Raw genomic sequence first — 56,727 nt, forward strand, 5'->3', positions numbered from 1 at the left:
GCCTCGGCCCGGGCCCGCGCCAGGGCGCCCAGGTCGGGTTCGCCGGCCGCGACCTCACCGCCTAGCAACGACAACGCCGCGTCCAGCCGGCCGGCGGCGGCGTGCGCCCGCGCGTCGAGCAGGTCCACCCGAGCCACCACGCGCACCCGCTCCCGGTCGGCGTGCAGGTACGCGGACGGCTCACCCGGCGGCCGGTCGGGTTCGAGCACCCGGCGCACCTCGGCCAGGGCCGTACGCAACAGGGTGCGACCACGGCCCGGCTCGCGTCCCGGCCACAACGCCTCCACCAGCTCGTCCCGGCGGATCCCACCGGGCCCGGCCGCCGCCAGCGCGAGCAGTGCCTCCCGTGCCTTGCGGCTGCGCCACCGCTCCGTCGACAGGGTCCGGTCGGGCAGCTCGATCGCGACCTCGCCGACCAGCCGTACCCGCAGCTCGCGCGCCGCACCGGCGAGACCGGGCGCGAACCGCCGCGCCTGCGCCTCCAGCAGCGCGAAACCCTGCCGGCGCAGCGCGGAAACCTCGGCACCCGCCCGCTCGGCCCCCGCGGCGTCGGCGCGTGACCTGGCCACGGACAGCCGGATCAGGGCCGCCTGCAGCCGGCTCGCCGCGTCCTGCCGGCCGACGACCCGGCGCAGCGTGTCGGCGACGGCCGCCGCCTCGTCCACCCGGCCCGCGGCGAGCAGGAACCAGGCATGGACTCCCGCCGCGGCCAACAGCTCGAGCCCGCCACGGCTGACCGCGTCGTGGTACGCCCGCTGAGCCAGCGTCGCCGCGGGACTGCCCGGCACCGCTCGCCCGGCTTCCCACAACGCGACCCGAACCCGCAACGCCTGCCCGACGGAGGGGCCGAGGTCCGTACCGGTCCCGGCCCGCTCTCCGGCCGCCCGGGCCGCGGCGAGGTCACCCCGCTCCAGCGCGCACTCGCCCAGCACCCAGTTGGCGAGCGCCGAGCCGCGCCGGGCCGCACCGGCCGCCGCCTCGGCACCCGAGAGGTCACCGAGCCACAGCCGGACCAGACCCAGCCAGGAGTCCACGGACCTGGCCAGCTCCGGGTGGCTCGCCAGGCGCCGGGCCGCGGCCAGCTCGCCGGCCGCGGCCTCCAGCTCCCCGCTGTGCGCCAAGGCGGAGCCGAGCGCGAACCGGGCCGCGGCCTGCTCGTGCGACGTGCCCGCCTGACCCAGTGCCCGCTCGGCGTAGGCGATCGCCGAGCCGAGGTCGACGGTCGCCGCCACCGCCGACAACGCCGGCGGCAGCGACCGGCGCAACGCCGCGGGCAGCCGGTACAGCCGGGGACGGACCCACGACACCGGCAGCCGGCCCACCGCCCCGGCGAGCACCTCGGTCGCCCGCTCCGGCCGGCCGGCGTCGAGCAGGAGGTCCACGGCGGTCGCCGGGTCGTCGTCGGCCAGCGCGTCGGCCAGTGCCACCCTGGTCGCCGGCGTGGCCGAGGCGCCGGCCGCCAGCCACGCCGACTGGGCGGGCTCGGCGAGCCGGACCAGCTCGCCTTCCCGCTGTACCAACGGAGTCCGCTCGACCAGCCGGGCCGGTGCGTCCGGCCAGCCGAGCCGGGCGAACGCCGCCGCGGGCACCGCGGGGGCGAGAGCGAGCACGTCCAGCGCGGCCCGGCAGCCCGGATCGTCGGCCAGCACGGCGTGCAGTGCCTCGGTCAACGCCGGGGGGACGGCCGCGCCGGTCCCCACGCCCTGGGCCGCGGCGACCGCGACCGCCGCCGGCCAGCCACCCGTGGCCGCGTGCACCGCCCGCGCGTGCTCGGGACCGAGCAGCCCACCGATCTCGTCGACGGTGAACGCGAGCGTCGCGGCGTCCACCAGCTGGGTCGCGGTGCCCAGCCGGCCGACCAGGCCGGCCGGACGGTCCCGGGCGCAGACGACGACCGAGCTGCCGGCGTCCAGCAGCGGGACGGTCTCGGCGAGCCAGCGTGCCAGCTCGGCCGGGTCGGCACGGTCGGCGTCGTCGAGTACGAGCAGGAACGGCTGCCCGGCCAGGGCTTCCAGCAGCGACTCGGCGAGCACGGCCGGATCGGCCGCCGGCGCGGGTGGGTCCGCCGCACACTGCAGGCGGGCCTGCGTGACCAGGGCGCCGGCCGTGGTCCCCGGGGCCGGCGGACGCAACCACACCGCGCGGGTTCCGTCCGGCACGGCGTCGGCCAGCTGCGCGGCCAGGACCGTCTTGCCCCCACCGGCGGGCGCGGTCAGCACCACGCACGGCGCCCGGCACGCGGTCAGCAGCCGGGGTCGGCGCAGTGCGGAGGAAAACCTCGGACGCCGCGCCACCCGCCTAGGATATCCCGGTGGTCGCACTGGATCTGACCGGTCGCACGCTCGCCGGCTACCGGGTCGGCACGCTGCTCGGCCACGGGGCGTACGGCTGGGTGTTCCAGGCTCACCAGCTCTCGCTGGACCGTCCCGTGGCGCTGAAGGTGCTCGACCCGGCGGTGGCCCGCAACCCCGACGCCGCCCGCCGGTTCGACCGCGAAGGGCGCAGCGCGGCGGCTCTGGACCACCCGGCGATCGTCGACGTCTACCACGCCGGCGAGTCCGACGGGTTCCACTTCCTGGCCATGCGGATCATCGACGGGGTCGCGCTCGACCGGATGCTCGCCCGAGGTCCACTGTCCACTCCCGAGCTGCTCGCGCTGCTGCACCGGATCGGCCCCGCGCTGGACCACGCGCATGCCAGGGGCGTGATCCATCGTGACGTCAAACCGGCGAACATCCTGCTGGAACAAGGTGATCCGGGGCGGGCCTGGCTCGGCGACTTCGGCATCGCGGTGTCGGTCCGGCTGCCGGGCGCGACGACCACGGCGACGATCGGCACGCCCCACTACATGGCTCCGGAGCAGGCCGGGGCGGGGCGGGTCGGGCCGGCCGCCGACCAGTACTCGCTGGCGTGCGTGGCGTACCAGGCGATCACCGGGCGGTGTCCGTTCGCCGGTGACGACATGTTCGCGGTGCTGCTGGCGCACCAGGCCGAGCCGCCCCCGCCGACCGGCTCGCCGGCGCTGGACGCGGTGCTGGGCAAGGCGATGGCGAAGCAGCCGGACGCTCGCTATCGGACGGTGACCGAGTTCGTGGCCGCCCTGGACGCAGCGCTGCGTCCGGCCCGGTCGACGGTCCGGCTGGCCGGCGCCCCGCCGCGGCGGGCTCGGGGACGTGGCCGGTGGGTGGCGGGTGTCGGTGCCGTCGCCCTCGTGGCCGCGGGTGGCGTGACCGCCGCCGTGTTCCTGCCCGACGGGACCCAGCCGACCGGTGGGGAGGCGCCGCCCGGCTGGGTCGCCGTCGACGGTCCCGGGTCGGTGCGCTACACGGTGCCGCCGGACTGGGACAAGGCCGACGCCGGGCCGGTGTACCGGTTCACGGCGTCCGGTCAGCAGCGGCTGACGGTGGGCAGCGAGACACCGGTGGCGGCGGACCCGAAAGCCGACCTGACGCGGCTGTTCTCCTGCGCGGACGAACCGCGCGAGCACACCGTGCCGGCCGGCACCGCGGCATCCTGCACGGCGGACGGAACACGCATGACGGTCGTCGTCGCCGAGGCGACCGCGGTGCGGTTCGTGTTCACCGACCAGGTCTCCCCGGCGGACAGCGACACGATCCTGACCAGCCTCACCTTCGGCTGAGCCCGCGTACTCGGCCTCCCAGCGGTCTGTGCGGGGAAGTTTCGCATCGAATCGACCTGACTTCTGGTTCGATGATGAGCGACCCGGTGAACGGTCCGGCGGCGCGGTGGTCGATCTCGTCGCGGGCCGCACTACCTCGTCCGTGTCACGGAGGATGGTGGCGATGGGGCGTCATTCGTCGACCACTCGGCCTGGCGGTCGACCCGGTGCTCGGCACGGTGTCCGGCCGCCCGTGATCGCGCTCGGCGTGTTGCTCGTCGTCGCCCTGGTCGGGTGGTTCGCCTTCGACTTCCTTCGTGACCGGCTGCAGGCCTCGGACTGTGACTCGACGACGCGTGTCGCGGTGGTGGCCGCTCCGGACATCGCGCCCGCCGTCGCGCAGGTGGGGCGGCGCGTGTCCGAACAGGCTGACGCGGGGTGCTACCGGGTCAGCGTGGCGGCTCGCGAGTCCGCGGCGGTCGCGGAGTCGCTGGTGGTGTCGGACGGCACGGAGCGGCCGGACGTGTGGGTGCCCGAGTCGACCATGTGGCTGCGGCGCGCGCAGGACGCGGGGGCGTGGAACACGCCGGTGCAGGGGACGTCGATCGCGACCTCGCCGGTGGTGCTGGCGCTGACCGAGGACGCCGCGAACCGGTTGGGGTGGCCGCGGCGCACGCTCGACTGGTCGCAGGTGATCGGGCCGTCCGCGACCCGGCTCACGATCGGCATCGCCGATCCGGCACGCGACCCGACCGGAGCGGCCGCGCTGCTGGGGGTGGACGAGCTGGTCGCGGGCGCGGACGATCCGGGTGCGGCCAAGGTGGCGGCGTTGCGCAGGTTGTCGGCGAACACGGTGTCGGCGGCGTCGGACCTGTTCACCCGGCTGCCGGGCACACTCACCGCCGCCGAACCGTTGGACGGGTTCCCCACCTCGGAGAACGCGGTGCTGCGGCACAACGCGCGGCAGAGCCAGTCGTCGCTCGTCGCGGCGTACGCCGACCCGGCGGTGCCGGCGTTGGACTATCCGTTCGTGGTGTTGCCGCGGGCGCCGGACGCGACCCGGGACGCCGCCGAGCGTTTCCTGGGCACCTTGACCGGCCGGGACAGCGCGTCGGTGTTCGCCGACGCCGGCTTCCGTACGCCGGAGGGGACCGTCCTTCGGGACCGGTCCGGCGATCGGCGCAGCTCCGCGCTGGCGAGGCGCCCGCAGCCGTGGCCCGGCGGGATCGACGAGACGCTGAACTCGTGGGCCGCGGTGAACCTGAGCGGGCGGCTGCAGGTGCTGCTGGACGTGTCCGGGTCGATGAACGAGCCGGTGCCGGGCACCGCACGGACCCGGATGGCGGTCACCGTCGACGCGGCCACCCGCGGTATCGGCCTGTTCAAACCGACGACCAAGCTCGGCCTGTGGCTGTTCTCCACCCGAATAGACGGCGAACGCGACTACCGGCAGCTGCTGCCGGTGCGCACGGTCAGCGAGCAGCTGGCCGCCGGCGCGCTGGACACGCTCCGCTCGGTGCAGGCACTGCCCAGCGGCAACACGGCCCTCTACGACACGGTGCTCGCCGCCTACCGTGACGCCCACCGGCACTGGGAGCCCGGCCGGATCAACACCGTGGTCGTGCTGACCGACGGCCAGGACGACAACGCCAGCGACATCACCCGTCGCCAGCTGCTGGCCGAGTTGGGGAAGCTGCGGGACCCTCGCCGCCCCCTGGCGATCGTCGGCATCGGCATCGGACCGGACGCCGACCGGGCCGAGCTGACCGCCATCGCCAAGGCGACCGGCGGGCAGGCGTTCACCGCGCCGAACCCCGCCCGCATCGGCGAGGTGTTCTACGCGGCGCTGTCCCGCATGCTCTGCCAGCCCCCGGCCTGCGATCCGCCCTCCGGCGGAGGCTGAGCCCGGAACCGAGCCCGAGGCCGAACGGTCGAGGCGGCGTCCGGGTCCCGGTCAGAACTCGTCGGACTTGGTGAGCTCGCGTTCGAGGGCGTCGGCGCGGGCGACGAGGAGACTGAGCGGGCGTTCGAACTCCTCGCGGACGCTCAGGTCCGCCAGCGGCACGGTGTGCTTGAGCAGCGCGACGCCGTCCACGACCGCCGCGCCACCGACGAGCGAGGCGCCGGCGAGCTCGAGCAGACGCCACGGGTCGATCTCGTCGGCACGGCCCACCGCCGAGGAGATCTCGACCCACGCCACGCCGTCGGCGTCGTCGTCGGCGGACACGTGATGGACCGTCACCTGCTGGGTGCGGCCCTCTTCCGCGTCGAGCCGAAAGCGCAGCCAGCCGTCCGTCTCCTCCAGCACTTCGTACCGGGTACGGACGTAGTTGATCACGTCGATCCAGGTGGTCACCCTCGTTGCCCTTTCGCCAGCCGGCCGCCACGCAGCGTTGAGCATCTCACGGGCGTCCCCGCGACGGCCGCAGGGCTGCCTCGGTGAGGCGGCCGGGGCTAACGCGGGCGCGACTCGATGGCCTCGATGATCCGGGGGCGCATGTCCGCGGCGCGGATGACGGCGTCGACGGAGCCGACCTCGACCGCGCGCCGGATGTCGTGCTTGCGGTCGAACTCCGTGGCGACCTCGCCGAGCTTCTCCGCGCGGACCGCCGAGCGCAGCTCGTCGTGCTCCGCCGACAGCGCGGCTCGGTCGGCGCCGGTGGCCGCCGCGACCCGGGCCTCCAGTTCCCGCACGCGCGGGTCGGCCGCGGTGCGGGCGTTCACGTCACCCGAGAACACCACGGCGGCGGCCGGGGCGCCCCCGAGCACCGAGGCGAACGAGCCTTCGAGCGCGAGCACGGTCATGTTCGGGTTCAGCGCCTTCGAGAACACCACGAACGCGCCACCGTGGTACCGCGAGATCACGCAGAACACGATGGGCCCGCGGAAGTTCACGATCGCCCGGCCGATCTCTGCCCCGTACTCCAGCTGCAGCTTGCGCATCGACTCCGGCGAGCCGTCGAAGCCCGACAGGTTCGCCAGCACCACCAGCGGCCGGTTGCCGCTGGCCGCGTTGATCGCCCGCGCGGCCTTCTTCGACGACCACGGGAACAGCGTGCCCGCGGTGTAGGTGTCCGGGCCGTCGGTCGGCGGGAAGCCACGCCGCGGCACCGACCGTGACTCGATGCCGAGCAGGCACACCGGCGTGCCGCCGAGATGCACGTCCGCCACCACGGCGGTCTGCGCGTCGGCCATGCCCGCCCAGCGTTCCAGCACCGGGTGGTCCTGGTCGGACAGCGCCCGCATCACGGTCCGGATGTCGAACGGCTTCTTGCGGTCCGGGTTGGCCTCGGCGGAGAAGATCTCGCCGACGGTGGTGAAGTCGCTACCGGCCGAGTCGTGGGGGAAGCCGGTGATGTCGCGGTCGATCGGGTCGGTCGTCTTCGCCCGCCGCGGCGCCTCCTCGCCGGGTGCGACGTAGGAGTGGTCGTAGTAGGACATCAGCACGTCCCGGGCGGCCTGCAGGTTCGGCGCCCAGTACTGCGCCTGCCCGTTCGGCCCCATCACCCGGTCGTAGCCGCCGATGCCGAAGTTGTCCTCGGCCGACACGCCGCCGGAGAAGTCGAGGGACTGCTTGCCGGTGAGCACCATCGCCGAGTCCGGCGTCATCACCAGGATGCCCTTGGTGTGCATGAGCATGGTCGCCTCGGCGTTCCAGTACGGCTGCGCGCCGACGTTGATGCCCGCGACCACGATGTTGATCTCGCCACCGTCCTGGGTGTACTCGACGATCCGCTTCAGCGCCGCGGCCACCCAGTCCATGTTCTCCGTGCCGGACTCCATGGAGATCCGCGCGCCGGCGGACAGCGCGTACCACTCCAGCGGTACCCGCATCCGCTCCGCCAGGTCCAGCGCGGCGATCACGCGGCGGCACTCCGGCTCCGACAGCGCGCCGAGCGACTTCGTCGGGTCGCCGAGCAGCACGACCCTGGTGACGCCCTGCGGGTGCCGCTTGGTCGGGGTGGTGACGACGCCCGCGACGATCGCCGCGGTGTTGCGGCCCTTCGGCCGGTCGACCGGTACCAGCGCGTGGTTCCCCGAGTCGTCGCGGGCGAGGTCGTGTTCGACGAAGTCGCCGAGCAGCCCGGTCAGCTCGTACGGGTACACCGTGTTGCGGCTGCTCGCGCGCAGCACCTTCTGCCGGTAGTCGTCGAGCGGCTCGATCGTCTCGTCCGACGGCTCGCCGACGGTCAGCTCGGTGCCACCGGTGGCGTCGAACGAGATGCGCACGGCGACCTTGGTCAGCTCGCCGGTCCTCCGGTCACGCTGCCGCGCGATGAACAGGATCTCCTCGAGCCCCGCGCCGGCGGTCGTCGGCAGCACGCGGTCGGCGATCGTCTCCAGCTCGGCGCGGGTGATGTTGCTCGGCGGCCAGACGTAGACCACGATCCGGTTGGTGGGGAAGCGGTTCTTCACCGTCCGGCGCGACTGCGCGCGACGCATCGAGTCGAGGCAGGTCGCGATGATGTCCTCGGCCGCGGGCAGCGCGACCAGCCTGCCGTCGTGCTCGCGCAGCTCGGTCAGGTTCCGCACCTGGGCGAACGCGACGAGCCGGTCGTCCGACGGGTTCTCCCGCGCCACGCACCGGAAGAGGTAGACCTCCTCGTCGGCCGACGGCAGCCGGGTCAGGTCGAACTTGCGCAGCCGCTCCAGCTGCATCCGCTGCGCGATGAACGGGTGCAGGCCGCGGATCAGGCGCTCCTCGGCCATCCCCGTGGTCGACGGGCGGAAGGTGAAGTGGTCGTGCATCACCGCGCCGCCGCTGCCCGCGACGGTGGCGGTCAGCCGGCGGACCTGGCTCGGCAGCGGGTGCGCGACGACGACCTCGTGCAGGGCGGCGGCCATCGCGTCGGAGTCCTCGGGCTGCCCCTCCCACGCGAGGTAGATGTCGGCGTCGATGGACTCCTGGCCGCTCGCCAGCTCGGCGAGCCCGCGCAGGGCGTCGCCCAGTGTCTCGAACCCCACCGCGGCGGCCACCAGCCGCGCCCCCGCGAGCTCGGCGACCACGAACCGGCAGCCGGAGACCTCGCTGGTGCGGACTCCGGTGAGACCCTTGTTGCCGTAGTACCGCCGGGTCAGCACCTCCAGCATCACCGAGTTGTCCAGCGAGTTGTCCGGGGCGCCGCGAACGAGCCGCTGGCCGAGCAGCCGCACCAGCGGCTCGGTGCTGCGTACCATCTCGGCGATGCGCCCGGCGCGGTCCGGCGCGTCCGGGTGCTCGTCGAGGTAGCGCAGGTGCTTGCGGACGTCGGCGTACACGCGGGCGCGGTTGCGGCGCAGCAGCGGCTGGCCGAACCACGCGAACACCACGCCGCGGGCGAGGTCGGAGACCACGGGGAAGCGGACCTGCGTCGCGGCCACCAGCCGTTCCAGCGCGAGGCCGACGGACTCGTGCAGCTCCTCGCCCGGCGGCGGCTCCCGCAGCCACCCGCGCAGCAGCGTCGCGACGACCATGGCGTCGGCGGACGCGCCTTGCTGGGCGAGGAAGATCCGGAACACCGCGGCCTCGAGCTCGGGCGTGCGCGCTAGCTCGGTCACGCCGTAGTGGCCGAGTGCCTTGGCGAGCTTGGCCTGGAACGCCTCGGGCAGGCCGGCCCGCTCGACGTCGAGGCTCTGCAGGTAGACGTGGAACAGCTCGCGGGGGCTGTGCACGTGCTCGTCACCGACGGCCTCGCCGGTCGGCCGGTTGCGGCTCAGCTCGGCGAGGTCGGCGAACACGTCGACGAGCGCGAGCTCCTCGGCCAGCGGCCGGTGGCCGTCGTCGGTGGCCGCCCGGCGCGCGGCGAGGTAGTCGCCGAGCACTCGGCGTTCGTCGTGCGGGTCGACGTCGAAGCCCAGCAGCAGGCTGCGCAGGTCGTCCTGGCCGCGCCGGACGCGCTCGGCCGCCGGGAGCCGCTCGGGAGCGGCGGGCAGGTCCAGCTCGACGGACGCGCCTGGGTCCGGGGCGTCCTCGACCTCGGTGTCGGCGAGCGGCTCCAGCCGCAGCAGCGGGGCTCCGGCCTCCACCTGGCTGCCCACCGACACGGCGCATTCCTTCAGCCGCGCCTTGAACGGCGCCCGGAGCACCGTCTCCATCTTCATGCTCTCCAGCACCAGCACCGGCGCGCCCGCCTCGACCTCGGCGCCGGCCTCCAGCGGTGTCGCGACGACCAGCGCGGGCGCGGGGGAGCGGACCACGCCGCCCTCGTCGCGGCTGACCCGGTGCGTCACGCCGTCCACCTCCACCAGGTGGATCGGCCCGTACGTGCCGGTGAGCAGGCGGTAGCGGCTGCCGTTGACGAGGATCTGCCCGGTGTGCCGGTCGAAACGGTCCAGCTCCACGTCGGCCGTGCATACGTCGGCGTCGCCGCTCGCCTCGATGCCGACGCGGAACCGGTGCGCGCCGACGCGTGCCACGCGCACGCGGTAGCCGACGCCGCGCAGCTTGAGGTCCAGCGGGTGGCCGCTCTCGTGCTGCACCTGGGGCCGCCCGCCGAACGCCGTCGACAGCAGCCGCTGCCGCTCGGCGCGTTCCTGTTCCTCGTACGACTCGATGGCGGCGGCGGCGAGCGCGACCGCGGTGTGCTGGTGCGAGACGAGCCGGCCTTCGCCGCGGACGCGGTCGATCCAGCCGGTGTCCGCGCTGCCGTCGATCACCTCGGGCTGGTCGAGCAGGTCGAGCACGAAGCTCTTGTTCGTCGCGCCGCCCTCGATGATCACCGTGGTCTGTGCCATGGCCCGGCGCAGCCTGCCGAGCACCTCGTCGCGGTCGCGGCCGTAGGCGATGATCTTCGCGATCATCGAGTCGAAGTCGGCGGGGATGGTGTCGCCCTCGCTGACGCCGGTGTCCACCCGGATGCCCGGCCCGGCGGGCAGGTCCAGCCGGGCGATGCGGCCGGGAGAGGGGGCGAAGTCGCGGTCGGGGTCCTCGGCGTTGAGCCGTGCCTCGATGGCGTGCCCGCGCTCGACCGGCGCCTCGCCTTCGAGAAGCCCACCCGACGCCACGTGCAGCTGCGCCTTGACCAGGTCGAAGCCGGTGGTCACCTCGGTGATCGGGTGCTCGACCTGCAGCCGCGTGTTGACCTCGAGGAACGCGAACAGCTTGTCCTCCGGGCGGTAGAGGAACTCGACGGTCGCCGCGCCGCGGTAGCCGACCGTGACGGCCAGCCGCTCCGCCGACGCTTTGAGCTCCGCCGCCTGCACCGGGCTGAGCACCGGCGACGCCGACTCCTCGATGACCTTCTGGTTGCGCCGCTGCACCGAGCAGTCGCGGACGCCGAGCGCCCACGCGGTGCCCATGCCGTCCGCGATCACCTGGACCTCGACGTGCCGGGCGCCGGTGACCAGCCGCTCCAGGAACACGGTGCCGCTGCCGAACGCCCGCGCGGCCTCCTGGCTCGTGCGCTCGAAGGCGTCCACGAGCTCGGCCTCGTCGGTGATGACGCGGATGCCGCGCCCGCCGCCGCCCGCGGTCGCCTTGAGCATCAGCGGGTAGCCGATCTCGCTCGCCGCCTCCACCGCGGCCGCCACGGTCTCCACCGCGCCACGGCTCCACGGCGCGACCGGCACACCGACCTCCTCGGCGATCAGCTTCGCGCCGATCTTGTCGCCGAGCTTGCGCATCGCCTCCGCGCTCGGACCGACGAAGGTGACCCCGATCCGCTCGCACAGCTCCGCGAACGCCGGGTCCTCCGCGACGAAGCCCCAGCCGACCCACGCCGCGTCGGCCCCGGTCTCGACCAGAGCACGCTCCAGCGCCTTCAGGTCGAGGTACGGCCGCGCGGAAGCGGGCCCGAGGTCGTAGGCGATGTCGGCCTCGCGCACGAACGTGGCCGTGCGGTCGACGTCGGTGTGCAGCGCGATGGTCTCGATCCGGGTCCGGGTCTGCGCGGACAGGTCCCGAACGGCGTGGATGAGCCGCATGGCGGCCTCACCACGGTTGACGATGGCGACACGACTGAACACCCGACCGAGCCCTCCCGTCGACCAACGATGCGCGCCGCGAAACGGCGCCACCTGACAGTCTTCACCCTGCCGCCCGCCGGCCGGCGCCGTCACGTCCGTGACACGACGCAGGCTCGATGCGGACACCAGCCCGAATCCTCTCAAGCTCATCCGGCCGGCACCGACAAGGCCGCCTACCCGGGTGGCGGCGCGCCCCGGTGACCGAGCGCGCCGGCCACCCGACCCGACCCACCGGGCGCCAGCGGTAGTCGGGGTTGGCGAAGTCGAACCGGCAGCCGGCGTCCCACTCGCTGCGCTGGTTGCCGTGACGAGGCAGCCGCCGACCCGGCCGTAGTAGGCGTACTGGCCGGCGTCGTTGAGCAGGTGCGAGGCCCTGGGTGTGGCTGGGCTCCGGCGGCGACTTCTCGAGCGTGCGGTTGACGAATAGCGCGCTCAGGTCCGAGTAGCCGGACAGAGTTACGAGTGGCACCTTTTCAGATGTCTGCGGTTGCGGTGCCTCACGCGCTCGTGCGGATCTCCTTGCGCGGCGGTGGGGCATCGAGCTGGACCGCGGCGTCGCGGGCGCGGGCGAGCTGGGCCACCCCGAAGCCGCTGAGCAGGGCGCAGGCGGCGGCGAGGCCGATCTCGACGGGCGTGGTGGCGACGTGCTCGCCCAGCAGCGCGACCCCGATGGTGGTCGCGGTGGCGGGGTTCACGAGGTTGGTCACCGCCAGTGGCGCGGCGAGCCCGTTGCGGTACGAGCGCTGGGTGAGCACGGTCGCGACGATCGCGAGGACGGCGACGGAGACGACGGCGACGATCATGATGGGGCGCAGGAGAGCCGCCATGCCGGTGTCGCCCACGGTCACCACGACGGTCTTGCACAGGGCCGAGCAGACCGCGTACGCCGCGCCGCCCGCGACGGCCTCCCACAGGGTCGACGCCCCCGGCCGCCGGCCTCGCAGCGCCAGGACGGTGACGAGGACGACCGCGGCGGCGAGCAGTGTGACGAGCTCACCGGAGGCGAGCGTCCCGCCGGTGCCCGCCGTGGTGACGATCAGCGTGAGCCCGGCCAGGCCGACCACCGTGTTGGTCATGCCGCTCAGCTCGAGCCGGGTCATCCGCCGTCGCGCCGTCACCGCCGCGAACGGCACGGCGATGACGAGGGTGAGCACGCCGAGTGGCTGGATCAGGGAGAGCGGGCCGAAACCCAGAGACGTGACGTGCAGCGCGGCGCCGAGACCGTTGAGGCCGAGCGCCAGCCACAGCAGCGGCAGGCGGATGAGCTCCGGCACGGTGAGATGGGCGTGGCGGGCCTGGATGAGCGCCGCGGTCGCGTAGACGATGGCGACGGCCACGCACAACGCGACGGTGATGATCAGGTTGGTCACGGGAGGCGGTCGCTCAATCTCTCGGTTCGCCCGACAGGACGGGTGTGGTCCGTCCTCGTTCGGACGTGCCGAGGGCCTGTCGCGATGTACCGGCCCTACTCGCAGGGTAGCCGCCGGGCGGCGATCGCGAGAACGAATCAGTCCGGCGAGGTGGTCAGGGCGGCTGTTCCCAGCCGCGGATGAACCCGGTGTTCTGACGGCCGCGGCGGAACGTTCCGCTTACGCCGCCGGACGGGCGGGACGACACCATTCCCCACGTCGGAGTGCGCGGGTGGGTAGGATCTCGCCGAGGTCCAGACCCAAGTCCGGTGACCCCACTGTCCATCGTGGACAGTTCTAGCGTGCGGTCGCGTTCCACTTGGGAACGAAGTCTCCGTAGCCGGAGGCCCGGGTGTCGGCCACGTCCTGGGCGCGTCCGGTGGCGGTCGTGGAGAACGCGATGGCGTTGCCCTGCAGGCCGTCGCCGAAGATCTCCAGCCGGATCGTGCCCGGCCACCGGCCGGTCCGCAGGATCCGGACCAGGGTGTCGGTGGTCTTCCCGCCCTCGGCGTCGCCGCCCGGGCGTTCCACCACCGACAGCGCGTGCCTGTGGTAGCCGTCGAGATCCGTGCGGTACTGGTACGCGGCGGCGTAACCGGCCTGCCACAACGCCTTGATCAGCGGCAGGTTGTTCCGCAGCTGCCGGATGTCGGTGCTCTGCATCCAGTAGTCGAATCCAGGCTCGGGCGGCCTGATCGCCACCCGGGCGTCGGGTTGGAGGAGCCACCTGTCCCGGTCCTGAGCCAGCTCCACGACGTTGCTCAGCGCGTCGACTCCGTCCACCGACAGGTCGACGTTCCCGCCGTCGGCGTGCATCCAGTCGATCTCCGCGCCCGCGTCGATCACCGCGTCGGCGAAGCGGATGACACGTGACGGGTCCCCGCTGCCGTGTATCTCGAGATCGGGCGACCGGACGACGAGGTTCGGCGTCCGCGGAGCGGCGGCGTCGAGGAGCGTGCGCCACGTTGGCGCCACCTCCGAGGTACGGGCCACCTCCACCGAGATGTCCAGCTGGTCCGCGTCGAGCTCGGCCCGAAGGAGCGTGCCGTCCGAGCGCCGGATCGCCTGGGCGAGCGTGTCGAGCCGCTCCTGCGCGGTGCGGATCGATAGGTCGTCGATGGTGACCTCGGGGGCGTCCTCGTCGGGCCCGAGCTTCGGCAGGTGCACCCGCACGCGGCCCTCGAAGATGTCGAGGGTGTCGACTCCGGCGGCGGCCAGGCCGTCGACGAGTGCTCGCGCCGAGCCGAGCACGTCGCCGCCCTCGCGCAGTGTGATGTCGGCGGGGCCGGGCTCCAGCAAGGGGCCGACGTCGGCCGGGTCGAGGTGTTTGATCGTGTTGATGACCGCGGCCGTTGTCTCGTAGTCGTAGGTCAGGTTCGCCGCGATCTCCACCGTGCCGACCTTCGCCACCACGACGTCCGGTGCACGGTTCGTGTCCTCCGTGTCCTCGTCCAGAATCCACATGACCTGCTTCAGCGCGCGGCTGAACTCGGTGGTGGTGAGCCCCGCGTCGAACTCGACGAGATAGTGGGCCGGATCGGGCTCCACTGCGACGACACCGGCCACGGCCTCGACCCGCTCGCGCGCTGGCTCGTCGCTCGACCACCAGGCGATGCCGACGGCCACCAGGACGGCACCGACCACGAGCGCACCCCATGTCCGGCGGTGCCCCGGCTTCCCCTCCTCGGCCACGGGCCCACGCTAACAAGCACGGTGAGGTTCGGACGGCGTTTCGCCACGAACGTGGTGTGCGGCCACCAGCCGGCGCCGGGCCCCCCAGGTCCTCCCCGGCCGGCGGTGAGCGATGGTCAGGCTGGCGCGTCCCGGAACGGGAAGTGCCGGCCGGCCTCGTACCGGGGCGGCGGCTGGTAGGAGTTGACACCGCGCTCGCCGCGAAGCCAGAACGCGCTGGGGTAGGGCTGTTCGGGCCCGGTGATCCGGGTCGAGGTCGGGATGTACCTGATGGTCAGGCCGCAGCGCCGGTGCGCGGACGTGTTCGCCCTGCTGCCGTGCACGATGTTCGGGTGGTGCACCTCGACGTCGCCCGGCGCGAGGACCATGTCCACGGCCGTCGACTCGTCGACGTCGACCGCGATCTCCTTGCCGAGCACGTTGTCGACCTCGGTGTTGGTCCGCATCGCGGCGACGGCCATCGTGTGGCTGCCGGGGATCAGCCGCACGCAGCCGTTCTCCGGGGTCGAGTGGTCGACGGCCAGCCATAGGGTGACCACCTCCATCGGCTCCAGTGGCCAGAACGCGCTGTCCTGGTGCCAGAGCACGGGCTGACCCGAGTACGGCGGCTTGCTGATGTAGTGGGAGGCGAACAGCGCGACGTTCGGCCCGACGAACAGCTCGGCGATGTCCACCAGCCGGTCGTCGCCGACCAGCCGGAGCCAGAACGGGTCGTCACGCAGCAGCAGGTGGCCGAGTTGTTCGGGACGCACGTCGGGGTGCCGGCGGGTGAGCCAGTCGACGTGGTCGCCGGCTTCCGCGACGAGGCCGGCGTCGATCACCTCGCGGAAGATCGCGTAGCCGTCCCGGCGGTACCGCTCGAGCGCATGTCCCTGTCGCACCCCGACCGATGTACCAGACCCACCGTGTGGCCGACGTGTGGTCGGCCCGTGCGCGGAACTCGGTCGCAGCCGCCCGTGCTTGCGGAAGTACCGACGTTCGAAGAACACCATCGTCAGCGGCACGCCGCCGCCCGGGACGATGATGGACCGACGATGGCCGCGATCGCCAAGACCGGGTGCTCGGCGAACCACACGGCGACCGCCGGCGGATCGCGGTCCTCGCCCTCGCCCGGTAGGTCCGGGGAGGCGCGCAGCGAGGTCGGCTGGTCGAACCAGATCCGCACGCTCATCGCCTGACCCGGGTCGAGCCGGCCGTTGGCGTAGGTGAGCGGCTCGCCGCGCGTGGCCGGCTCGGTCTCCGCGCAGTCCTCAGTGGACCCGACATCGCCGGCACAGCACCACGCCGACCCCGACGCGGCCGTGTCGATGTGCGCCACCGTCCGGTCGATCGGCAGCTCCCACCCGTGCCGACGACGTCGAGGTACAGCTCGAGCCGGTCGCCCATGTCGACGAGCAGCCTCCGGTAGCTGTAGGAGATCTCGAACGCATGCCTGCCGGTGAGCCCGAAGTCGCGCCTGCCGTACCCGTCGATCTCGCCCGCGGCCGGCAGCGTCCGGGCCAGTCCGGGGCCCGGCTGGTCGGCGAAGTCGTAGGTGATCGTCTCCACGACGTGGACCGTGCCGGAGTCGTCCACGTTCACGTCGGCCTGGAGGCGCGCGATGCGGTGGTCGTCCGAGACCGGGTCGCTGGCGAGCACGCCGACGGTGACCACGCCGGCGGTCACGAGGGAGGCGAGAACCCAACCCCGGCGGGACATCCTCGAACACTCCCAGCGAACCACGGCTTGTCGCCGACCAGCGTATGCGGATCTTTCCCTGGGATGAGGCGGAACGTTCCGGCCGTGCTCGGCTTGAGTTACTCGACGGTCGAACGCCTCCTGTGGAACATGGTCAGGTTGACCAATGTGGCGGGCCAGCCGACCGGCGTCTCGACGTACGGCCAGATCGTCAGCACCACGGCGACCAGCACGACGGACAGCCAGTACGCGGGATACCGCCGGACCACTCCGGACCGCGGGCGTACCGGTTCGGGGCGGTCGTGCTGCTCGGCGCGCTGACCGCCCGGATTCCACGATACGGACCCGGTATTGACATGCGCACATTCGTGAGCAAATATTTGATCAAATCTTGCCCGACGTTGCGCGAGGACGGTTCCCCATGGACCAGGACACCCTGCGAACGATCACCGCGGCGGTCGGGTCCACCGTGTACACCCGCGAGCCTCGGGCGCTCGACCTCGCCACGATCAACCGGCTGCGCGAGGCGTTCCTGCTGCCCGAGGTGGCCGATCGCGCCGATGTGCACTCGGCCTGGCTCGGGCAGCTGCCGCGCAACTGGTGCGACCTGTCGACGGACAACCGGCCCGAGGCACCGCTCGGGTTCGACCTCGGCCAGGGCGTCAACGGCGGCGCGCGGATGGTCGTCACCCGCCCATGCCGGGTCTCCGATGTCGTGCGGGTGGACGCCACGCTGGACTCGGTCGAGGTCAAGGAGGGTCGCAGCGGCACCCTGGTGCTGGTGACCGTGCGCCGCCGGGTGTCCGATGTGGACGGTGAGTGTGTTCGCTTCTACCGCACCACCGTGTACCGGGCCGGCGGTGACCGGTCATGAAGGTGACCTACCCGACCGGCGGCGTCGTGACCGAGCAGGACCTGCTCGCCGACGACCCGCCGCCCAGGCTGCTCTGCCGCGTGGAGTGGGGCCCGGTCACCGCGGCTCAGGTGGCGTTCTACTGCGCGGCGGTCGGCGTGTCCGACCCCATCCATTACAACATCGACCTGGCGCGCGCGAGCGGGTTCGGCGAGCTGGTCGTCAACGGCAGCTTCCGCTGGGCACTGATGACGCTGAGCGCGGAGGAGTGCCTCGGCGCCCTCGGCTGGGTCGCCGAGTCCACCTGCCGGCACCTCGCCCCCATGCGAGTGGGTGCCGCCGTGGTGGTCGAGCTGGAGCAGGCCGAGCCGGTGCACGACAAGCGCTGCGTGCTCGTCGCCCGCAACATCGTCGAAGGATCCATTGTGGACAAGTGCGACATCCTGCTGAGGCTGCGATGACGGCGCTCGTGGATGAACGAGGCCGGCCGCTGCCCGTCCCGTCCGACCTCACCAGACCGTTCTGGGACGCGCTGCGCGAGCGCAGGCTCGTGCTGCAGCACTGCCCGGCGTGCGGCGGCTACCAGCACGCCCCGAAACTGCGCTGCACGACCTGCCGGTCCACCGAGCTGGTCTGGCGGGAGGTGGCGGGCACCGGCCGGGTGCACAGCCACACCACCGTGCACCGGCCCCCGTCGCCCGCGTTCGCCGACGCCGTGCCCTACGTGGTCGCGATCGTCGAGCTGGACGGCACCGGGGTGCGGATGCTGAGCAACGTGGTCGGCGTCCCGCCCGACGATGTCTACATCGGACAGAAGGTGCGCGTCGTGTTCGACGACGTCGCCGACGAGTTCACCGTGTTCCGGTTCGAGCCGGCCGAGGAGAGCTGATGGTGGACACTGCTGTTGACGGAGACTTCACCCGGGTCAGGGACCTGCTCTCGCGCGTCGCGGTCTCGGGCGCGTACATCACCGAGCAGGGCACGCTCGGCCGGCTGGCCGAGGACCTCTACCTCGAGGCCGCGTTCGGCGCGATCGCCGACGCGGGCCTCGACCCGGCCGACGTCGACGGCGTCGCCGGCCTGCGCTCGGACAGCTTCAGCGCCGCCGACGCGCGGGCCGGGTTCTGGGCGGAGTACCTCGACCACCCGGTGCGCTACTTCTCCACCGTGGACGTCGCGTCCGCCGGGCACTGCGCGGTGATCATGCACGCGGCGTGCGCCATCGGCGCGGGGCTGGTCGACCGCGTGGTCGTGGTCGGCGGCAGCAGCCGGACGACCGACGGCCGGGCCGCCTCGGTGCAGCGGCTGGCCAGCGCGCACGGCGAGTTCGACGTGGCCTGGGGCTCGCTCGTGCCGTCCTGGTTCGCCCTGATCGCGCAGCGGCACATGCACGAGTACGGCACCACGAGCGAGGACCTGGCCAGGATCGCCGTGAGCACCCGGCGGTGGGCGTCGATGAACGAGTCCGCGATCATGCGCAAGCCGATCACGGTGGACGACGTGCTCGGCTCGCGGATGATCTCCTCGCCACTGCACCTGCTGGACTGCTGCCTGGTCAATGACGGGGCGGGTGCGCTGGTGCTGAGCCGGCGCGACCTGGTGGACGACCGCCGGCCGGTGGTGACGGTCGCGGGCGGCGCGGAGGAGTACGCGCGGCGGGCGTACAAGGACGTCCAGCACGACCTGCTGCGGTCGGGCGCGAGCCACACCGGCCCGCGGGCGATGGCCATGGCCGGGGTCGGTCCGGAGGACGTCGACGTGGCCGAGCTCTACGACTGCTTCACGATCACCGTCCTGCGCGAGCTGGAGGACCTCGGCTTCTGCAAGCGCGGCGAGGCGGCCGGCTTCGTGGCCGACGGGGCACTCGAGCCGGGCGGGTCACTGCCCACCAACACGCACGGCGGCGGGCTGTCGTTCAGCCACAGCTTCTCCGGTCTCTCGCACGCGATCGAGGCGGTGCGGCAGCTGTGGGGGGAGTGCGACGAGCGGCAGGTCCCCGGAGCGGAGACGGCGCTGGTGCACAGCCAGGGCGGACCGCTGCAGCTGCACAGCACGGTCGTGCTCGCCAGGGCCTGACGGCCGGCCGGCGGAGAAACGCGGGAACAGGGAAGGGAGCACGGGGTGGAGGTCACGGGCACGCCCGCAGCGGGACCGCTGGCCGGGATCACGGTGCTGGACGTCACCAGCTACGTGTCCGGGCCGTTCTGCACCATGCTGCTCGGCGACCTCGGCGCGACCGTGCTGAAGATCGAGAACCCGGCACGGGGCGACGGCACCCGCAAGTGGGGGCCCGGCACCACCGGCCCGGACAACGCGTACTACATGTCGGTCAACCGCAACAAGCAGAGCGTCGCGGTCGACCTCAAGCTGCCGGAGGGGCAGGAGATCGTCCGGGCGCTGATCGCCGGCGCCGACGCGTTCGTGCACAACCTGCTGGACAACTCCGCACGCGGCCTCGGCATCGACGAGGACTCCGTACGGCGCGCCAACCCGACGATCACCTACTGCGTGGTGCGCGGGTTCCCGCCCGGCCAGGAGCGGCCGGTGTTCGACTTCGTCATGCAGGCGGTGACCGGCCTGATGGGCATCACCGGCGAGCCGGACCGCCCGCCGGTGAAGGTGCCGTTCCCGGTGCTGGACATCGTGGCCGCCTACAACGCCTGCATCGGCGTACTGGCCTCGCTCGTCGACCGGGCCGGGAACGGCGCGGCGGGGCGGAGCGTGGACGTGAACATGCTGGAGGCCTCGCTCGCGTCGATGCCGAACCTGGTGGCGAACTACCTGGTGGACGGCACGGTGCCGCAGCGGTCGGGCAACGTGCACGGGAACATCGCCCCGTACGAGCTGTTCGAGACCGCGGACGGATGGATCGCCATCGGCGCCGGCACCGAGCGGCAGTGGCAGCGGCTGTGCACCGTGCTCGGCGCCGAGCACCTGCGCGAGGACCCGCGCTACCGGGGCAACCCGGCACGGGTGAGCAACCGTGCCGCCCTGCACAAGGAGCTGGCCGACATCCTGGAGACCAGGCGGCGGGACGAGTGGGTGGCGCTGCTGGAGTCCGCCGAGGTGCCGGTCTCCCCGGTGCGCGGGTTCGACGACGTCGTCGACGAGCTCGCGTTGCCGGTGCCGGTCCGCCACCCGACCCGCGGGGAGATCCGGCTGGCCCGCAACCCTTTGCTCCTCGACAGCACCCGGCCGCCGATCCGGCACGTCCCGCCGGTCCTCGGGGAGCACACCGAGGACGTGCTGCGTGAGCGGCTCGGGCTCGATGCCGACCGTCTCGCCGACCTGGAGCGCAGGCGGGTCATCCGCACCGCGGCCGGCTGGCCGGGGGATGGTGAGATGCCGCATGGTTGACGACAAGGGCGCGACCACGCGCATCTCCAAGGTCATCTACGAGAAGCTGCGCCGGGAGATCATCCTCGGCGTCCTGGCTCCCGGTGTGCGCCTCGTCCTGCGGGAGATCGCCGAGCGGTACCGGACCAGCATGTTCCCCGTCCGCGAGGCGTTGCGGATGCTGGAGCAGGACGGGCTGGTCGTCAGCATCCCGCACCAGGGCGCGCGAGTGGCCGAGCTGAGCGTGCGCGAGATCCAGGACAACTTCCTCATCCGCAGCGCGCTGGAGGGCGTGGCCACCGAGGAGGCCACGCCGCACCTGACGAAGAAGACGCTGGCGGCCCTTGAGGAGTCGGTACGCCAGCAGTGGATCGCGGCCCGCAACGGCAGCCACGACCTGCTCGTGGAGCAGAACCGCCACTTCCACGGGTTGATCTTCCAGGCGTGCCCGTCGCAGCCGATGCGCGAGCTGATCGACCGGCTCTGGCAGGAGCAGACGAAGTTCCGCGCGGTGCTCGGCTACGAGGAGGGGCGCGAGCTGGCCGCGGTCGACCAGCACGCGCAGATCCTCGAACGGCTCAGGGCCGGCGACCCGCACGGCGCGGGGACCGCGGCGCGGCTGCACCGGTGGGCGACGGCCGAGGCGTTGATCGACTACCTGAACCGGCGAGCGGAGATCCGCACGGAGATCGAGGAGAGCTGATGGTACGGATCAAGTACTACGGGCACGCGTGTTTCGCCCTCGACGCCGGGGACACGTCGGTGCTCATCGACCCGTGGCTGACCGGCAACCCGGAGGTCGGGCACATCCCCGACGATGTGCGCCCGACGCTCATCCTGGTCACCCACAACCACGAGGACCACGTCGGGGACGCGATCGAGCTGTCCAAACGGCACGGTGCGCCGATCGTGGCGACACCGCACGCCGCGCGGCACTACATCGCCGAGGGGGCCGCCGCGATCCGGCTGCACCTCGGCGGGCGCGAGCGGTTCGAGTGGGGCTCGGTGAAGTGCGTGCCCGCCTTCCACGACTCGCCGATCGGCACCGGCACGACGTTCCGTCTGCTGCTCGGCGCGCCGTGCGGGTTCGTCGTGACGATCGGCGGCAAGCGCGTCTACCACGCCGGCGACACCTGCCTGTTCGGCGACATGGACCTGTTCGCCCCGGTGGACGTGGCCATGCTGCCGATGGACGGGAAGATGACCATGGAGCCGGCCGACGCGGTGCGCGCCGCGAAGTTCACGCAGGCCGGTCTGGTGCTGCCGATGCACGCGCGGCAGGAGGACCCGCACGCGTTCGTCAAGCTCCTCGCCGAGGAAGGCATCCAGGGGCGCGCCATGGCGCGCGGCGAGACACTCGAGCTCACCTGACTATTAGTCCATTATGGACGTACGAAGAGGACCGACCGACCGACGACGTCCGGGAGGACCGATGACGACCACGACGGAAGCGTCCAGCACGCCGACGCTGACTCCCGGCCGGGTGGGGCACCGGATCATGCCGTCCTGGCGCCGGCCGCCCGCCGAGACGCTCGAGGTGTTCCGGCCGCTGTCCGTGCCGAGCGTCTCGGACGCCCAGCTCGGGCACGGCGTGCTCGACGCCGGGCTGTCCATCCTGGTTCCGCCACGCACCTCGCCGGTCGGCGCGGCGCTCCCGGTCACCATCACGCCCGGCAACGGCATGATGATCAGGCGGGCCATCGAGCTCGCCGAGCCGGGCGATGTGCTGATGGTCAACGGCCACGGCACCAGTGAGCGGGCGGTGCTCGGCGGCAACGTGCTGATGTCCGCGGCAGCGGCGGGGATCGTCGCGGTGATCGTGGACGGTGCGGTGCGTGACCTCGACGACGCCGAGCGCCTGGGTGTCGGGCTGGTCGCGCGGGCGGTGAGTCCACGCTCCGGCACCGACCAGCTCGGCGCCGGCGAGGTCGGTTCGGTGGCCGCGGTAGGCGGCGTCGCGGTCGCCGCGGGCGACGTCGTGGTGATCGACCAGGACGGCGTCGTGGTCGTCCCGGCCGGGGACGCCGCGGACGTCTCGGCGAGGGCGGCCGAGGTACAGCGGCGTAAAGGCTCCGCAGACAACTTCGACGAACGCTGGGCCGGCGCGCGGGCCGCCAGGCAGAACCGGCCGGCGCAGGGCTCCTGACCGACCACATCGGACAGGCCCAGGGATCACCGCACAGGGGTAGACCACGCCAGCCAGATCGAAGAGGTGGTTCACGTGTCCAAGTCAGACCTTTCACGGTCGGTGTTCCGGCCCAACCGCAGGACGTTCCTCACCGGCGCGATGGGCGCCGCGTTCCTGGCCGGCTGCTCGAGCAGCGCGGAGAAACCGGTCGGCGGCGGCTCGGGTGGCTCCGGCGGCTCCGCCGACGTCGACGCGGCGATCGACTGGGCGGGGACCAACCTGCCCAACCTGAGTCCCGACATCATCCGCAAGGCCGCGGAGGAGGGCGAGGTCACGCTCACCCTCCAGCTGTTCGGTGACGAGGCCTGGCGCCAGCTGCACGACGCGTTCACCAAACGGTTCCCGTTCATCAAGGTCAACGCCACGACGCAGAGCGTCGTACAGCTGATGCAGAAGTTCACCGCCGAGCTCAACGCCAAGCGCGGCATCGGTGACATCTTCATCCTGGAGAGCCCGGCCGTGATGCCGGAGTTCGTCGAGGACGGCTCGATCGCCGAGTTCGAGATCTCCGAGGACTCCGGCTTCGCCGGCGCGAACAAGGAGTCCGGGTACTGGTACGCCTTCCACCGCCAGTTCGGTGTCTCGGTGTACCGCAAGGGAGACCTCCCCGAGGAGGAGGTGGAGCTGCTGCGGACCTGGGAGGGCCTCGGCGACCCCCGCTTCCGCGGCCGGCTCGGGATCACCGATGTGACCTCGGGCATCGCCTCCACCCAGTCCTACGCGCTGCAGAACCAGGCGGAAGCGGGACTCTGGGAAGGGCTCGCCGCGAACAAGCCGACGGTCAAGCCGGCCGTCGCCGCCGCCCTCGACGGGTTGCTCGCCGGCGAGTACGACGCGACGGTCATGGCGAGCATCGCGACGACCAACCGCACCGCCAAGGCGGGCGCGCCGCTGGAGTTCGTGGAGAGCTCGCCGGGTGCGAGCAACAACCCGCCGCAGGTCATCTCCGCGATCGCGCCGCACCCCAACGCCGCTCGGGTGTACCAGGACTGGTCGCTGTCCAAGGAGGCGCAGCAGGCGTGGCCGGGTCTGTCCGGCGTGCCGTCCGCGCGGACCGACATCACCAGCGAGACCTGGTACAGCGAGGAGTCCTGGTACCACGCGGCCGAGGAGTCCATCGAGGTGGACTGGCCCGACTTCGTGACCAAGCACAAGAGTGTCGTCGACGCGTACAACAACGCGTTCAAGTAAGCGTGGGCGACGATGGCTGTGACGAACCTGCCCACCGAGGCACCCGGCCGTGGCCCCGGACCCGCGCGGCACCGGGCCGGCCGGGTGGCGCTCGGCGCGGTACCCATCGCGGTCATCGCGGCGGCCAGCCTGCCCCTGCTGTTCCTGGTGCTGGCCGCCTTCTCCACCGGCGTGCCGGGCGACGCGGACAGCGAGTTCACCGTGGCCAAGGTCGTCGAGGCCTACACCGACCCGGCTCTGCTGGCGGCACTGCGCAACTCACTCGTGCTCGGCCTGACCGTCGCGGTGGTGACCACGGTCGTCACGCTGCCCATCGCGTGGGTGCTGATCCGCACCAACGCGCCCGGGCGGCGACTGCTCGGCCGGCTGATGACGTTCGCGTTCTTCCTCTCCCCGCTGCTGCTGGCGATGGCGTGGGCGGCGATCGGCGCGCCGCGAACCGGGCTGCTGAGCCAGCTCTACCGCACGATCACCGGCTCCGACGGCGGGCTCGGTGACGTGTACTCCTTCGCGGGCATCGTGTTCGTCTCGGTGCTGCACTTCGTGCCGCTGTCCTACCTGCTCATCAGCGGCGCGCTGGTGTCGGCGGCCGGCGCGGTGGACGACGCGTCGCAGATGTCGCGGGCCAACCCGTGGCAGACGCTGCGCCGGGTCACCGTGCCGCTGGCGATGCCGACCATCGTCGCGTCGTTCCTGCAGGTGGCCGTGTTCGGCGCGGAGGAGTTCGCGATCCCGTGGTTCCTCGGCATCAGCGACGGCTACCGCACGCTGCCCACCCAGATCTACGCCGACATCGCGCTGAGCAGCGCCGACTACAACCGCGCCGCGGCGGCAGGGACGATGCTGCTCTGGTTCACCATCGCCGGGGTGTTCCTGTTCCGCAAGTACACGAAGACCGGCAACCGGTACGCGACGCTGGCCGGCAAGCACGTGCGGGCCCGGCCGGTCGACCTCGGCCGCTGGCGGTGGGCGGCCTCCGCGATGGTGGCCGGCTACCTGTTCCTGTCGGTCGGCGCGCCGCTGCTGGCCCTGCTGTGGGGCTCGCTCAACGCCTTCCCATCGCCGACCCTGACCTTCGACAACGTCTCGCTGAGCAACTGGGAGAAGGTGCTCGGCGATCCGCAGACCCTGCACGCCATGACCAACAGCCTGCTGGTGGCCGTCGTCGGCGCCAGCGTGGCGGTGATCGCCTGCGTCGTGATCGGCTACGTCATCGTGCGGACCGACACCTTCGGCCGGGTCGCCGCCGACTACGCCACCTCGCTGCCGCTCGCCGTGCCGGCCATCGTGCTCGGCCTCGGCGTGCTGTGGCTCTACATCCGCCTCCCGCTGCCGCTCTACGGCACGCTCGTCGGCCTGGGACTCGCCTACTCGATCCGGTTCCTCGGCTACGGCGTGCGCGCGGTGAACGCGGGGCTGTTGCAGATCCACACCGACCTCATCGAGGCCGCACACACCTCGCGCGCGCGGCCGGGCCGGGTGATCCGCACGGTGGTCTTCCCGTTGCTTCGGCCAACCGTCGGCTCGGCGTGGGTGGTGCTGTTCGTGCGCTTCGTCCAGGAGCTGAACATGACCGTGCTGCTGTACACGCAGGCGATCATCACGGTGCCGGTCCTGATGTTCGTCAAGCTCAGCTCGTCGCTGCAGAACGCGATCTACCCGCTTGCCCTGCTGCTCATGCTGGTCACGTTCGTGTGCGTGCAGGTGATCCACTCCAGGGAGAACGTTCATGGCTGAGATCTCCGTACGCGACGTGGTGAAGAAGTTCGGCGAGACCACCGCGCTGGACGGGGTGTCGCTCACCGTGCGGCACGGCGAGGTCCTCGCGCTGCTCGGGCCGAGCGGCTGCGGCAAGACCACGATGCTGCGTTGCATCGCGGGACTGGAGGAGCCGAGCTCCGGCACGATCGAGCTGGGGGAGGAGACGCTGTTCTCCGCGCGCGGCTCGGTCCCACCCTGGCGGCGCGACATCGGCATGGTCTTCCAGTCCTACGCGCTGTGGCCACACCTGACGGTCGCGCAGAACGTCGGCTACGGCCTGACCGTGCAGCGCACCAACAAGAAGGTCCTGGCGCGGCGGGTGGCCGAGACGCTGGAGCTGACCGGGCTCACCGGGCTCGAGGGCCGGTACCCGGGCGAGCTCTCCGGTGGCCAGCAACAGCGGGTCGCGGTGGCCAGGGCGCTCGCGCTGCACGCCGAGGTCGTGCTCTTCGACGAGCCACTGTCCAACTTGGACCTCAAGCTGCGCGAGGGTGTCCGCGACGAGCTCAAGCGCGTGCTCGCCGAGTTCGGGGTGACCGCCGTGTACGTCACCCATGACGTCGGCGAGGCCGTCGTGCTCGCGGACCGGATCGCGGTGATGCACGCGGGACAGATCGTCCAGCTCGGCACCCCGGACGAGATCTACCACCAGCCGGCGACCGAGTACGTCGCCCGGTTCGTGGGCAACGTCAACGTGCTCACCGCACGGGTGGAGCGGTCCGGCGACGCGCGGGTGGTCGTGGTCGGCGACGCGTTGCGGCTGGACAACCCGCGCCTGCTCGCCCGGCTGCCGGCCGGCGCGACCGACGTGCGACTGCTCGTCCGGCCGGAGTACGTCGACCTCGACGTCGGGGGCGGCGGGTTCGGCCATGAGGCGGTGGTCAAGGAGATCGAGTTCCTCGGCCAGGCGACGTCGTACACCGTCGACCTGTCCGGGGTCCTGCTGCGCGCGGTCGGGCTGTCCCGGCCGGACACCAAGCTGACCGCCGGCTCGGTCTGCACGGTGCGGTTCGCGCCCGAGCACGTGGTCGTGGCCGGGCCGGACGGCGAGGGAGGGAACTGATGGACTTCGGGTTCGGCCTACCGCATGCCGCGCAGTCCGACACCGCGGCGAGCCTGGCCACGTTCGCGCGGGCCGCGGAGGAGCTGGGCTTCCACTCGCTGTGGTGCCCGGACCACATTGTGCACCCGGCCGTCATCGACGACTACCCGTACACCCCGACCGGGGCACCGGCCAGGCGGGTGGACGTGCCGTTCCTGGAGACCACCACGGTGTTGTCCTACCTGTGCGCGGTGACCTCGCGGATCAGGATCGGCTCGACGGTGACCGTGCTGCCCTACCGCGACCCGGTCGCCCAGGCGAAGGTGTGGTCCTCGATCGATCGGCTCAGCCACGGCCGGGCGATCATGGGCGTCGGGGTCGGCTGGTCGCGCAAGGAGTTCGAGGTGCTCGGCGTGCCCTACGCCGAACGCGGCATGATCACCGACGAGTACCTCGCCGTGCTGCGCGAGCTGTGGGAGAACGACGAGCCGGTCCACTCCGGACGGTACGTGCGGCTCGACGGCGTGTACCTGTACCCCAAGCCGGTGCAGCGGCCGATGCCGGTCTGGGTCGGCGGGCACAGCACGGCCGCCGTGCGCCGGGCGGCCCGGTTCGGCCAGGCCTGGCACGTGGCCAGGAAGAGCCCCGAGTACGTGGCCGCGGCGCTGCCGTTGCTGCGGGAGGAGCTGGTCCGCAACGGGCGCTCGCCGGACGAGGTGACGGTCTCGCTCAAGCGCCGGCTGCACATCACCGACATCGGCCTGCCCGAACGGGACAACACCTACGTCGCCGACGGCGTCATCGCCACCACCCGCGAGGTCGTCGAGGACGCCGTGCACTGCGCCCGGCTCGGCATCGGCCACCTCACCTTCGACTTCCAGACCTCCGTCGTGGACGAGCAGCTGCGGATCCTCCGCCAGGTCGCGCACGAGGTCGTGCCGGCCGTCGACGAGGCGGTGGGCGCCCGGTGAGACACCTTCTGTCAACCTCAGGTGAGGGGGCCGTCAGCCGCACCTCAGGGGAACGTGACGCAACTCAGCCACAAGTACGTGACCACACAGAACCTTTCCTGCTCAACGTAACCACAACTTTGAATCGCGGGGAGGCGGACCAGTGAGCGCGGAGAGCGCCGCGGTCCACGAGGCCGCGACCCGGGTCCACCGGCAGGCGCTCGAGGACGAGCGGGTGGTCGAGCGAGCCAAGCTGTTGCTGCTCGACTTCACCAGTGTGGTGCTCGCGACCCACCGGCCCGACCACGACCGGATGCTCGCCGCGGCCCGGCGCGGCCCGGCCCCGCACGCGCTGGCGTTCGCGCTGTCCGCCCGCGACCACTTCCACGACTTCGACGACATCTACGACCGCGGCAGGGTCCACGTCGGACCAGTGACCTGGCCGGCGCTCCTCGCCATGCCGGACACGAGCGGGCGCGAGCTGCTCGCGGCCTACGCGAGCACGGCCACCGTGCTCGGCGTGCTCGCCGAGGCGGCCGCGCCGTGGCAGAACCCGTTGGCACGAAACTGGTTTCTCACTCAGACCCTCGGCGGCCTGTCTTCCGCGGTGGCCTGTTCCCTCGCCGCCGGCGCGGATGCCGGGGTCATGGGCGACGCGCTGGGCCTGGCGTACATGCAGGCCTGCGGCACCAAGGAGCCGGCGGCGGGCACCGGGTCGTCGGCCAGGCGGATCTACCCGGCGTTCGGCGCGCAGGGCGGCGTGCTGGCCTACGAGCTCGCCGCCGCGGGGTTCGACGGCCCGCCGGCATGGGCGAGCGGGACGGCCGGGCTCGGCCGGGTGTACCTCGGCGACACCGAGTTCGGCACGCGGCTGGACGCGTTGCTCGCCGAGGCGAGCGCGGAGCTGGTGTGCGACATCGCGTGCAAGCCGTGGCCGTGCTGCCGGTCCACCCATCGCTACCTCGACGGGCTGCGCACGCTGCTCGACGTCGCGCCGGCGGCCGGAGCCGGTGGGGCGGCGGGCGAGATCGAGCTGACCGCGCTGTCCGCCGATGTCTGGCTACTCGAACCGGTCGCGGGCCGGACCCACCCGCCCACGATCGCGGACGGGAAGTACAGCATCCCGTTCGTCCTGGCGATGGCGCTGACCAGGGGAGTGCGGCTGGGCGCGTGGGACGCCGCGGCGCTGACCGACCCGGCCGTCACCGGGCTGGCGGAGACGTTGTCCGCCGGCCGGACGCTGGCCGACACGGCGGTCGTCACCGGGATCGGCGGGGCGAGCGTCACCTGCGAGCAGCCGGCTGCGTCGGCATGGGGCATCGACGACGCGGTCGCGAAGTACCACGAGTGCGCCGACTACGCGGGCGTGCTGCCGGCCGAGCTGCGCGACCGGCTGCTCGTGGACGTCCTGCGCCTGGACGAGCTCGACTCGGTGCACGGGTCCGCGGTGGGTGAGGTGCTGCTCCGCGCCTAGCGGAGGGCGAGGAAGAGGCGGCGTCGAGGCGGCGAGGAAGAGGCGGCGAGACATGGATTTCGAGTTCGATCGATCCACTTTGGACTTTCGGGCGGAGGTCATCGAGTTCTTCGAGGCGAGGGTGACCGACAAGTGGACCGACGGGCCGCGGGAGAGCCCCGAGTACCTGGAGCTGGGCCGGGCGCTGGACAAGGAGCTCATCGACCGCGGCTGGTACACCATGCACTGGCCGCGCGAGTTCGGCGGCCATGGCGACATGATGCGCTACGGCACGCTGCGCGAGCTCGAGGGCTACTACCGCGCGCCGACCTACGGCGGGCACGGCCGGTTCATCGTCGGCCCGGCGCTGTTGAAGTTCGGCACCGAGGAGCAGCGGCGCACCTTCCTGCCACCGATCGCCGCCGGTGAGCTGACCGTGTGCCAGGGCTTCAGCGAGGCGGAGGCGGGCAGCGACCTCAGCGCCATGCGGGCCACCGCGGTACCGCGTGGCCGGGACACCTACGTGGTCAACGGGACCAAGCTGTACGTGACGTTCGGCTGCTACGCCAACGCGATGCTGCTCGCCGCGAAGACCGACACCTCGGCCCCGCGGCACAACGGGATGAGCCTGTTCCTCATCGACATGCCGCTACCCGGCATGGAGATCCGCCCGCTGGTCTGCCTCACCGGCCACGAGGTCGCCGAGATCCACTTCGACGACGTCGAGGTGCCCGCGGACCGGCTGCTGGGCGAGCCCAACCGCGGCTTCTACCACATGACGACCGCACTGAACTACGAACGCGCCGGGGTGGACCGCCCGGCGCGGATGATGGCCGCGCTGGAGGACGTGGTCACCGAGGCCAAGCGGCGCGACCGGTGGGGCACCACCGCGCGGACGCTCGCCGGTGAGCTCGCCGCGATGCTGGAGGCGTGGCGGGCGATCGCGTGGCGGGTGATCCGGCTGCAGGCCCGCGGCGAGGTGCCGAGCTGGGAGGCCTCGCTGTCGCAGTACTACCGCAAGGAGTGCAACCCGCTGCTCGGCGAGCTGGTCCTCGAGGCGTTCGGGATCGACGCCGTGCTCGAGGGCGGCGGGCCGCTCGAGTTCCTCGTGCGCGAGGCGTTCAACAACCACGGGCAGGGGGGCCGGCTCGTGACGCGCAACGTGATCGGCAGGCGCGGCATGAAGCTGCCGGGCTGAAGGAGTGTGTTGGCATGATTGACGACAGCGAGCTGCGACTGCTCGCCGAGTCCGTCCGCAGGGCCGTCCAGCCGCTGGAGGCCGGCTCGCCCGTGCGGCCCGAGCCGGGCGAGTTCTGGCGGGCGGCCGGTGCGGCCGGCTGGACGGGCGGCGACCTGCCGGCCACGGCGGTGTACACGATCGCGCGCGAGCTCGGCGCCGGCGGGATCTTCGGTGTCTACGCGGACTCGGTGCCCCTCGCGTCTGTCCTCTCAGGACATACGGCGGACCCGCGCGTGGCGGCGGTGACCGCGGAGCTGGCCGCCGGGGAGGCGCAGGTCGCGTTCGTGGACGGCGCCCGCCTGCCCGAGCGGCGCGAGCTGGTCCGCCCGTCCTGGCCGGCGCCGGCGAAGCGGTACGGGGCCATTGTCCGGCCGGGGCGGCTGGACCTCGTCACGCTCACCGGTGGCGAGCCGCTGACGACGAGCGCGGCCGAGCCCGCGGACGCGGTGCCGGCGGACGCGGAGGTGGTGACCTGCTCGGTCGCGGTGGCGGACGAGGTTCTCGAGCGGGCGCGGCTGATGCGCGACCTGGTCGCCTGTGCGCAGCTGACCGGGGCGCACCGCTACCTGCTCGGCCTCACCTGCGACTTCGCCACGACCCGGGTCCAGTTCGGCAGGCCCATCGTGGAGTTCCAGGGGCTGCGGCATGTCCTGGTGGACGTGTTCAGCTGGCTGGAGGCGGCCGAGCTGCTGCTCGCCGAGGCGTTCGCCACGGCCGACCGGACCGGCGAGCTGCCCGAGCGCAGCCGCGCCGCGGTCGTGTTCGTCCGCGGCCGGGCATGGTGGGCGCTCCAGCGCGCCTACGAGGTCCTCGGCGGCGTCGGCTTCATGACCGAGCACCCGCTGAACCACTACACGCGCGAGATGCTGGTCAGCCTGGCCGCGATCGGCTCGCAGGACTCCCACGCCGAGACCATGGCCGAGCTGATCCGCCCGCGTGGCTGGCTGCGGGCGAGCTGAACCGGTGGACCGACGCATCGGATCCGGTCAGCCGAGGTCGGTGAGCTTTCGCTCCAGCACGGACCGCTCGCGCTCGTTGCCGCACAGCCGCACGGCGAGCTCCAGCTCGGTGCGTGCCTCGTCGGTGCGTCCGAGGCGGGCGAGCAGCTCACCGCGAACGCTCGGCAGCAGGTGCGAGTTCGGCAGCGCTCCGGCGGCCGCCAGGTCGTCGACGATCGGCAGCGCGGCCGCCGGGCCCTGGGCCATGGAGACCGCCACCGCGCGGTTGAGGTCGACCACCGGCGACGGTGCGAGCCGGCCGAGCGCCTCGTAGAGGAGCACGACGCGCTCCCAGTTCGTCGCGTCCACGGACGGCGCGACGGCGTGGCACTCGGTGATCGCCGCCTGCAGACCGTAGGCGCCCAGTCCCCGGCCGGCCCGCTCCGCGCGGGCGAGCGCGGCTCGGCCCCGGCGGATCGCGGAGCGGTCCCAGCGGCGACGGTCCTGGTGCTCCAGCAGCACCGGCTGACCGTCCGGCCCGGTGCGGGCCGGGAAGCGCGCCGCGGTCAGCTCTAGCAGCGCCAGCAGGCCGTGCACCTCGGGCTCGTCCGGCACCAGCTGGGCCAGCACCCGCGCGAGGCGCTGTGCTTCGCCGGCGAGGTCGAACCGGATCAGCCGGTCACCGGAGCTGGCCGACGATCCTTCGGTGAAGATCAGGTAGACCACGCTGAGCACCGCGCCGAGCCGCTCGGTCCGCTCCTGGGCCGCCGGCACCTCGAACGGCACCCGGGCCGCCGCGAGGGTCTTCTTGGCCCGGGTGATCCGGGCCTGCACGGTGGCGGTGGGGACGAGGAACCCCTTGGCGATCTCGTCGCTCGTCAGGCCGCCGACCACCCGCAGGGTGAGCGCCACGCTCGCCTCCCGGGACAGCACGGGGTGGCAGGAGATGAACATCAACGCGAGCACGTCGTCGTCGATCTGGTCCGGGTCCCACAGCACGGCCCGCGTGGCACGGGCCGTCCCCGCGGGTGCGCTCCCCGAGGTGACGCCACCCTCACCCAGCTCGTGGGCGAGGGTGGCGTACCTCTGGTCGAGGGCCGAGCGCCGGCGGAACGCGTCGATCGCACGGCGGCGGCCGACGGTGAGCAACCACCCCGCGGGGTTGCTGGGTACACCGTCAAGTGGCCAGGTCACCAGCGCCTCCGCCAGTGCCTCCTGGGCGAGGTCCTCGGCCAGCGCGAAGTCGCCGGTGTACCGCACGAGCGCGCCGACGATCCGTGCGGACTCGATCCGCCACACGGCGGCGACGGCCTCACGGCCGGTGGGGTCTGCCATCGTCTCTCGATCGGCTCAGAGCTGGCCGGTGGCCTCGCGCCACGCCCGCTCCTTCTGGATCCACGGGTTGTCCTGCGGGAACTCGTCGATCGTGGTGACCCGCCGGATCTCGGCCTTGAAGCCCGGGCCGGCGAGCGGCGACCGCTTGGCCCACTCGACGGCCTCCTCCTTCGACGCCACGTTGAGGATGTAGAACCCGCCGAACAGCTCCTTGGTCTCGCCGTAGGGACCGTCGGTGACCACGGGCGGCTCGGAGGAGTAGTCGACGACGACACCCTCGGCGGCGTCGTCGAGCCCCTCCGCGGCGACCAGCACGCCGGCCCGGATCATCTCGTCGTTGTACTTGCCGACCGTCTCGATCAGCTCGTTGAAGTCGACGTCCCCCATCCCCTCGTAGGCCTCGTCGGTGGCGCGCGCGATCAGCATGAACTTCATGGTTTGTCTCCGTCTGTCGTCCGGGTCCCTCTCGAACCCTCTCACCCCTGGGTCGAACGAGTCATGCCGCGGATCGACACACCCACGAATCTTTTTCGATGGCCGTCGCGCACCACTGACTCACGGTGCGCCAGCGTGGACTCACGGTGCGCTACCAGGGCCCTCGGCAACGGGTCGGCGCCGAACCGGACGACGTCGGTAGCCGGTCAGCGCGGCGACCTCGCGACGGCCGCGCCGGCCTCGCGGTCGGACATGTCCAGCGTCCGCGGCGCGACCTCGACGACCGGGCACGCGCCCGCGGGACGCACGAGGTTCACCGGCTCCTCGTTCGCCCGGATCAAACTCCTCGGGCCGGGCGCTGCGCTGGATTTCGTTGAAGTCGGGTATGTCGTTCACCAAGGCCCAGAACGGCATTTCCCATAATCCGCCCGCCGAGATGAAGTATTCCGGAAACAGCCGCTTGAATAGCGAATCATAATCGGCGAATAAGCGTCGAGGCGCCGGCGTAATTGAGTTGTGAACCAATGCACTGAACGGTATGTGCCGGTGTTACGGTGACCGCCCAAGGCTCAGCTTGCTCCCGGGGGGTGCGACGATGCGGGTGGCGATGGCGCAGACGGACTCCGTGCTGGGCGACTTCGAGACCAACCTGGAAACCGCCCGGGCGGCGATCAAGACGGCCGCCGCGCAGGACGCCGATCTGGTGGTATTTCCCGAGCTGAACCTGCACGGGTACACGCTGGGTGCGCTGGAGGAGGACGTGTCGGTGGCCGTCGCCGACCGGCGGGTGACGGAGCTGTCCGAGCTCGGGCCCGATGTGCTCGTCGGACTCTACGAGGACGGCGACCTGCGCCGGTACAACTCGGCGGTCTACCTGTCCGGCGGGCGGGTCGTCCACGTGCATCGCAAGCTGTTCCTGCCGACGTACCTGACGTGGGAGGAACGCAAGCACTTCACGCCCGGGCAGGCGATGCGAGCCTTCGACACCCGCCTCGGGCGGATGGCCGCCTTGGTGTGCAACGACTTCTGGCAGCCGGTGCTGCCCTGGATCGCGGTGCAGGACGGCGCGTACGCGCTGCTCACCCCGACCAACAGCGTCACCACCACCCCACGCGGCACGATGCTGGACAACGTGGACTACTGGCAGGATCTGCTGCGATATGTCGCGCGGATGCAGCAGACCTGGGTCGTGTTCGTGAACCGGGTGGGCGAGGAGCGCGGCGCGGTCTTCTGGGGAGGCTCACGGCTGATCGACCCACTCGGCTCGATCGTGGCGGAGGCGCCGATGGGCGAGCCGGCCCTGCTGGTCGCCGAGATCGACCTGACCAAGGCACGCTGGGTGCGCCGCACGCTGCCGCTGGTCTCGGAGGCACGGCTGGGCCTGATCCAGCGTGAGGTGAAACGCCTGGTGGACGAGGGTGGCGACGTCTGAGGACCCGGGCCAGGTTGCTGTATTCGCACGATCCGTTGCTCAGCGCGCGAGAGCTGCGGACGATTGTCGCATGGCAGAGGAAGGCGCGAACAGCGTACAGCGGGTGATCGCCATCCTGACGGCGTTGGGGGAGCGCAACCCCGCCGACCGGCCGATGGGCGTGATCGAGACGGCCCGCGTCGTCGGTCGGGAGAAGAGTCAGGTCTCCCGCACGCTCAAGACCCTCGCCGGATCCGGGCTCGTGGATCGCGACCCCGACACGCTCGGCTACCGGCTCGGCTGGCGCTTCTACTCGCTGGCCGCCCGCGCCGGTGACCACCAGTTGCTGACCTGTGCGCCGGAGATCATGCGCGGTCTGGTCCGCACGGTGGGCGAACGGGTGCACCTGTCGGTGCGCGACGGCGCACACGCGCTCACCCTGCTGTCGGAGAACCCGACGCGTTCGGTGCAGACCGTGAGCCTCGTCGGCCACGCCACCCCGGTGCACGCCACGTCCTGTGGCCAGGCCTTGCTGTTCGACATGTCCGCCGACGATATTCACGACCTCTTCGGCGGCGTGCGGCTGGTGGCGTGCGGGCCGAAGGCGCCCCGCACCGTGGAGGAGCTCGTCGTCCGGGTCCAGCGCGCCGCGGCGAGGGGATTCTCCACCTGTGTCGACGAGTTCGACGTCGACCTCGCCGCCACCGCCGCACCGGTGCGGGACTTCCGCGGCCGGATCGTCGCGGCCGTCAACATCTCGGGCCCGAAGTACCGCATCGCCCGCGAGCTGGTGTCGGTCGGTCGTCAGGTGAAGGCGGCCGCCGGCTACCTGTCGAAGAATCTGGGGTGGGACGGCACCGCCGCGTCGGACGGGTAGCCGGTTGCTCCATGTGCAAGGTCAATCGTGCCAGGCGTTTGCTCTCGGTAGCGTCGGCGCCGCGGTCACCCGGCGAGGCGTGACCGGCGGGACTTCGAGCTCGGGAGGTTGGACGTGCGGGGCAGGCGCAACGGGAGGCGGTACTCCGCGCTCAGCCTGCTGCGGCACGGGCTGACCGGCGCCGACTGGCCGCCTGCCTGGCGGACGCATCCGCTCCAGGACCGCTACGACGTGGTGATCATCGGTGGCGGCGTGCATGGTCTGGCCACCGCGTACTACCTCGCCGCGAACCACGGCGTGCGCGACGTCGCGGTGCTGGACAAGGGATATCTCGGCGGTGGTGGGTCGGGACGGAACACGGCGATCCTGCGCTCGAACTACCTCACGCCGGAGGGTGTGCGGTTCTACGACCGCTCGCTGTCGCTCTACCGGACGCTCGCCGCGGACCTGAACTACAACGTGATGTTCTCCCGCCGCGGCCACCTGACCCTGGCCCACAACGACGGCTCGCTGCGCACCATGCGCTGGCGCGCGGAGGTCAACAAGCTGCAGGGCGTCGACTCCGAGGTGATCGGGCCGGACGAGATCGCGCGGCTGGTGCCCCATCTGGACGTCTCGGCAGACGTCCGCTACCCGATCCTGGGCGCGCTGTACCACCCGCCGGGCGGCATCATCCGGCACGACGCGGTCGTGTGGGGCTACGCACGCGGCGCCGACGCGCTGGGCGCGCACCTGCACCAGCGGACCGAGGTGACCGGCATCGACGTCGCGCACGGCCGGGTCACCGGGGTGCGCACCAACCGGGGCCGGATCGCCACACCGGTCGTGGTGAACGCGACCGCCGGCTGGGCCACGCTGGTGTCCGACCTGGCCGGGGTGCGGCTGCCGGTGACCACGTTCCCGTTGCAGGCGGCGGTGACCGAGCCGGTGCGGCCGTTCCTGGACACCGTGGTGGTGTCCGGCACCCTGCATGTCTACGTGAGCCAGACCGACCGCGGCGAGCTGGTGTTCGGCGGCAGTGTGGACCCGTTCGCCTCCTACTCGACCCGCGGCTCCCTGGAGTTCGCCGAAGGACTGGCCGGCCACGTGCTGGACCTGATGCCCGCGCTGTCGAAGGTTCGTCTGCTGCGCCAGTGGGCCGGGCTCTGCGACATGACCCCGGACTTCTCGCCGATCATGGGCCCCACTCCGGTCGAGGGGTTCCATGTGGACGTCGGGTGGGGGACCTACGGGTTCAAGGCCGGCCCGGTGTCCGGCGAGGCGATGGCCGAGTGTGTCGCGAGTGGACGGACACCGGAGATCATCTCGGCGTTCGGCCTGGACCGGTTCGACTCCGGTGGGCTGGTCGGCGAGAAGGGCGCGGCGGCGGTGGGCCACTGATGATCGAACTGCCCTGCCCCTGGTGCGGCCCCCGCAACGTGACCGAGTTCCGGTACCTGGGTGAGGTCACGCCGCGGCCGGACCCCGCCACCGCCACGCCCGGGCAGTGGCGCGCCTACCTGTACGTGCGGCGCAACCCGCTCGGCGTGGTCGAGGAGCGGTGGTACCACACGGCGGGCTGCCGGCGGTACCTGCGGCTGCACCGCGACACCGGAACCGACACCGTGACCGAGACCGACGCCGACACCGTGACGGAGCCGCGATGACCCGGCTCCCGCCGCGGCGCGACGAGGTCATCGATCGCGACCGGACGCTGCGCTTCTCCTGGAACGGCAGGCGGTACAGCGCGTTCGCCGGTGACACGATCGTCTCCGCTCTGGCCGCCGCGGGCGAGCGGGTGTTCTCCCGCAGCTTCAAGTACCACCGCCCGCGCGGCGTGGTCACCGCGAGCTTCCACGACCCGGGCTGCATGGTGCAGGTGGGAGACGAGCCCAACGTGCGCGGCGCGCACCGGCTGGTCACCGACGGGATGGAGGTCACTTCGCAGAACACCTGGCCTTCGCTGCGGTTCGACGTCAAGGGAGCGAACCGGCTGTTCGGACGGCTTCTCGGGCCCGGCTTCTACTACAAGACCTTCATCCGCCCGCAGCGGCTGTGGCCCGCCTACGAGTGGGTGCTGCGGCGGTTCACGCACGCGGGGTCGATCTCGCCGGACACCGTGTCCGATCGGCACGCCGCCCGGTATGCCCACCCGGACGTGGTCGTCGCCGGCGGTGGTCCGGCCGGCATGGCGGCGGCGGTCGCGGCCGCTCGCGCGGGCGCGCGGGTCCTACTGGTCGAGGAGGAGCATCAGCTCGGCGGTCACCTGCGCTACGCGGGCGGGTCCGACGAGCTCGCCGAGCTGCGGGCCGAGGTGGCGGCGAGCGGCGTGGAGGTGCTCACCGACTCGGTGGTTCTCGGTCGCTACGACCAGAACTGGGTCGCGATACTGCGACGCACCGGAGGCGAGCGGCTGATCAGGGCACGGGCGGGCGCGCTCGTCGTCGCGTGTGGACTGATCGAGCGGCCGTACGTGTTCGCGGGCAACGACCTGCCCGGCGTCATGCTGTCGACCGCGGCCCGCCGGCTGATCAACCTGTACGCCGTCCGGCCGGGGGAGCGGGCGGTGGTGCTGACGGCCAACGCCGACGGCGACGCCGCCGTCGCGGACCTGCGGGCGGCCGGCGTCGAGATCGCCGAGGTGGTCGACGCCCGGACCGGCGGCGACATCGTGCGCGCGCACGGCCGGCGCGGGCTGCGCGCGGTCGAATTGCCGGGCGGCCGGCGGGTCGAGGCGGACCTGCTGGTGACCGCGACCGGCTGGACGGCGCCGACCGCGCTGCTGAACCAGGCCGGTGACGTGCCGGTGTACAACGCGACGGCGGCGCGCTTCCTGCCCGGTGGCCGGTCGAGTGCCGACGTGTTCGCGGTCGGCGGGATCGCCGGCGACGGAACTCTCGACGAGCTGCGCGCGCACGCCACCGCGGTCGCCGCCGCGGCGGCCCGGCACGCCGCCGCCGTCCGCCACCACCGTCTCACCCGAACTTCCACCGCGAGTCCCCCGTTCCCGCACGCGAGTTCCCCGAACGCCACGCCGGCACCCGTGCCGACGCTCCCGGTGCACGAGCATCCGGAGCTGTTCCGGGCCAGCACGCACGGGATCGTCGACTTCTCCGAGGACGTGTCCTCATCGGACATCCACACCGCGGTACGGGAGGGCTACGACTCCGCGGAGCTGGCCAAGCGGTACACGACGGCGACCATGGGGCCACTGCAGGGAAAGCTGGAGATGGTCAACGCGATGGCGATGGTCGCCGAGGCCTCCGGCAGCACGCTCGCGGAGACCGGCACCACCACGTGGCGGCCGATGTACACGCCGGTGACCCTGGGTGCGCTGGCCGGGCGCCCCGTGCATCCGGTCCGCCGCTCGCCCATGCAGTCCTGGCACGAGGTCGCCGGCGCCGCGCCGCTGGTCGCCGGGCAGTGGATCCGGCCGGACCACTACGGCGACCCGGCGGCCGAGGTACGCGCGGTCCGCGAGGGTGTCGGGATCATCGACGTCACCCCGATCGGCAAGCTGGACCTGCGCGGGCCGGACGTGCCGAAGCTGCTGAACCTGTTGTACGTCAACAAGTGGTCCAAGCTCGACGTCGGCCGGGTGCGCTACGGCGTGATGTGTGCCGAGGACGGCGTGGTGCTCGACGACGGCGTGACCGGGCGGCTGGACGTCGACCACTACCTCATGTCCACCACGTCCTCCGGCGCCGCCGCGGTGTGGGAGTGGGTCGAGCTCTGGCTGCAGACCGAGCGTCCACAGTGGAACGTGCACGTGACGCCGGTGACCACCGCGTACGCCAGCATCAACGTGGCCGGACCCCACGCCGCCGAGCTCGTGGGCCGGCTGGCGCAGGGCGTGGACCTCGACCCGGACGCGTTCGGCTACATGAACGTGCGCACGGCGCGACTGGCCGGAGTGGACGACTGCGTGCTGTGGCGCATCGGGTTCACCGGTGAGCCGTCCTACGAGCTGCACGTGCCGGCCGGCTACGGGCTACACGTGTGGGAGACGCTGCTCGCCACCGGCGCGGACCTCGGCGTGCGGCCGTTCGGCGTCGAGGCACAGCGGATCCTGCGGCTCGAGAAGGGCCACCTGATCGTCGGGCAGGACACCGACGGGCTCACCCGTGCGTTCGACGCGGGCCTGGACGGGCTGGTCAAGCTCGACAAGGACGACTTCGCCGGCAAGCCGGAGCTGGTCTGGCAGCACGAGCGGCGCGGTGCCGGTCCGGCTGGCCTCCGCCTGGTCGGCCTGCGGCCGGTCGACGGCACGATCGTGCCCCCGGAGGCCAGCCAGATCGTCACCGGCGAGCGCGGTACCGAGATCCGGGGCCGGGTCACGTCCAGCCGGATGTCGCCGACGCTGGGCCGCGCGATCTGCCTCGGTCAGGTGGACGTGGCGCTCGCCGAGCCGGGCACCGAGGTCAGCGTGCTGCTGCCGGACGGCCGGCGGGTCCCGGCCACGGTCACCGAGCACCTCGCGCAGGTCGACCCGGCCGGCGCCCGCCTGCGGGACATCGGCCGGCCCGGCACGTTCCGCCCGTGCCCGCCCCCGGTCCTGCGCAGTGCGATCGACCCGGCGATCAACCCGAGCCGGCCGGGCGACGCGCCGCCGGTCCTCGCCGACCACTCCGGACTCGCCAAGGTCCTCGTCCGGGCCGGTCACGACGGCCCGCACGATGGCTCGCACGATGGCTCGCAGGCAGGTTCGCGGGACGGCACGGTGGCCGCGGCGCTCGGCACCCGGTTCGGCGCCGCCACCCGCGATCCCGACGACAACCTGGTGGTCGGCTCCGGCCCGGGCGAATGGCTGGTCCTCGGCGCCCCCGGGACGGGCGAGAAGCTGGCCGAGCGGCTGCGTACGACGGCCACGGACACCGGCGAGTTCGCGTCGGTCGTCGACCTGACCCACGGGCGGGCGCTCGTCCGGCTCACCGGCGAGCGCGCGGCCGACGTGCTGGCGACCGTGTGCGCGATCGACCTGGCCGTGGACGTCACCCCGAACGGTGCGGCACTGCGCACCCACGTGGCGGGCCTCGTCACCGACCTGGTGCGCGACGACCGGGAGGGCGCGCCGAGCTACCTGTTGCACTGCGAGCGCAGCAGCGGACAGTCCCTTTGGGACGCGTTGCTCGACGCCGGAGCCGAGTACGGCATGGAGATCGACGATGTGGAGGAACGATGAGTGAAGACGGGCTGATGGCGCGGCTGGCCGACGGACCGGTGATCTGCGCCGAGGGGTACCTGTTCGAGCTGGAGCGCCGCGGCTACCTCCAGGCCGGGGCGTTCGTGCCGGAGGTGGTACTGGAACACCCGGAGCGGGTGACCGCACTGCATGAGGAGTTCGTGCACGCGGGGTCGGACGTGGTGGAGGCGTTCACCTACTACGGGCACCGGGAAAAGCTCCGCATGATCGACAAGGAGGACCTGCTCGAACCGCTCAACCGCCAAGCCCTGGCGCTCGCCGGTTCGGTGGCGTCCGCCACCGGCACGCTGCTCGCGGGCAACGTGTGCAACACCAACATCTACGACCCCGCCGACCCGGACACGCACGAGCGCGTGCGGACGATGTTCGCCGAGCAGGTGGCGTGGGCGGCCGAGGCGAACGTGGACTTCATGATCGCCGAGACACTGCGCTACCACGGGGAGGCGATGATCGCGCTGGAGGTGATCCGCGAGACCGGCCTCCCGTCGGTGGTCACGCTGGTCGCGGACCGCAACGGGCTCTCTCGCGAGGGCCTGCCGATCGCCGAGGCGTGTGCACGGCTCGCTGACGCGGGCGCGGACGTGGTCGGGCTGAACTGCAACCGCGGCCCGTCGACCATGGCACCGCTGCTCGCGCCGGTCGTCGACGCGGTCGACGTGCCGGTGGCCGCGCTGCCGGTGCCCTACCGCACCACGGCCGAGCAGCCGACGTTCCAGTCGCTGCGCGAGCCGGACTTCGCGGGGCCGAGCATCCCGTTCCCCGTCGCGCTGGACCCGTTCACCTGCAACCGGTACGAGATCGCCGAGTTCACCCGGCAGGCCGCCGACGCCGGCGTGCGCTACCTCGGTCTGTGCTGCGGCGCGGCGCCGCACCACGTGCGCGCGATGGCCGAGGCGCTCGACCGCAACCCGGCCGCGAGCCGGTACACCGCCGACATGTCCAAGCACGCCTACCTGGGCACCGAATCCTCGCTGCTGCGCGGAAACCAGGAGTACGCCGGCCGACTCTGAGGAGGCTCGATGACCCGGTACGTGATCGTCGGCGCGGGCGTCCACGGACTGTCCACCGCCTGGCACCTGGCCCGGCGGCTGCGTGCCACCGGCCGCGGCAGCGGTGCGGACGTGCTGGTGCTGGACAAGGCCGACATCGGCGCCGGCGCGTCCGGGGTGGCCTGCGGGATCGTGCGCAACAACTACTTCCAGCCGGCCATGCGCGAGCTGATGGCGCATTCGGTGGCGGTGTGGGAGTCCGACCCGAGCGCGTTCGCCTACCACCCGGTCGGCTATCTGCAGGTCGCGCCGGGGGTGATGGCGGAGGACGTCGCCGGCATCCACGCCTCCCAGCGGGAGATTGGCTACGACTCGGTACTGGTCGAGGGTGCCGCGGCGGTGCGTGGATACCTGACCGAGCTGTTCGCGGACTGGCAGGCGCCGGGGGTTTCCGTGGTGCTGCACGAGAAACGCGGCGGCTACGCCAACAACCAAGGGGCGCTGCGCGGTCTCGCGGCCAAGGCCCGGGCACTCGGTGTCGACATCCGCACCGGTGTCCGGGTGACCGGCCTGCGCGTGGACGGTGGTGCGGTCACCGCCGTCGAGACCGACGACGGTGTGGTCGACTGCGACCAGCTCGTGGTGGCGGCCGGGCCGTGGATCCGTGATCTGTGGGCGATGCTGGAGCTGCCGGCCAGTGTCGAGGTGGCGGGGGTCGACACTCCGATGTGGACATACCTCGCGTTGCAAGAGGGCACGCTGGGGGTCGATCCGGGGGAGTTCACCGACAACACCGGCAGGCCGCCGCCGGTGGTGCATGTGGACTCGGACGCCCCGCTGTACGACGACGTGGACGGCGGCCTGGTCACCGAGGCCCTGTGGGGCGTGTACTACAAGCCCGACTTCCAGTTCGACGGGGTGCAGGGCGGGGCCGCCCCGCTGCCGGTCACCCGCCCGGCCGAACAGGTGGCGATCGACCCGTACGGTCCCGCCAGCCCGGAGTTCTCCGTGGGGGAGGACTTCGTGCGCATGTGGACCTCGGCGCTCGCCCACTGCCACAAGCGGTTCGAAGGCCGCCGGCAGCTGTACCGGCGGGAGCCGTCCGGTGGTGTCGGCGCGTTCACCCCGGACAGCTTCCCGGTGTTCGACACGTTCCGGGAGAACGCCTATGTGATCGCCGACTCCAACCACGGCTTCAAGATGATCGGCGTCGGCGACCTCGTCGCCGCCGAGATGCTCGGCGAGCCGCAGGCGCTGCTGGAGCCGTTCCGGTTCGACCGCTACTCCAGTGGACGAGTGCACCCGGTCAGCCACTCACCCTTCCCGTGGAGCTGACCGGCCGGAGCCGCCAGGCCGAGCCGCCGGCCGTGGACCACCACGCAGAACGATACGTATCGATTGACAGTCGATAGGTATCAAGCGATACTCGATTCATGATCACGGAGCATCGGGTAGTAGCCGTTCTCAGAGTCTTCCTCGTGTTGCTGTTCGGGATCTTGGTCGTGTTCCAGACCCTGTCGCTGCCCGGCCAGTTCGCGCACATGGCCGCGCGGGACCCGGACCTCGCGTACCTGAGGTGGCCGGCGACCGCCGTGTCGGTGTTCTGGGTGCTGTGCGTTCAGGTGGTGATCGTCTCCATCTGGCGGTTGCTCACCCTGGTCAAGAAGGACCGCATCTTCAGCCGGGCGTCCTTCACGTGGGTGGACGCGATCGTGTGGGCCATCGTCGCCGCGTGGGTGGTGCTCGTGGGCGTGTTCCTCTACGTGGGATTCAACGCGGACGACCCCGGACTGCCGCTCCTGCTGCTGTTGTTGGTGATCGGTGTCGCGGTGCTGGGCCTCGTGATGGTGGTGATGCGTGCACTGCTGCGGCAGGCCACCACGCTGCGCACCGACATGGAAGCGGTGATCTGATGCCCATCGTGGTGCGCATCGACGTCGAGCTGGCCAAACGCAAGATGAGTGTCGGTGAGTTCGCCGAGCGCGTGGGGCTCACCCCGGCGAACGTGGCCGTACTGAAGAACGGTCGCGCCAAGGCCGTGCGCTTCAGCACCCTGGAGGCGATGTGCCGGGTGCTCGACTGCCAGCCCGGCGACCTGCTCGAGTGGATCGAGGAGTGAGCCTCGATCTGAGACACCGGAGCCCTGGTCAGCGACCGGTCACACATTGAGTCGAACCAGAAGCGATCCGCAACCGTACTTGTCTTCGAGAGGGATCAAAACACTTTGTGATCTTGAGACCTAGGATCCGGAGCACATGCCTACCCTGAAACGCCTGGTGTCCATTGCTGCCGTCGCCCTGTTCGTGGTCCTGGGCGCGGCACCGAGCGCGGGGGCGGATGTCTCTGCCGACCAACCCGACAGCCCGGTGAGCGGCAGCCCACCCGCTCCGGACGCGACCGGGGGCCGGGGCCCGGAAGCGGACGCGCAGGTCCCCCTGCTACCGCCCGCGAAACCACCGGTCCGCCCCGAGGACCCCCCACCGGACGGCGGCGTGCCCGTCTGGATGTGGATCGTGATGGCACTGGGGGCCGGCACCGGCGTGTCGATCGCCGTGGTGCTGTGGCGAGGTAGCCGCCCGCCGGCGGGCGCCCCGGCGCAGGTGGAGAGCACGGCGGAGCTCGTGGCGGTGGGCCGCCGCCAGGCACCGCTGGTCGGGAGGAAGCCGGGCGAGTACCGGTAGTGGCCCCTTAGCCCGACACCGTGATCCTGGCGCGCATGTCCTCCGAGCGCTGCATGACCAACGCCGGTGTCTCGTCGGCGTCGACTCGTACGTCGATGACCGTCGGCACTCCTGCCGCCAGGCCGTCGCACATCGCCGCGCGCACGTCCTCGATCGTCTCGGCGGTGTGCACGCTGGCGCCGAGACCGGCCGCGACGGTCGCGATGTCGAGGGGTCGGCCGAACAGGTTCCACGGCTTGGAGTCGCCGAACACCGCCAGCTCCCCGGTGTGCACCATGCCGTGTCCGCTGTTGTTCAGCACGACCCACACGACCGGTACGTCGTTGTCGACCGCGGTGTGGATCTCCATGCCCGTCATCGCGAACGCGCCGTCACCCATCAACGCCACGACGGGCCGGTCCGGCCTGGCGAGCTTCGCCCCGATCGACGCGGGGCCCGCGTACCCCATCGACCCCAGGCCCAGGCCGACGAAGTAGGTGCCGGTCTGCCGTACCCGGTGGCAGTCGCTGGCCAAGCCCATGCAGTTGCCGATGTCGACGAAGAACAGCGCGTCGCCCGGCAGGAGCTCGCACACCGCGCCGACCGCTTCCTTCGGGGACAGGCCGTCTCCGGCCGGCGGGGCCTGCGCGATCACCGCCGCGGGCCGCTGCGCCCAGAAGCGCTCGGGCGGTTCGAGGCCCGTGGCGCCGACGGCCACGAGCGTCTCGAGGGCGGCACGCGCGTCCGCGTTCACCGCGATCTCCGCCCGGTAGGTGCGCCCGATGACCGCCGGGTCGATGTCGATCTGGACCACGGTTCGGTCCGCACCGAGCCCGGAGTGATACCCGCGGGTCTGGAACTCGCCGAGACTGGTGCCCACGACGACGAGGAGATCGACCTTCTCGTCGAGCAGGTAGGACTCGGCGGGTGTGGGACCGCCGAACCCGAAGACACCCAACGACAGGGGATGCTCCTCGGGGAACACGCCCTTGCCCTTCGGTGTCGTGGCGACCGGGACCTCGAACCTCTCGGCCACGGCCCGCAACGCCTCGCACGCATCGGCGACGTATACGCCATGACCGGCCAGGATGGCTGGGCACCGGGCGGCGGTGAGCTCCCGGGCGATCGTCCGCATGATGGCGCCGTCCACCGACGGGCGAGCCTCGCGGATGGCACGGGCCGGGGAGGTCGCCGTGGGGACCCGGGAGACCGCGAGGTTGGTCGGCACGCTCAGCTGTACCGGGCCCTGGCGCGCGGAGAGGGCTTCACGTATCAGGTGTTGCGCGATGTCGTGAGCCCGGCCCGCGTCCGGCAGCAGCACCGATCGCTTGGTGACGTGCTCGTAGAGCCCGGTGATGTCGAGCGGGCCGATGGGGCTGCTGTCCTGGAACGCGCCACGTCCATAGGCGCTGGTCGCGACCTGGCCGGTGAGCAGCACGACCGGCGCGGAATCGTGCATGGCGGCGGCGATACCGGTGATCGCGTTGGTGGCACCCGGGCCGGCGGTGACGGCGCAGACGCCGAGCCTCCGTCCGACCTGTGCGTATCCCATCGCCACGAACGCGGCACCGGTTTCGTGCCGGGTGACGACGACGCGAAGACCATTGTCGTCGGCGGCGAACAGCAGGGGAGTCACGGCGCCGCCCGGGATGGCGAAGATGCACTCGGTGTCGTTCTCCTGGAGCGCGCGAATGATCGCGTTCGCCGCTGTCTCCGTGGTCGGCAGGTCGTCGGGGAGCGTACGGTCCGGCAATTCTTGTCTCCCTACATCCCGACCCGGCTCGAATGTCCTGCGGATCTTGGATGTGTCGATCCAGCTCGGTTACTTTCGTTCGGTTCGAGAATCCCTCGGTCGATGAAGACCTGCTGCGCGACGCGCATCGCACTGACCGCTCTCGGGAAACCCGCGTAAACCGCGGTGTGAAGGATCGCCTCGACGATTTCCGTCGAGCTCAGCCCGGTGTTGAGCGCCAAGCCGACATGCACCCGGAGCTCATCGATCGCACCGACGGAGACGAGGCACGACAGCGTGACGAGATGACGGCGCTGCGGCTCCAGGCCGGGGCGGGCGTAGATCTCCCCGAACACGAAATCGACGACAAGCCGGCTGAGCTCCGGGGCGACGCCGGCTATTGTCGACATTTCCTGGGAAAGAGTGGGATCACCAGCGGTCAAGCGGTTCAGGACCTCGAGACCACGGGAGTGACGGTCTGAATCCGTGGCAGCCTCCACCAAAGGTTTCAACCTCGCAGCATCCTTGTTTGAATTCGGACCACAAAAGCACAGAACACCCGTATATGGATTCGTCGCCCGCACGCAGAGTCGCACGTTAGCGGTGGGCACATTGCCTGTCAACACGTTGCCGGAACAATGTATGCGGTATCCCGCATCGGTCGAGAATCGGCGGCAGTTCGAGAAGCGGAACATACGCGAACCGCGTTCGGGCGCGATGTTCGTATTCCAAAAGGACGAGTTCGTGCGACCGGAACGGCTAGTTCAATCGTCACGCCGCGATACCGACCGTCGATTGCGACGGTACAGATATGAGTACAGTCACATTCGGCCCGGTGAAAATAGCGCCGAGACCTCGCACCCAGCCGGGTCCTGCCGCTCGGTTTCGTACCGGCCGTCGCCCAGGTAGTCGACGTACGGGCCGCGCAGCACCGCGTCCTCGGCGCCATCCTGGGGCCGGTGGGAGCTCAGCACGTCGTCGAGCACCCGCGGCGACGGGACCGCGGGACGTTGCTCTGCGTCCCGCCCGGGAAACCGCCGTGGACACCCCTGCGGTGGGCACCCCGGCACCGGAGAGAGCTCCGCGTCTGAGCACGGAAGTGTGACCTGACCGTCCTTTCGGGACGGCAGCCGCACTCGTCGGTCACGGCTCTCGCGCTCCCGACCGCCGTGACCAGGGATGGTCGTAAGAAGTCGGTAAGGCGCTGGTACGTTGCGCATCGGTGATCGGTGTACTTGCCTGGGAGCGCACAGGGAAAGGAGCGCCCGGCACATGACTGACACTCCCGTATACGTCACGACGCGGCTGACCACGGCCGCGATCGCGGCCGTTCGGATCGGGGTCGCGTTGCTGTGGTTGCAGAACGCCGCGTGGAAGCCCCCACCAAACTTCGGCGGGCTGCGGTATTTCACCGAGTTCGCGGTCACGCGGCCGGTGTTCGGGCCCTACGCGTGGCTCGTGGAGAACGTGGTGCTGCCCAACTTCACGTTCTTCGGCTGGCTGACCCTGCTGGTCGAAGGTGGCCTTGGTGCCTTCCTGCTGGTCGGGCTGGCCACCCGGTTCTGGGCGGTCGTGGGAGTCGCGCAGTCGGTCGTGATCACATTGTCGGCGCTGAACGCGCCGCACGAGTGGCAGTGGTCCTACTACCTGATGATCTTGGTTCACATCGGACTGTTCGCCACCGCCGCGGGACGCAGTGTCGGAGTGGACGGTGCGTTGCGTCCGGTGTGGCAGCGCTCCGCGGCTCCCATTCCCCGACTTCTGTTGAGGCTCTCATGAGGACGGACTCGTGATGTCGAATCGGCTCGATCGTGCCGCACTCGTGCTCGGGATCGGCGCACTGGCTTGTTCGGTGTTCGCGATCGCCCCGGGCTCGCAGTCGAACAAGGCCGACTTCGTGCAGGTGGCGGACGCCGGTCTGGTGGCGCTGCTGGTTCTCGGTGCGGTCGCGGTACTCGGCGGCCTGGTCGGCCAGCGGCTGGTCGTCGTCGTGGCCGGGCTCGGCTTCGTCGTCGCCGCGGTGGTGGGGCTGGTGCAGTGGGGCAGCGGCACGAACTGGCTCACCGCGGACGGCTCCACGGTGTCAATGTTCGGCGGCCTTGGCATAGGCTTGCTGGCCATCGGGCTGACCCCGCGGGATGCGGCGGCGTCCTGAGGCGAGAAGGGATACCGTGCACTGGGACGCGGTCTACGAGCAGCGCGGCGCCGAAGGCGTCAGCTGGTACCAGCCGGTCGCGTCGACCTCGCTGGCGTTGATCGAGGCGCTCGGCGTCGCGCGCGACGCGGCGGTCGTCGATGTCGGCGGCGGTGCGTCCTCCCTCGCCGGCGGGCTGGTCGACCGGGGGTTCACCGACGTGTCCGTGCTGGACATCTCGAAGTGCGCGCTCGACGCCGCCCGGGAACGACTCGGCCCCGGCCGGGAAGATCCGGGGCCGGTGACCTGGCTGCACCAGGACCTGCTCGACTGGCGCCCACGAAACCGCTTCGGTCTGTGGCACGACCGGGCCGTGTGCCACTTCCTCACCGACGCCGCGGATCGGGCCAGGTACCTGGCGGTACTCCGGGCGGCGGTCCAGCCGGGCGGCGCGGTCGTCCTCGCCACGTTCGCACCGGACGGTCCCGAGTACTGCTCGGGGCTGCCGGTGGCCCGCTACTCGGCGGAGCAGCTGGCCGACGTGCTCGGCAGCGTGGCCGGCAGGGACTTCCGCACGGTCCGGGTCGAGCGCGAGGAGCACGTCAGCCCGTCCGGTGCCGTGCAGGCCTTCACCTGGGTGGCCGGCCGGCTCGGATCATGACTGCTCCGCCTCCCCGGAATTCGATGTGTTGGTTGCGTTGGGGGACGGAGGGTTCTGTTGGGCGCGTACTTGTGGCTGGTTTGCGTCACGGTCCCCTGAGGTGCGGTTGCGAAGGCCTCGGCCTGATTCGATCTTGGGGTTGACACAAGGGGTGTCAGGACAGTTCGGGTCATGACACTGCGCCGAGCCGGCGGCGGATCAGGCGGGACAGCAGGTCCACGGCGAGGATGAGCGCGAGCACCGCGAGCACCAAAGTGGACAGTTCTTCGTAGCGGAACAGCTTGAGTGACACGGCGAGCTCCTGCCCGACTCCGCCGGCCCCGACGAAGCCGAGCACGGTCGACGTGCGCACGTTGCACTCCCACTGGTACAGCAGCACCGACGCGACGTTGGCCCGTGCCTCGGGCACCACCCCGAGCAGCGCGACGGACGTGCGGTTCGCGCCGGTGAGCCGCAGCGCCTCGATCGGGCCCGGCTTGACCGCCTCCAGTTGTTCGGCGCCCAGCTTCGCCAGCATGCCGGCGCCGTGCACGGCAACCGCGAGCGTGCCGGCGGCGGGCCCGGGACCGATCATCGCCACGAACACCAGCGCCCACAACAGGTCCGGCACACCGCGCAGGGCCGCCGCGGTCACCCGCACCAGCCCCCGCACCGGAACCGGAGCGTCGACGTTACGGGCCAGCAGTACCGCGAAGGGCAGGCCCACGACGGCGGCCAGCAGCAGGCCGGCCAGCGAGATCTGCGTGGTCTGCACGATCGCGCCGCCGACGGTGGCCAGGAACTCGCCGGACAGGTCGGGGGAGAGAAACCCGCCGAGCAAGTCGCGTGCCCCGGCGCCACCCGACACGAGCTCCCCGACGCTGATCCCCGTGCCCTGCACGGCCCACACCAGGACGGCGACGGTCGCGATGGCGACACCCCAGCGCACCGGGCGGGCGCCCGGACCCGGAACCGGCGGTGCCTCGCGGTGCGGTGCTGGCGCGCTCATCCGACCGTGTCCTGTTGGTAGCCGTCCTGCTGGTAGATCCGCGCCGTGGTCGGTTCGTCGATCGCCGGGCCGTCATAGACGATCCGCCCGGCACGCAGCGCGACGATCCGCGGGAACGTCGCGGCCACGGCGAGGTCGTGCGTCGCGGCGATCACCGTGGCGCCGGCGTCGTGCAGGGCGTCCACGGCCGCCGCTGCCGTCACCGGGTCCAGCCCGGTCGTCGGCTCGTCGGCGAGCAGCAGCCCCGGCGACGGCAGCAACGCGCGGATCAGCGCGATCCGCTGCCGCTGTCCGCCGGAGAGCTGGCTCGCCCGCGCGGCAAGACAGTCGCCGACCCCGTGCCGCGAGGCCAGCTCGGCCAACCGGTCCGCGTAGCCGGCCGGCACCCGACCCGTCAGCACGGCGCCCCAGCCCCGCAGCCGCCATCCGGCCACCGTGCCCATCAGGGCGTTGAGCCGCGCGGACACGCCGAGGATGAGGTCGTCGCCCTGCCGCAGAAAGCCGGTGTCGCGCCGCACCTTTCGCACCGATCGGCCGTACGGGTCATGCCCGCCCACGCGCACCTCACCCGCGGCGGGCACCGCGCCGAGCAGCGCACGCAGCAATGTGGACTTGCCCGCACCGGACGGACCGAGCAGGGCGACGCGCTCGCCCGCCTCGATCTCGAAGCTCACGCCGTCGAGCGCGACCAGGCCGCGGTCGGCGAACTCGACCGTGAGATCCCGTACGGAGACTGCCACGGAGACTGCCATCGAGACACCGATCGTTTACCCCACCTCCACCAGCCCCAGCCCGGTGCCGCGAGTACGGATCTCCTCGTAGTCCGCGGCAGTCACCTTCGCATAGCTGCGCGCCCGCATCAGGTCGAGCAGCTTCGGGTCGTCGATCGCGGTGAACGCCTCGCTGATCCGCTGGGCGGCCCGGTCCCCGAGCTCGGTGCGCATGACCCACGGGTAGCCCGGCACCTCGCGCTCTTCGACCACCCGGAGCGCGCCCTTGGTGACCGTGCCCTCGTTCTCCAACCGGTGCAGGATCCGCAGCTCCACACCGCCCGCGTCCACCTTCCCACCGAGCACCGCCAGCGCGGTGGCGTCGTGGCCGCCGGTGAAGTCGACCCGCTCCAGCGGCGGGCACTGCTCGACCCGCCGGGCGTCGCAGCGCGCGCCGGCGTCGGTCAGCATGATCCGCGGGTACAGGCTGCCCGAGGTGGAGCTGACATCGCCGAACGCGAACGTCCTGCCCTCGGCGACGACGTCGTCGATGTCGTCGATGTCGGAGTCGGCGCGTGCCACGATGGCCGAGAGGTACTTCGTCGTGCCGGTCTCGTGGTCGATCTCGGTGACCAGCGGCGTCAGCTCCACCTGCTGCTCGGCCTGCACGTAGGTGAGGCCGCCGAGGTAGGCCACGTCGATCCGGCCACCCACCAGCGCCGCCACCACGCCCGCGTAGTCCGAGGCTACGAACAGCTCGACCTCGACGCCGAGCTCGTCGGCCAGATAGTCGGCGAACGGCTGGTACTTGGCCTCCTGCTCCTCGGGAGCGATGTTGGGGATCAGCCCGACCCGCAGCGTCGCCGGTACGCCGTCGCGGGTCTCGCGTTCGTCCGCCGCCGTCGACCCGCACGAGGCAACCGCGAGTATCAGGACCAGTGTGACGAGTGCACGTATCATTCGTCTTCGCCTTCGGTGATGGGCGTGAGGCGGCTCCTGGATGCAATCACAGCCCGCGGGCCAGGTGGCACCCATATGGTCATTACCAAGTCATGACGTCCCCGGTAGGCGCCTCCGTGATCGCCGTCGTGGCCCCTAGGGTGAGGCCCATGTCGACGGTGTGTCTCATCGACGCGGAGCAAGCGCCGCTGCTCGCCCGACCGTTCTATGCGAACGGTGACCCCGGGCCGATCGTAGCGTCGCTCGCCCAGGTGCCCGAGTTGCTGGAGGTCGCGCTCCCGTTCATCGGTGCCGCACTCGGGCCCTCCGCGATCTCCTGGCGTGCCAAGGAGTTGGTGATCGTCCGAACGTCGGCGTTGCTGGAGTGCCGCTACTGCGTGCAAACTCACACCGCGGTGGCGCTGGACGCCGGGCTCACCCGCGACGAGATCCTCGCCCTGCGCGGCGAGGCGCCGGTCGGCTCGGCGTTCCCCGAACCGCGCGAGGCGGCGTTGCTGGCCTGGGTCGACGCGGTCGCGGGCGAGCGCGGCGCGGTCGCCGACACCACGACCGCCGCGTTGCACGAGCACCGGGACGACCACGAGGTGGTCGAGCTGACCATGCTCGTCGGCGCGACCATGATGCTGAACCGGTTCGCGACCGCGTTGCGGCTGCCCACCTCGGCCGACACCGTGCACCGCCTCACCGAGGAAGACCTGCTATGACAGCGATCGCGGAGGCCGTGGCGGCCGGCACCCTGCCGGGCAGGGTGTGGATGTACGCCGACTACCACTGCAACCTCGCCTGCACGTACTGCCTCACCGAGTCGGCACCGAAGTCGCCGCACCGCGTGATCGGCCGCGAACGGATGCTGGAGATCGCCGACGAGGCGGCCGAGCTCGGCTTCACCGACCTCGGCGTCACCGGTGGCGAACCGTTCCTGCTGCGCTGGCTGCCCGAGACTCTCGCGGAGATGTCGCGGCGGCTGCCGGTGCTGGTGCTCACCAACGGCACGCTGTTCACCCGCCGGCTCCTCGAGGCGGTGACCCCGTTGCGAGAGCGCGACGTCGCGATGCAGATCTCCCTGGACCGCCCCGACGCCGACGACAACGACGAGATGCGCGGCGCGGAGAACTTCCGCAAGGTCGTCGACGCCGTGCCGAGGCTCGTGGACCGGGGGATCAGGGTACGGATCGCCACCACCGTGGAGTCCATCGAGGACGCTGAGCTGGACCGCCTGTGCGCCCTGCACCGCGAGCTGGGCGTGCCGGACGAGGACCACATCGTGCGGCCGATCGTGCGCCGGGGCAGGGCCGTCGACCACGACCTCGGCGTGGTGGCGCGTCAGGTCGACGTGCCGGCCGAGCTGACGGTCACGGTGGACGGCGCGTTCTGGAGCCCGTTCGGCCCGACCGTGCACGACGGCATCGTCGACACCGACCTGCTGATCACCCGTACGACCCGGCCACTGTCGGTACCGGCGAACGCCCTGCTGCGACTGTCCGGCGAGCACCCGGCCGGCGAGGACGTCTCGCTGAACATTCGTTGAGCGTGATCCCACAGCGTCCGGTCGGGCGCTTTCAGTAAGGGAAGATGGACACCCGCCTAAACATACGCATATTATGTATCCTTCCTCGTACGGGAGGAGAACAACATGGCGGGTGGGCCCCTCGACCCTGCTGCCGCGCCGCTGGCCGGCACCACCGTCGTCGATCTGTCCTGGCATCTGGCCGGGCCGTTCTGCGCGATGACCCTCGCCGACCTGGGTGCTCGGGTCATCAAGGTCGAGCCACCGGGATCGAAGGGTGGCTACGACCCGGGCGGGATCATCCGGCATCTCTACGCCGGCGACGACCTGCACTACATCGCGGTCAACCGGTCCAAGGAGAGCCTCACCCTCGATCTGAAGGACGAGGTCGGGCTGGCCGACTTCTACCGGCTGGTCGAGCGCGCCGACGTGGTGTTCAACAACTTCCGGCCAGGCGTGGTCGACAGGTTGCGGATCGACTTCGACACACTGCGCCAGTACAACGAGCGGCTCGTCTACGCGTCGCTGTCGGCGTTCGGATCCACCGGCCCGGACCAGGCGCGGCCGGGCGTCGATCTGGTCATCCAGGCGATGTCCGGCGGGATGAGCATGACCGGCTACCCCGGCGAGCGCCCCGCGCGGGCGGGCATCCCGGTCGCCGACCTGGCCGGTGGCATGTGGACCGCGCTCGCCATCGTGAGCGCGTTGCTGCGCCGAGCCGACGGCTACCCGGACGCGCAGTACGTCGACATGTCGTTGCTCGACGGCCAGATGGCGCTCATCCCGTACTTCGCCGCCTACTATCTCAACGGTGGTTTCCTCGCCGGGCCGCAGGGGTCCGGCGGGCACTCGCCGACCTACGGCGCGTTCGCCGGCCAGGACGGCCGCTACTTCGTGGTGGCCGTGATCGATCAGGCTCCGTGGACCACGCTGTGCCACGCCCTCGGCCGCGAGGACTGGCTGGCCGACCCGCGCTTCGCCAGCGCGGCGGAGAGGATCGACCACACCGAGGAGCTGTCCCAGCTGCTCGCCGAGCACTTCTCCACCGCGCCGGCCAGGAAGTGGGTGGACGTGCTCCAGGAGGCGGGCATCCCGTGTGGACCGGTGAACAACCTTGCCGAGGCTCTGGACGAGCGGCAGGTGCGTGCCCGGGACATGATCGTCGACGTCCCGCACCGGTCCGGCGGCCAGGTCCAGTTGGTGGGCACGCCGATCAGGCTGACCGGGTTCACCCCGGCCTACGGCGCCCCACCGCGACCGGGTGGCGACTCTGACCGGTTGCGCGAGGAGTTCGGGCTGTCCTGGCGCCCGAGGGCCGCGGACGAGTAGGCCCGGGGGCAGGCTGAATATGCTGAATATATTCCTAGAGGTACGGTTACCGTCCGCATACACTGCTCTGCAGTCGTGATCCGCGACGTGCGGCAGCGGGATCATGTCCGGAATTTCCCAGGATTGGTTGGTGGACCGGCGATGTCCAACTCGGTGATCAGGCCGCGGGGGTCGGGTGAGGGGGCGGTCCAGCGGCCGAAGAAACTGGCCGAGGTGGTCGCCCTGAAACTGCTGGACGAGATCCGGACGAAAGGTCTCGGCGAGGGCGACCCGCTGCTGCCGGAGAAGCAGATGGTCTCCGAGCTCAAGGTCGGCCGCTCCACGGTCCGGGAGGCGCTGCGCCTGCTGGAGGCGCGCGGCGTGATCCGGATCCGGCCGGGCGCGAACGGCGGGCCGGTGGTGCGCCTGCCGAAGGCCAAGGACCTCGCCGATCCGCTCGGGGTTTGGCTGACCTTCGCCGGCGCGTCGCTGAGCGACCTGATCGCGGCACGCCTGTGCATCGAGCCCAGCCTGGCGGGCGGCGCCGCGCAGCACATCACCACGGCCGACCTCGCGCTGCTGCGCACGTCGATCGACCGGATGAAGGCTGATCCGGAGGACGTGGACGTCTTCACGGGGGAGAACGCGTTCTTCCACAGCAAGATCGCCGCGATCGCGCGGAACCCGGTTCTCCAGGCCTTTGTGGACTCGGTGAAGGACGTGTCCGACGGGGTCACCGTCGGGGTCTCCTACTCACCGAAGCGGTGTCTCGCCGTCGCCGACGCGCATTCCCGCATCGTCGACGCGCTCGAGCGCAAGGACGAGCAGGCCACCACGACCGAGATGAGGGCTCATCTGGAGGAGGCCAGGGACTTCTGGCGCGGTCATTTCGGCAGGCTGTACTCGGGGCAGGTCAACTGGTTGGAGCTTTCCTGAAAGCCGGCGGCGGGTTCGGGGCTCGCGGAATGGACTGACTGATGGATGAAGCGGTGTACGAGGTCATCGAGCCCCGTCCGGTTCCGGCCGAGCGGGTGGTCGGCGCCCAGGTCGTCGCGACCGACCTGAACCATGCGGTCGTCGGCCAGATCTGGGACCACGTGTTTCGCGGGGACGAGATGTTCGCCGTCATCGAGGAGGAGCTCACCGCGCGGTATCCCGGCATCCGGTTCGTCGACTTCACCGAGTTCGGCGACATCCACGGTCCGGACGAGGTCGCGGTGCTGGCGGAGATCCCCCAGCGGCTGCGGGACCACGAGGTGACGGCCGTGGTGGCCGGGGTGGGTGCTTGAGGCTCGTGCACGCCCGCCGTGTTGCGGGCCAGTGTGGCGGCCGAGGCCATCGGCATCCCGACAGCGTCGATCGTGGCCACGACGTTCCTCCAGCAGGGTAGGGCGATAGCCCGTGCGCTCATCGACCGGGAGCTCCCGCTCGTCGAGTATCCGGGCGTGATCATGACGGACACCAGCGAGACGTTGCGCGCCAAGGTGTCCGAGCAACTGGTTCCGAAGATCATCGAAGCGTTCACGGCCGACTCGGAGGAGGTGTCATGAGGACCGGCACGTTCTCCGGCACGCTGGCCGAGATCGACCGCCACTTCTACGACAACGGGTGGACCGACGGCCTGCCGATCGTGCCGCCGACGAAGGACCGGGTCGCGGCCTTCCTCGACCACTCACACCTGGCCGAGGACGTGTCGCTGGGAGTCGCCCAGCCGGCCAACAACATCGCCACCGTGCACGGCGTCGCCGTGAACGGGGTGCTCGCCGGGTGCCGGCCGGAGTACATGCCGCTCCTGCTCGCCGTGGTCAGCGCGATCGTCGACGACGAGTTCCGGCTCCAGGACGCGGGCAGCACCCCGGGCTGGGAACCGATGATCATCGTGAACGGTCCGGTCATCGACGAGATCGAGCTGAACTGTGCGGGCGGGGTGTTGCGCACCGGGCACCGGGCGAACGCCTCGATCGGGCGCTTCATCCGGCTGTACATGCGCAATGTCGCCGGTCTGCGGACTCCACCGGGCAGTACGGACAAGGCGACGCTCGGGCAGAACTTCAACGTGGCACTGGCCGAGAACGAGGCGGCCGCCGCGGAGGTCGGCTGGCCCAGCTTCGCGGTCGAGCGGGGATTCGGGCCGCGGGAGAGCGTGGTGACCGTGCAGAGCGTGGTCGCGGCCAGCATGCCGACCTACAGCGCGGGGGCGAGCTGGGAGGAGCACGCCTCGCTGCTGGCCGAGGTGATCGGTCAGGGCATGTGGTCCTACTGGGCCTGCACCGGCTTCTGGTTCGGCCGGTTCCACCCGCTGCTCGTGCTCAGCCCCAGCATCGCGAAGGCCATCGGCGGCACCGGTTGCGACAAGGACCGCCTGCGGGAGTACTTCGCCGAGACCGTGACGCTGCCGGCGAAGACGTTCGAACGCTACGCGTGGGCGATCGGCATCACCGACTTCAGCATCGACCGGCTGGTGGCCGAGGGGCGGTTGCCGGCTGACTACGGCGCCTCGGCCGATCCGGACCGGCCACTGCGTGCCCTGCTCGACGGGGGGCGG

At 71.5% G+C, this 56,727-nt stretch carries 53 protein-coding genes and 1 pseudogene (1 of these 54 only partly in view); 37 read left to right on the forward strand and 17 right to left on the reverse strand.

Annotated features, from left to right (window positions below):
• Window positions 1-2,294 (reverse strand): AAA family ATPase (locus tag ACRDTB_RS03325; RefSeq protein WP_431428401.1); only part of this gene is annotated, 2,294 nt, incomplete at its 3' end.
• A 17-nt stretch (window positions 2,295-2,311) separates the two neighbouring features.
• Between ACRDTB_RS03325 and ACRDTB_RS03330 the strand changes: the two genes are divergently transcribed.
• Window positions 2,312-3,640, forward strand: a complete 1,329-nt coding sequence (locus ACRDTB_RS03330; protein ID WP_431428402.1) for a serine/threonine-protein kinase — start codon at window positions 2,312-2,314, stop codon at window positions 3,638-3,640.
• A 232-nt stretch (window positions 3,641-3,872) separates the two neighbouring features.
• Window positions 3,873-5,522: a substrate-binding and VWA domain-containing protein gene (locus tag ACRDTB_RS03335; RefSeq protein ID WP_431428403.1), complete on the forward strand. Its 1,650-nt coding sequence runs from the start codon at window positions 3,873-3,875 to the stop codon at window positions 5,520-5,522.
• Between the two features lie 51 nt (window positions 5,523-5,573).
• Here ACRDTB_RS03335 and ACRDTB_RS03340 read toward each other — a convergent pair whose 3' ends face one another.
• The 8 genes from ACRDTB_RS03340 to ACRDTB_RS03375 form a co-directional block, all read right to left on the reverse strand.
• Window positions 5,574-5,975, reverse strand: coding sequence for a hypothetical protein (locus ACRDTB_RS03340; RefSeq protein ID WP_431428404.1), 402 nt, complete (start codon window positions 5,973-5,975; stop codon window positions 5,574-5,576).
• 98 nt (window positions 5,976-6,073) lie between these two features.
• On the reverse strand, window positions 6,074-11,563 hold the full coding sequence (locus ACRDTB_RS03345; RefSeq protein WP_431428405.1) for a carboxyl transferase domain-containing protein: 5,490 nt from the start codon (window positions 11,561-11,563) through the stop codon (window positions 6,074-6,076).
• A 497-nt stretch (window positions 11,564-12,060) separates the two neighbouring features.
• A complete protein-coding gene (locus tag ACRDTB_RS03350; protein ID WP_431428406.1) occupies window positions 12,061-12,933 on the reverse strand; it encodes a hypothetical protein in 873 nt (290 codons plus the stop codon).
• A gap of 336 nt (window positions 12,934-13,269) precedes the next feature.
• On the reverse strand, window positions 13,270-14,664 hold the full coding sequence (locus ACRDTB_RS03355) for a hypothetical protein (protein WP_431428407.1): 1,395 nt from the start codon (window positions 14,662-14,664) through the stop codon (window positions 13,270-13,272).
• A gap of 116 nt (window positions 14,665-14,780) precedes the next feature.
• Window positions 14,781-15,545 (reverse strand): phytanoyl-CoA dioxygenase family protein, encoded by a 765-nt coding sequence (locus ACRDTB_RS03360; RefSeq protein WP_431428408.1) that lies wholly within the window; start codon window positions 15,543-15,545, stop codon window positions 14,781-14,783.
• Window positions 15,546-15,658: 113 nt separating this feature from the next.
• Complete coding sequence (locus ACRDTB_RS03365; protein ID WP_431428409.1) at window positions 15,659-15,835, reverse strand: hypothetical protein; 177 nt, start codon at window positions 15,833-15,835, stop codon at window positions 15,659-15,661.
• Window positions 15,832-16,362, reverse strand: coding sequence for a DUF2207 domain-containing protein (locus tag ACRDTB_RS03370; RefSeq protein ID WP_431428410.1), 531 nt, complete (start codon window positions 16,360-16,362; stop codon window positions 15,832-15,834). Before ACRDTB_RS03370 ends, ACRDTB_RS03365 begins: the two co-directional genes overlap by 4 nt.
• 98 nt (window positions 16,363-16,460) lie before the next feature.
• Entirely contained in the window at window positions 16,461-16,610 is a 150-nt protein-coding gene (locus ACRDTB_RS03375; protein ID WP_431428411.1) for a hypothetical protein, read from the reverse strand.
• A gap of 152 nt (window positions 16,611-16,762) precedes the next feature.
• Here ACRDTB_RS03375 and ACRDTB_RS03380 point away from each other — a divergent pair, with 152 nt between their 5' ends.
• The 15 genes from ACRDTB_RS03380 to ACRDTB_RS03450 all read left to right on the forward strand — a co-directional run bounded on the left by ACRDTB_RS03380 (window position 16,763) and on the right by ACRDTB_RS03450 (window position 31,314).
• Window positions 16,763-17,215, forward strand: a complete 453-nt coding sequence (locus ACRDTB_RS03380; protein ID WP_431428412.1) for an FAS1-like dehydratase domain-containing protein — start codon at window positions 16,763-16,765, stop codon at window positions 17,213-17,215.
• Window positions 17,212-17,655, forward strand: a complete 444-nt coding sequence (locus ACRDTB_RS03385; protein ID WP_431428413.1) for a MaoC family dehydratase — start codon at window positions 17,212-17,214, stop codon at window positions 17,653-17,655. The genes ACRDTB_RS03380 and ACRDTB_RS03385 overlap by 4 nt, the downstream gene beginning before the upstream one ends.
• Complete coding sequence (locus ACRDTB_RS03390; RefSeq protein WP_431428414.1) at window positions 17,652-18,083, forward strand: Zn-ribbon domain-containing OB-fold protein; 432 nt, start codon at window positions 17,652-17,654, stop codon at window positions 18,081-18,083. The genes ACRDTB_RS03385 and ACRDTB_RS03390 overlap by 4 nt, the downstream gene beginning before the upstream one ends.
• Window positions 18,083-19,270, forward strand: coding sequence for a thiolase family protein (locus ACRDTB_RS03395; RefSeq protein WP_431428415.1), 1,188 nt, complete (start codon window positions 18,083-18,085; stop codon window positions 19,268-19,270). Before ACRDTB_RS03390 ends, ACRDTB_RS03395 begins: the two co-directional genes overlap by 1 nt.
• Window positions 19,271-19,315: 45 nt before the next feature.
• Entirely contained in the window at window positions 19,316-20,551 is a 1,236-nt protein-coding gene (locus ACRDTB_RS03400; RefSeq protein ID WP_431428417.1) for a CaiB/BaiF CoA transferase family protein, read from the forward strand.
• The gene (locus ACRDTB_RS03405; RefSeq protein ID WP_431428418.1) at window positions 20,544-21,233 is read left to right on the forward strand and encodes a GntR family transcriptional regulator; all 690 of its coding nucleotides are present in this window, start codon (window positions 20,544-20,546) and stop codon (window positions 21,231-21,233) included. Before ACRDTB_RS03400 ends, ACRDTB_RS03405 begins: the two co-directional genes overlap by 8 nt.
• Window positions 21,233-21,901 carry a metal-dependent hydrolase gene (locus ACRDTB_RS03410; protein ID WP_431428419.1) on the forward strand — a complete coding sequence of 223 codons (669 nt, stop codon included), beginning with the start codon at window positions 21,233-21,235 and terminating at the stop codon, window positions 21,899-21,901. The genes ACRDTB_RS03405 and ACRDTB_RS03410 overlap by 1 nt, the downstream gene beginning before the upstream one ends.
• A 61-nt stretch (window positions 21,902-21,962) precedes the next feature.
• Window positions 21,963-22,676, forward strand: a complete 714-nt coding sequence (locus tag ACRDTB_RS03415; RefSeq protein WP_431428420.1) for an RraA family protein — start codon at window positions 21,963-21,965, stop codon at window positions 22,674-22,676.
• Window positions 22,677-22,751: 75 nt separating this feature from the next.
• The gene (locus tag ACRDTB_RS03420; RefSeq protein WP_431428421.1) at window positions 22,752-23,909 is read left to right on the forward strand and encodes an extracellular solute-binding protein; all 1,158 of its coding nucleotides are present in this window, start codon (window positions 22,752-22,754) and stop codon (window positions 23,907-23,909) included.
• Between the two features lie 12 nt (window positions 23,910-23,921).
• Window positions 23,922-25,646, forward strand: a complete 1,725-nt coding sequence (locus ACRDTB_RS03425; RefSeq protein ID WP_431428422.1) for an ABC transporter permease — start codon at window positions 23,922-23,924, stop codon at window positions 25,644-25,646.
• The gene (locus ACRDTB_RS03430) at window positions 25,639-26,733 is read left to right on the forward strand and encodes an ABC transporter ATP-binding protein (RefSeq protein WP_431428423.1); all 1,095 of its coding nucleotides are present in this window, start codon (window positions 25,639-25,641) and stop codon (window positions 26,731-26,733) included. The genes ACRDTB_RS03425 and ACRDTB_RS03430 overlap by 8 nt, the downstream gene beginning before the upstream one ends.
• Window positions 26,733-27,683 (forward strand): LLM class F420-dependent oxidoreductase, encoded by a 951-nt coding sequence (locus ACRDTB_RS03435; RefSeq protein ID WP_431428424.1) that lies wholly within the window; start codon window positions 26,733-26,735, stop codon window positions 27,681-27,683. The genes ACRDTB_RS03430 and ACRDTB_RS03435 overlap by 1 nt, the downstream gene beginning before the upstream one ends.
• Before the next feature lie 142 nt (window positions 27,684-27,825).
• The gene (locus ACRDTB_RS03440; protein WP_431428425.1) at window positions 27,826-29,136 is read left to right on the forward strand and encodes an MmgE/PrpD family protein; all 1,311 of its coding nucleotides are present in this window, start codon (window positions 27,826-27,828) and stop codon (window positions 29,134-29,136) included.
• Between the two features lie 52 nt (window positions 29,137-29,188).
• Window positions 29,189-30,313, forward strand: a complete 1,125-nt coding sequence (locus ACRDTB_RS03445) for an acyl-CoA dehydrogenase family protein (protein ID WP_431428426.1) — start codon at window positions 29,189-29,191, stop codon at window positions 30,311-30,313.
• A gap of 14 nt (window positions 30,314-30,327) precedes the next feature.
• Window positions 30,328-31,314 (forward strand): acyl-CoA dehydrogenase family protein, encoded by a 987-nt coding sequence (locus tag ACRDTB_RS03450; RefSeq protein ID WP_431428427.1) that lies wholly within the window; start codon window positions 30,328-30,330, stop codon window positions 31,312-31,314.
• A 27-nt stretch (window positions 31,315-31,341) separates the two neighbouring features.
• Here ACRDTB_RS03450 and ACRDTB_RS03455 read toward each other — a convergent pair whose 3' ends face one another.
• Window positions 31,342-32,628 (reverse strand): RNA polymerase sigma factor, encoded by a 1,287-nt coding sequence (locus ACRDTB_RS03455; protein WP_431428428.1) that lies wholly within the window; start codon window positions 32,626-32,628, stop codon window positions 31,342-31,344.
• Between the two features lie 15 nt (window positions 32,629-32,643).
• Complete coding sequence (locus ACRDTB_RS03460; RefSeq protein ID WP_431428429.1) at window positions 32,644-33,063, reverse strand: YciI family protein; 420 nt, start codon at window positions 33,061-33,063, stop codon at window positions 32,644-32,646.
• A gap of 595 nt (window positions 33,064-33,658) precedes the next feature.
• Here ACRDTB_RS03460 and ACRDTB_RS03465 point away from each other — a divergent pair.
• The 10 genes from ACRDTB_RS03465 to ACRDTB_RS03510 all read left to right on the forward strand — a co-directional run bounded on the left by ACRDTB_RS03465 (window position 33,659) and on the right by ACRDTB_RS03510 (window position 44,203).
• Window positions 33,659-34,495, forward strand: a complete 837-nt coding sequence (locus tag ACRDTB_RS03465; protein ID WP_431428430.1) for a nitrilase-related carbon-nitrogen hydrolase — start codon at window positions 33,659-33,661, stop codon at window positions 34,493-34,495.
• 70 nt (window positions 34,496-34,565) lie between these two features.
• Entirely contained in the window at window positions 34,566-35,351 is a 786-nt protein-coding gene (locus tag ACRDTB_RS03470; protein ID WP_431428431.1) for an IclR family transcriptional regulator, read from the forward strand.
• A 114-nt stretch (window positions 35,352-35,465) separates the two neighbouring features.
• Entirely contained in the window at window positions 35,466-36,731 is a 1,266-nt protein-coding gene (locus ACRDTB_RS03475; protein WP_431428432.1) for an FAD-dependent oxidoreductase, read from the forward strand.
• Window positions 36,731-36,997 (forward strand): sarcosine oxidase subunit delta, encoded by a 267-nt coding sequence (locus ACRDTB_RS03480; protein WP_431428433.1) that lies wholly within the window; start codon window positions 36,731-36,733, stop codon window positions 36,995-36,997. The genes ACRDTB_RS03475 and ACRDTB_RS03480 overlap by 1 nt, the downstream gene beginning before the upstream one ends.
• Window positions 36,994-40,512, forward strand: coding sequence for a 2Fe-2S iron-sulfur cluster-binding protein (locus ACRDTB_RS03485; protein ID WP_431428434.1), 3,519 nt, complete (start codon window positions 36,994-36,996; stop codon window positions 40,510-40,512). Before ACRDTB_RS03480 ends, ACRDTB_RS03485 begins: the two co-directional genes overlap by 4 nt.
• The gene (locus ACRDTB_RS03490; RefSeq protein WP_431428435.1) at window positions 40,509-41,543 is read left to right on the forward strand and encodes a homocysteine S-methyltransferase family protein; all 1,035 of its coding nucleotides are present in this window, start codon (window positions 40,509-40,511) and stop codon (window positions 41,541-41,543) included. Before ACRDTB_RS03485 ends, ACRDTB_RS03490 begins: the two co-directional genes overlap by 4 nt.
• Before the next feature lie 9 nt (window positions 41,544-41,552).
• The gene (locus ACRDTB_RS03495; RefSeq protein ID WP_431428436.1) at window positions 41,553-42,857 is read left to right on the forward strand and encodes an NAD(P)/FAD-dependent oxidoreductase; all 1,305 of its coding nucleotides are present in this window, start codon (window positions 41,553-41,555) and stop codon (window positions 42,855-42,857) included.
• Between the two features lie 98 nt (window positions 42,858-42,955).
• Entirely contained in the window at window positions 42,956-43,435 is a 480-nt protein-coding gene (locus tag ACRDTB_RS03500) for a DUF2975 domain-containing protein (RefSeq protein WP_431428437.1), read from the forward strand.
• On the forward strand, window positions 43,435-43,641 hold the full coding sequence (locus ACRDTB_RS03505) for a helix-turn-helix domain-containing protein (protein WP_431428438.1): 207 nt from the start codon (window positions 43,435-43,437) through the stop codon (window positions 43,639-43,641). The genes ACRDTB_RS03500 and ACRDTB_RS03505 overlap by 1 nt, the downstream gene beginning before the upstream one ends.
• A 136-nt stretch (window positions 43,642-43,777) precedes the next feature.
• Window positions 43,778-44,203, forward strand: a complete 426-nt coding sequence (locus ACRDTB_RS03510) for a hypothetical protein (protein ID WP_431428440.1) — start codon at window positions 43,778-43,780, stop codon at window positions 44,201-44,203.
• A 7-nt stretch (window positions 44,204-44,210) separates the two neighbouring features.
• Here the strand turns inward: ACRDTB_RS03510 and ACRDTB_RS03515 are convergent, their stop codons facing one another.
• The 3 genes from ACRDTB_RS03515 to ACRDTB_RS03525 form a co-directional block, all read right to left on the reverse strand.
• The gene (locus ACRDTB_RS03515) at window positions 44,211-45,935 is read right to left on the reverse strand and encodes a thiamine pyrophosphate-binding protein (protein ID WP_431428441.1); all 1,725 of its coding nucleotides are present in this window, start codon (window positions 45,933-45,935) and stop codon (window positions 44,211-44,213) included.
• A gap of 11 nt (window positions 45,936-45,946) precedes the next feature.
• The gene (locus ACRDTB_RS03520; protein WP_431428442.1) at window positions 45,947-46,414 is read right to left on the reverse strand and encodes a carboxymuconolactone decarboxylase family protein; all 468 of its coding nucleotides are present in this window, start codon (window positions 46,412-46,414) and stop codon (window positions 45,947-45,949) included.
• A 321-nt stretch (window positions 46,415-46,735) separates the two neighbouring features.
• Window positions 46,736-46,900 (reverse strand): hypothetical protein, encoded by a 165-nt coding sequence (locus ACRDTB_RS03525; protein WP_431428443.1) that lies wholly within the window; start codon window positions 46,898-46,900, stop codon window positions 46,736-46,738.
• A 286-nt stretch (window positions 46,901-47,186) separates the two neighbouring features.
• Between ACRDTB_RS03525 and ACRDTB_RS03530 the strand changes: the two genes are divergently transcribed.
• The 3 genes from ACRDTB_RS03530 to ACRDTB_RS03540 are packed head-to-tail and all read left to right on the forward strand — an operon-like array spanning window position 47,187 to window position 48,709.
• Window positions 47,187-47,693, forward strand: a complete 507-nt coding sequence (locus tag ACRDTB_RS03530; RefSeq protein WP_431428444.1) for a TQO small subunit DoxD — start codon at window positions 47,187-47,189, stop codon at window positions 47,691-47,693.
• Between the two features lie 13 nt (window positions 47,694-47,706).
• Window positions 47,707-48,069, forward strand: coding sequence for an Rv1678 family membrane protein (locus tag ACRDTB_RS03535; protein ID WP_431428445.1), 363 nt, complete (start codon window positions 47,707-47,709; stop codon window positions 48,067-48,069).
• Between the two features lie 16 nt (window positions 48,070-48,085).
• Complete coding sequence (locus tag ACRDTB_RS03540; RefSeq protein ID WP_431428446.1) at window positions 48,086-48,709, forward strand: class I SAM-dependent methyltransferase; 624 nt, start codon at window positions 48,086-48,088, stop codon at window positions 48,707-48,709.
• Between the two features lie 169 nt (window positions 48,710-48,878).
• On the opposite strand, the gene phnE is transcribed toward ACRDTB_RS03540, so the two are convergent.
• From phnE to phnD, 3 genes are read right to left on the reverse strand one after another with little or no spacing between them, the layout of a single operon-like run.
• The gene (gene phnE / locus ACRDTB_RS03545; RefSeq protein ID WP_431428447.1) at window positions 48,879-49,697 is read right to left on the reverse strand and encodes a phosphonate ABC transporter, permease protein PhnE; all 819 of its coding nucleotides are present in this window, start codon (window positions 49,695-49,697) and stop codon (window positions 48,879-48,881) included.
• Window positions 49,694-50,449, reverse strand: a complete 756-nt coding sequence (locus ACRDTB_RS03550) for an ATP-binding cassette domain-containing protein (RefSeq protein WP_431428448.1) — start codon at window positions 50,447-50,449, stop codon at window positions 49,694-49,696. The genes phnE and ACRDTB_RS03550 overlap by 4 nt, the downstream gene beginning before the upstream one ends.
• A 15-nt stretch (window positions 50,450-50,464) precedes the next feature.
• Window positions 50,465-51,367, reverse strand: coding sequence for a phosphate/phosphite/phosphonate ABC transporter substrate-binding protein (gene phnD, locus ACRDTB_RS03555; protein WP_431428449.1), 903 nt, complete (start codon window positions 51,365-51,367; stop codon window positions 50,465-50,467).
• Window positions 51,368-51,516: 149 nt separating this feature from the next.
• Between phnD and ACRDTB_RS03560 the strand changes: the two genes are divergently transcribed.
• From ACRDTB_RS03560 to ACRDTB_RS03590, 7 genes and pseudogenes are all read left to right on the forward strand, one after another.
• Window positions 51,517-52,071 (forward strand): carboxymuconolactone decarboxylase family protein, encoded by a 555-nt coding sequence (locus ACRDTB_RS03560; protein ID WP_431428450.1) that lies wholly within the window; start codon window positions 51,517-51,519, stop codon window positions 52,069-52,071.
• Window positions 52,068-52,895, forward strand: a complete 828-nt coding sequence (locus ACRDTB_RS03565; RefSeq protein ID WP_431428451.1) for a radical SAM protein — start codon at window positions 52,068-52,070, stop codon at window positions 52,893-52,895. Before ACRDTB_RS03560 ends, ACRDTB_RS03565 begins: the two co-directional genes overlap by 4 nt.
• A 105-nt stretch (window positions 52,896-53,000) precedes the next feature.
• The gene (locus ACRDTB_RS03570; protein WP_431428452.1) at window positions 53,001-54,203 is read left to right on the forward strand and encodes a CaiB/BaiF CoA transferase family protein; all 1,203 of its coding nucleotides are present in this window, start codon (window positions 53,001-53,003) and stop codon (window positions 54,201-54,203) included.
• 141 nt (window positions 54,204-54,344) lie between these two features.
• Complete coding sequence (locus ACRDTB_RS03575) at window positions 54,345-55,118, forward strand: FadR/GntR family transcriptional regulator (protein WP_431428453.1); 774 nt, start codon at window positions 54,345-54,347, stop codon at window positions 55,116-55,118.
• A gap of 41 nt (window positions 55,119-55,159) precedes the next feature.
• Entirely contained in the window at window positions 55,160-55,471 is a 312-nt protein-coding gene (locus tag ACRDTB_RS03580; RefSeq protein ID WP_431428454.1) for a hypothetical protein, read from the forward strand.
• Window positions 55,472-55,483: 12 nt separating this feature from the next.
• Window positions 55,484-55,732 (forward strand): annotated as a pseudogene (locus ACRDTB_RS03585) (UGSC family (seleno)protein); the annotation flags it as partial.
• Window positions 55,729-56,727: the 5' portion of a hypothetical protein gene (locus ACRDTB_RS03590; protein ID WP_431428455.1), read on the forward strand. Its footprint extends 126 nt past the window's final position; 999 of the gene's 1,125 nt are visible here — the first part of the coding sequence; the start codon lies at window positions 55,729-55,731; its stop codon lies off the right edge, out of view. The pseudogene ACRDTB_RS03585 and the gene ACRDTB_RS03590, both read left to right, overlap by 4 nt.

Origin of the sequence: Actinophytocola sp. (assembly GCF_050699935.1) — a bacterium.
Classification (GTDB): domain Bacteria; phylum Actinomycetota; class Actinomycetes; order Mycobacteriales; family Pseudonocardiaceae; genus Actinophytocola.

Excerpts from the sequence above, each read along its gene's own strand:
- phnE (WP_431428447.1), bottom strand. The coding sequence starts at position 49,697 with ATGAGCGCGCCAGCACCGCACCGCGAGGCACCGCCGGTTCCGGGTCCG.
- ACRDTB_RS03565 (WP_431428451.1), top strand. The coding sequence starts at position 52,068 with ATGACAGCGATCGCGGAGGCCGTGGCGGCCGGCACCCTGCCGGGCAGG.
- ACRDTB_RS03510 (WP_431428440.1), top strand. The coding sequence starts at position 43,778 with ATGCCTACCCTGAAACGCCTGGTGTCCATTGCTGCCGTCGCCCTGTTC.
- phnD (WP_431428449.1), bottom strand. The coding sequence starts at position 51,367 with ATGATACGTGCACTCGTCACACTGGTCCTGATACTCGCGGTTGCCTCG.
- ACRDTB_RS03370 (WP_431428410.1), bottom strand. The coding sequence starts at position 16,362 with ATGTCCCGCCGGGGTTGGGTTCTCGCCTCCCTCGTGACCGCCGGCGTG.
- ACRDTB_RS03570 (WP_431428452.1), top strand. The coding sequence starts at position 53,001 with ATGGCGGGTGGGCCCCTCGACCCTGCTGCCGCGCCGCTGGCCGGCACC.
- ACRDTB_RS03415 (WP_431428420.1), top strand. The coding sequence starts at position 21,963 with ATGACGACCACGACGGAAGCGTCCAGCACGCCGACGCTGACTCCCGGC.
- ACRDTB_RS03500 (WP_431428437.1), top strand. The coding sequence starts at position 42,956 with ATGATCACGGAGCATCGGGTAGTAGCCGTTCTCAGAGTCTTCCTCGTG.
- ACRDTB_RS03465 (WP_431428430.1), top strand. The coding sequence starts at position 33,659 with ATGCGGGTGGCGATGGCGCAGACGGACTCCGTGCTGGGCGACTTCGAG.
- ACRDTB_RS03435 (WP_431428424.1), top strand. The coding sequence starts at position 26,733 with ATGGACTTCGGGTTCGGCCTACCGCATGCCGCGCAGTCCGACACCGCG.
- ACRDTB_RS03365 (WP_431428409.1), bottom strand. The coding sequence starts at position 15,835 with ATGAGCGTGCGGATCTGGTTCGACCAGCCGACCTCGCTGCGCGCCTCC.
- ACRDTB_RS03580 (WP_431428454.1), top strand. The coding sequence starts at position 55,160 with ATGGATGAAGCGGTGTACGAGGTCATCGAGCCCCGTCCGGTTCCGGCC.
- ACRDTB_RS03550 (WP_431428448.1), bottom strand. The coding sequence starts at position 50,449 with ATGGCAGTCTCCGTGGCAGTCTCCGTACGGGATCTCACGGTCGAGTTC.
- ACRDTB_RS03405 (WP_431428418.1), top strand. The coding sequence starts at position 20,544 with ATGGTTGACGACAAGGGCGCGACCACGCGCATCTCCAAGGTCATCTAC.
- ACRDTB_RS03505 (WP_431428438.1), top strand. The coding sequence starts at position 43,435 with ATGCCCATCGTGGTGCGCATCGACGTCGAGCTGGCCAAACGCAAGATG.
- ACRDTB_RS03390 (WP_431428414.1), top strand. The coding sequence starts at position 17,652 with ATGACGGCGCTCGTGGATGAACGAGGCCGGCCGCTGCCCGTCCCGTCC.
- ACRDTB_RS03480 (WP_431428433.1), top strand. The coding sequence starts at position 36,731 with ATGATCGAACTGCCCTGCCCCTGGTGCGGCCCCCGCAACGTGACCGAG.
- ACRDTB_RS03485 (WP_431428434.1), top strand. The coding sequence starts at position 36,994 with ATGACCCGGCTCCCGCCGCGGCGCGACGAGGTCATCGATCGCGACCGG.
- ACRDTB_RS03560 (WP_431428450.1), top strand. The coding sequence starts at position 51,517 with ATGTCGACGGTGTGTCTCATCGACGCGGAGCAAGCGCCGCTGCTCGCC.
- ACRDTB_RS03385 (WP_431428413.1), top strand. The coding sequence starts at position 17,212 with ATGAAGGTGACCTACCCGACCGGCGGCGTCGTGACCGAGCAGGACCTG.
- ACRDTB_RS03450 (WP_431428427.1), top strand. The coding sequence starts at position 30,328 with ATGATTGACGACAGCGAGCTGCGACTGCTCGCCGAGTCCGTCCGCAGG.
- ACRDTB_RS03445 (WP_431428426.1), top strand. The coding sequence starts at position 29,189 with ATGGATTTCGAGTTCGATCGATCCACTTTGGACTTTCGGGCGGAGGTC.
- ACRDTB_RS03460 (WP_431428429.1), bottom strand. The coding sequence starts at position 33,063 with ATGAAGTTCATGCTGATCGCGCGCGCCACCGACGAGGCCTACGAGGGG.
- ACRDTB_RS03495 (WP_431428436.1), top strand. The coding sequence starts at position 41,553 with ATGACCCGGTACGTGATCGTCGGCGCGGGCGTCCACGGACTGTCCACC.
- ACRDTB_RS03430 (WP_431428423.1), top strand. The coding sequence starts at position 25,639 with ATGGCTGAGATCTCCGTACGCGACGTGGTGAAGAAGTTCGGCGAGACC.
- ACRDTB_RS03410 (WP_431428419.1), top strand. The coding sequence starts at position 21,233 with ATGGTACGGATCAAGTACTACGGGCACGCGTGTTTCGCCCTCGACGCC.
- ACRDTB_RS03425 (WP_431428422.1), top strand. The coding sequence starts at position 23,922 with ATGGCTGTGACGAACCTGCCCACCGAGGCACCCGGCCGTGGCCCCGGA.
- ACRDTB_RS03455 (WP_431428428.1), bottom strand. The coding sequence starts at position 32,628 with ATGGCAGACCCCACCGGCCGTGAGGCCGTCGCCGCCGTGTGGCGGATC.
- ACRDTB_RS03575 (WP_431428453.1), top strand. The coding sequence starts at position 54,345 with ATGTCCAACTCGGTGATCAGGCCGCGGGGGTCGGGTGAGGGGGCGGTC.
- ACRDTB_RS03535 (WP_431428445.1), top strand. The coding sequence starts at position 47,707 with ATGTCGAATCGGCTCGATCGTGCCGCACTCGTGCTCGGGATCGGCGCA.
- ACRDTB_RS03380 (WP_431428412.1), top strand. The coding sequence starts at position 16,763 with ATGGACCAGGACACCCTGCGAACGATCACCGCGGCGGTCGGGTCCACC.
- ACRDTB_RS03490 (WP_431428435.1), top strand. The coding sequence starts at position 40,509 with ATGAGTGAAGACGGGCTGATGGCGCGGCTGGCCGACGGACCGGTGATC.
- ACRDTB_RS03470 (WP_431428431.1), top strand. The coding sequence starts at position 34,566 with ATGGCAGAGGAAGGCGCGAACAGCGTACAGCGGGTGATCGCCATCCTG.
- ACRDTB_RS03530 (WP_431428444.1), top strand. The coding sequence starts at position 47,187 with ATGACTGACACTCCCGTATACGTCACGACGCGGCTGACCACGGCCGCG.
- ACRDTB_RS03395 (WP_431428415.1), top strand. The coding sequence starts at position 18,083 with ATGGTGGACACTGCTGTTGACGGAGACTTCACCCGGGTCAGGGACCTG.